Consider the following 57,671-nt stretch of genomic DNA (forward strand, 5'->3'; position numbering starts at 1 on the left):
CGACCCGGACCGCCGCCCCGGCATCCACGTCGGCGACTGACGGGCGGGGGCGCGTACGGGCCCGGAGCGCAGGGACGCGCAGGCAACGAGGGAGGAGCGGGGCGTGCCGGTGGTCGCGAGGGCGGGTTCGGGCGTGACCGGCCTGGGAGTCGACGTCACCAGGGTGGGCGGCCGCCGGCGGGTGACGCGGCCGTGGCCCGCCGCGTTGCGCCCGTACCTGCACAGCTACGCGGGCTACTGGGAGGCGACCGCGTCCCCCTACCGGGTGAGGCTGGTGCCCACGGGCCGGGCGGTCGTGGTGATCAGCCTGGCCGAGCCGTTCACCCGCATCCGGCGGCTGGGGGAGACGGGCCCGCCCGGCCCGGTGACCGGCTCGCTCGTCGCGGGGCTGGAGGACGGGCCCCGCGTGTGCGACCACCCCGGCGGCCAGGAGGCGATCCGGCTGGAACTGACCCCACTGGGCGCCTTCCGGCTGTTCGCCGTGCCGATGGGCGAGCTGACCAACCGGGTGGTCGAACTGTCCGACGTCCTCGGCCCCGGGGCCGCCCTCCTGGTGGAGCGCCTGGCGGCCACCCGGGACTGGGGAGCCCGCTTCGACCTGCTGGACGCCGCACTGACGGCCCGGCTCGACGGCGGGCCGCGCCCCGCGCCCGAGGTCGCTCACGCCTGGCGCATGCTGACCCGCGCCGGCGGGGCGCTCCCCGTCGGCCGGATCGCGGCCGAAGTGGGCTGGAGCCAGGGCCACCTGGTGCGCCGGTTCACCGAACAGGTCGGCCTGACGCCCAAGGCCTCCGCCCGGGTGCTGCGCTTCCACCGGGCCGTGGGGCTGCTCACCCGCGACGGCCTCACCCCCACCGAGGTGAGCGCCGCCTGCGGCTTCTACGACCAGGCCCACCTCAACCGCGAGTTCCGCGCGCTGGCCGGGACCACCCCCGGCCGGATGGCGGCGGCCCGGGTCGCGGAGGGCGCGCTGGCGCTGTGAGGGGCGAGGTCAAATTCGTCCAAGCCAGGCCGCCGGTGCGCCGCTAGTGTCCCCGTTCGGAGTCGATCAGGCACCGGACCGAGGGGCCGGTGGACCTGACGGAGAGGGGAGAACCCGATGGAAGACCTGCTGCGCATCCTCGTGTCCGGAGCGCTCACCGGAGCCTTGATCGGTGTGGTGGGTGCGCTCGGTCGGCGCAGCCGCAGGCGCCGCGGGGGCCGGGACACGAACGGGAGCTGACCTCCGGCTTTACGCGCCCGGGGCGCGGCCCGTACGGGGGGCGGGCCGCGCTCGCCATGCGACATGTCCGGTTCTCGCATAGTTTGTCAGGCGTTGGACCCACCCACACGTCAAGGAGTTCGCATGGCCGACAAGGGCAAGATGGACCAGGCCAAGGGCAAGGCCAAGGAAGCCGCCGGGAAGATCACCGGCAACGAGCGGATGCAGGGCGAAGGCAAGACGGACCAAGCCAAGGGGAAGGCGAAGGAGGCCATGTCCAAGACGGAGGAACAGGCCCGCGGCGCCGCCGACAGCATCCGGGGCAAGAAGCACTAGCGCCCGACCCGCGCCCGACCCGGCCGGACCCGCCCCAGCACGCGGGGCCGGGCCCGGCCGGTCCGCGTAGGGGGCGCGACCACGGGGTGTCCCGGCGCGCCCACCTGCGGTGACGGCGTAGCGCAGGGCGGATCGCCGTCACGGGGTTAGGCTCGGATCATGCCGCGGAAGGGGATGGTGCGCATGTGCCGCTGGCTCGCCTACTCGGGTTCGCCCATGCTGCTCGATGCCGTGCTCTACCGTCCGGAGCACTCCCTGATCAACCAGAGCCTCTACGCCCGCATGGGCGCCGAGGCGACCAACGGGGACGGCTTCGGCATCGGCTGGTACAGCGCGGACCGCGCCGGGAACGGCACACCGGCCATCTTCCGGGACGTCGCGCCGGCCTGGAACAACCGCAACCTGCGAGAGCTCGCCGCCCACGTCCGCTCGCCCCTGTTCTTCGCCCACGTACGGGCCTCCACGGGTTCGGCCGTCCAGCAGACCAACTGCCACCCGTTCCGGCACGGCCGGTGGCTGTGGATGCACAACGGGGCCATCGCGGACTTCCAGCGGCTCCAGCGGGACCTCTGCATGGCGGTCGACCCGGCGCTCTTCCCGTTCATCGAGGGATCCACCGACTCCGAGGTGATGTTCTACCTGGCGGTCACCTACGGCCTCGACCAGGACGTCCCGGGCGCGGTGGCCAGGATGGCCGGGCTCGTGGAACGGCTCGGCAAGGAACACGGCGTGCCCGAACCGCTCCAGATGACGGTGGCGGTCAGCGACGGCGAGCGGGTCTGGGCCTTCCGGTACTCCAGCCAGGGCGCGTCCCGGACGCTCTTCTACAGCAGCCGCGCCGATACCGTCCGCCACCTCCACCCGGAGATCGACTACCTCCGCGAGATCTCCGACGAGACGCGCATCGTGGTCTCCGAGCCGCTGGGGGACCTGCACGGGGTGTGGAACGAGCTCCCCGAGGCCAGCTACGTGGTGGTCCCCTCCGGCCCGGAGACGGACTACCTGCCCTTCGTCCCCGAACTCCCCTGACCGGGGGCCAGGGCTTACCCCGAGTGCGGGAGGGTAGGCGCCCGCCACGGGGGTCGGTTCCAGCAGCGGGAGGTCCGATGACCCGTCGAGTGCACGAGGTGATGACCCGGAATCCGGTGACCGTGGACCGGCTGACCTCACTGGCGGAGGCCGCGCGGGTGATGCGTGACGCCGCCATCGGGGACGTCCTGGTCGTCGACGGGGGCCGGCTCCGCGGAATCGTCACCGACCGTGACATCGTCGTCCGGGCGCTGGCGGAGGAACGGGACCCCGCCGATACGACGGTCGGCGCGATCTGCAGTACCGAGCCGGTCACCATCGGGCCCGACGAACACGTCGACCGGGCCGTCGACGTCATGCGGCGGCACGCCCTGCGGCGGCTTCCGGTGGTGGACGGGGACGGCGGTCTCGTCGGCATCGTCACCCTGGGCGACCTCGAAGTGGAACGCGATCCGGGTTCGCCCCTCTCGTTCATCGCCGCGGCGGAACCCGAGGCCTGACCTGGCCCCGCCGCGCCGTCACCGGAGCGCCGCGGCCCGCTCCAGCGCGGGGTAGTCGTTGTAGCCCTCCGCCCCGTGTACGTACATCAGGAACTCGGGACGGAGTTCGTTGAGCGGGGCGCCCGTGCGCAGGCGCTCCGCGAAATCGGGGTTGGCGATGAAGCCCCGTCCCAGTGAGACCAGGTCCGCGCCCTCGGCGAGCAGGCGTTCGGCCCGCCGCAGGCCTCCGTCGGCGGCGACCTCCTCGCGCGCGAGCACGGGGTTGGCGATCAGCGTGCCCGCCCAGGCCCTGCGGATCTCCGGGAAGAGCGGTCCGTCCGGGTCGGCGTGGACCTGGTGCACGTAGACGGGGTCGATGTCCGCCAGGGCCTTCAGCAGAGCCGGGTAGATCTCGTGGGTGTCGCCCTCCACCACACCGTTGACGTCGGCTGCGGGCGAGATGCGGACGCCGACCCGTTCGCGGCCGACGGCTTCCGCGACGGCCCGCACCACCTCGACGGTGAACCGGGTCCGCCCCTCCACGGAGCCGCCCCACCCGTCGGTGCGGAGGTTGGTGTTCTGCGAGAGGAACTGGTGGAGCAGGTGGCCGTTGGCGGAGTGCACCTCCACCCCGGCGAAGCCTGCCGCGACGGCGTTGCGGGCTGCCGTCGCGAAGTCCGCGATCGTGGCCCTGATGTCCCGCTCCGTCATCGCGCGGGGCACGACGGCGTCCTGGAAACCGCTCGGGGTGTGCAGGGGCTCCGGGAGCGGCACCGCGGACGGGGCGAGCGGTACGTGCCCGCTGGTGTCGGGGTGGCCGATCCGGCCGGCGTGCTGGAGCTGGAGGAACATGCGCCCGCCGGCCGCGTGCACGGCGCCGGTGACCCGCCGCCAGCCGGCGACCTGCGCCGGGGTGTGGATCCCGGGGATGTGCGGGTAGCTCTGGCCGACCGCGTTCGGCGTCGTGCCCTCGGCGATGATCAGGCCGGCCGAGGCGCGCTGCGCGTAGTGGGTGACCATGAGGTCGCCCGGGACCCCGTCGGCCCCGGCGCGGTTGCGGGTGAGCGGCGCCATCACGAGGCGGCTGGGGAGCTCCAGGCCGCCGAGCCGGGCGGGGGCGAAGAGCGGGGATGCGGTGGGGGTCTGCTGCGTCAGGTTCATGCCGGCACCGTAGGACCTCACATCAATGTCAGGTTCAAGGCCGGGGGCGGGGTGGCGGGCCGTCGCCCACGGGGCCGGGTGGAGCAGGCCCGGCTGCGTTCCGGCGTCCGGACTGGTCGCATCGAGGCATGAAGGATCCTTTCGGCTGTGACGACCCCTCCCTCCTGGCACCGGGCGGTGCCGGGGACGACCGCGCGGCGGCCCGCCGCACGGTCGCCGCCCACGCCACCGACCCCGCCGAACTCCTCCTGCTGCTGGACATGCTCGGCCTGCACCCCGACGACGACCCACCCGGCCCCGCCCGATGACCGGGCGTCCTCAGGCCCTTCCGACGAGCCGGCGCACGTTCTCGATGTCGCCGCAGCCGGAGGCCAGCTGCCTCTCGCGCTCGCGCAGGAACGCAGCACCCAGTTCGGCCCGGCGCCCGTCGGGCACGTTCTCCCTGGCGCCGTTGAGGATCGTCCGCTCCTCCTCGTCCAGGTGGTGCGAGACCGCCTTGACCAGGTCCTCCAGCCGCGCGTCCCAGGCGTCGGACCCGACGTCGTCCACCTCCAGCAGCGCGAGCAGGGCCTCGTTGCCTTCGGCGTGCTCCTCCTCGCCGTGCTCCACCTCCTCGTCGTCGACGTTCTCGAAGCGCTTGAGCGCCCCGTAGACCTCGGCCTCCTCGGCCTCGCCATGGGCGATGAGCAGGGCCGAGAACCGCTCCAGCGCGCCCGCGCGGTCGGCCTCGACGCTGCGCATGCGGCGGAACAGGTCCTCCATGGTGCGGTGGTCCTTCAGGATCACCGCGACGACGTCCTGGTCCGTTTCTCCGGCCGCCATACTGCTCGCCTCCTCGATCGGGGATTGCCTCACCAGACGCGTGCTCGCTGACCGGCGATCGAAACCCCCGCGCCGGCGGTGCGCCCGGGCGGGTGTCCGGCGGTGCGGAATTCCGGTGTATTCTTGTCATGTTCCTGCGGCCGAGGTACTCGGTCGTGAGACCGGCGTTGGTGGTCCAAGGAAAGACACCCCACTTCCCGTGGGGGAATGCAGGTGCAAGGCCTGCCCAGCGCTCGACCGAAAGGCCCCGGCCTCCTCATGGAGACCGGGGCCTTTCGCTGTGGCACGATCGACCGTCATCGGTGTCCGTGGGAGGGGTTCGGCGTGGACGAGCAGGCGACCGTACGGATCGAGCGCGACGGGCCGGTGTTCACGGTGGTCCTCGCCAGGCCCGAGGTGCGCAATGCCGTCGACGGCCCGACCGCGGCCCGACTGGCCGATGCCTTCCGTGAGTTCGAGGCCGACGAGGACGCGGCCGTCGCCGTGTTGTGGGGCGAGGGCGGGACGTTCTGCGCGGGCGCCGATCTCAAGGCCGTCGGCACCGCGCGCGGCAACCGGGTCCTCCCGGAGGGCGACGGCCCGATGGGCCCCACGCGGATGCGGCTCGGCAAACCGGTCATCGCGGCCGTCGCGGGCCACGCGGTCGCCGGCGGCCTGGAGCTGGCCCTCTGGTGCGACCTGCGGGTCGTGGAGGAGGACGCGGTCTTCGGGGTGTTCTGCCGGCGCTGGGGCGTACCGCTCGTCGACGGCGGCACGGTGCGGCTGCCGAGGCTCATCGGGGAGAGCCGGGCCATGGACCTCATCCTCACCGGCCGGCCCGTCGGCGCCGCCGAGGCCCTCGGAATGGGGCTGGCCAACCGGATCGTCCCGCCGGGCCGTTCCCGCCCGGAGGCGCAGGCACTGGCCCGCCGGATCGCCGGCTTCCCCCAGCTGTGCCTGCGCCACGACCGCCTCTCGGTCCTCGGCCAGCACGGTCTGAGCGAGCCGGACGCGCTCGCCGCCGAATACAGGCACGGGATCGTGCCGCTCGGAGCCGGGGAGACGCAGTCCGGCGCCGACCGGTTCGCCGCCGGCGCGGGGCGGCACGGCTCCTTCGAGGACTGAACCGCGTCACTCCTTCTCCGCCCGCTCCGACGTGGCGGCCACTCTGCGGCACCACCGGATCACGAGCAGCAGCAGGCCGACCAGGGTGATCACCCAGAGGCCGGAGAAGGCCCAGATCTGCGCCGGGGAGGAGGTGACCACGGCGCGCACGAAGAACACCGCGCAGACGAGGCCGAACACCGCGGTGCACGCGCCGAGCCAATGTCGCCGGGGCCAGTCCCCGGCCGAGGACCAGGGCCGCAGCCCGCGGTGCAGCGTGCGCAACCGGCGGTCCAGGACCTGTTCGGTACGCAGCTCCTGCTCGATCCCGTTGAGGATCTCCAGCTCCCGCCGGGAGAGCTCAGGGCCGTCCATGGCAACACCCCCGTCCTCCAGAGGTGTGCCCATTGTCCCTCGCCGGGCGCTTCCGCGCGCCCCCGGCCGCGGCGCGCATCATGGCACGCCCCGGAGCGGAACCGGAGGGGGAGCGGCCGGTACCAGCCATGTCCACGGATCCGCGGGTGATCCCCGGCGACGGTGCGGGACCCTGGGCGGAGGCGCCCCCGAGGAGGCCCTGACCGCCACCCCGGGGGCTGTGGGTTGGCTGTGAAGCGACGCCGGTGATGGACATCGGTGCGGCAGCTGTGCCGACAAGTTCTATATTCGTACGAACCATCCATGCGCGGCCCGGCTGCGGTGATCAGGGGGGATACGACAGCGATGGCCGAGACCGACCTCGTTCCGCAGACCGGTGCGGAGCCGCGCAGTGCCCGCAAGGAGCGCAAGGAACGGCGGAAGGCGCAGAACCGCAAGCGCCTGGGGATCGGAGCCGCCGTGGTCGCCCTCGGCGGCGGCGCCGCGTACGCCTTCACCGTGGGCGGCTCGGCGGGCTCCGCGGGTCACGACGCGAGCTTCGCGGCCCCCGCCTCCTCGAACGGGGCGAAGAAGCCGGAAGAGCCGTGGGACGGCAAGGTCAAGGTGCTGGGCGACGGCTCCACCTCCAACACCGGACCGCAGCCGGGCCAGCTCAAGCCCGAGAAGCTGAAGCCGGGCGAGAAGCCGCCGCAGTTCGTGGTGTTCTCCTGGGACGGGGCGCTGGAGGGCGACGACCACCTCTTCTCGCACTTCCGCCAGGTGGCCAAGGACAGCAAGGCCCACATGACCTTCTTCCTCACCGGCATCTACCTGCTGCCCGACGGCAAGAAGATGCTCTACCGGCCGCCGCAGCACGCTCAGGGCGCCTCCGCGATCTCGTACCCGACCGTCCCGCACGTGAAGACCACGCTGGAGCAGCTGCGCGGCGCCTGGGCCGACGGCGACGAGATCGGCTCGCACTTCAACGGGCACTTCTGCGGTCCCAAGGGCGGCGGGGACTGGAGCGTCGACGAGTGGAAGAGCGAGATCGACCAGCAGTACTCCTTCATGAAGAACTGGAAGACCAACACCGGGTTCACCAAGGAGGCGCCCCTGCCCTTCGACCCGGACCGGGAGATGGTCGGCGGCCGTGCCCCCTGCCTGGAGGGCCAGAAGAACCTCCTGACCGCGGTCAAGCCGTACGGCTGGCGCTACGACGCGAGCTCGTCCGGGGACTTCCAGATGTGGCCGTCCAAGCAGCAGGACATATGGAACTTTCCGCTCCAGCTCGTCCCGCTGCAGGGCAAGGAGTCGCAGGTCCTCTCCATGGACTTCAACTTCCTCTACAACCAGTCCGGCGACAGCACCCAGGGCGACCCGACGAAGTTCGCGTCCTGGCAGGCGCAGACCCGGATGTCGTACCTCAACGGCTTCAACCGGGTCTACAACGGCAGCCGGGCCCCCATGTTCATCGGCAACCACTTCGAGGACTGGAACGGCGGCATCTACATGAAGGCCGTCGAGGACGTCATGAGGGACGTCTGCCCGCGCCAGGAGGTCCGCTGCGTGTCGTTCCGGGAACTGGCGGACTGGCTCGACGTCCAGGACCCGAAGGTCCTGGCCCAACTGCGGATGCTCGACCCGGCGCAGGCGCCGGACTGGAAGAAGCTGATCAAGTAGCGGGGCGGGGCGCGGGGCGGGCGGTGCGCGGGGGCGCCGCCCGCCCCGGCTACTTCACGGCCTTGACGTAGTCGGCCCACAGCCGCACCGCGCGGTCGCTGCCGGGGGTGCCGGGCGCGTCGCCGCCCAGCCCGGTCAGCGGAAGCGGAATCAGGTCGGTCAGCGCCATCCGGTAGACCACCACGGCCGTGGACTCCTGCTCGGTGCTGGCCACGAACCAGCCCGCCGTGTTGGCGGCCGTCGTGCCCGTCTTGCCCGCCGCGCCGGGGCGGGCCTTGCCGGCCGCCTTCGCCGATCCCTCCGTGACGGCGTCCCGCAGGGCCTCCGTCACCGCGCGGGCCGTCTTGGCGGACACCGCCCGGACCGGCTTCGGGGCGTCGAGCGGCACCGCGGCGCCGTTGCGGGTCACCGAGCGGACCGAGTAGGGGTCGGTGTGCATGCCGTCGGCGGCGAAGGTCTCATAGGCGCCGGCCATGCGGATCGCGCTGGGCGTCGAGTTCTCCCCGAGCGCGAACGTGGGGATCCGCGGGCCCAGGCTCGATGCGAGCAGCCCCGAACGCTCGGCGAACGCCTCCACCCGGTCGAGGCCGACGTCGAGGCCGAGCTGCAGCATGGGGGTGTTGACCGAGTTCGCGACGGCCTGGCGCAGGGTCACCTGGCCCCAGTTGCGCCCCCCGTCGTTGCGCCCCTTGACCACCTTGCCGCTGCGGTCCCAGTAGGGGCCCTCGGGCGTCTGCACGGTGACCTGGTCGTTGCCGTCGTACAGGGCGGTGGGGGACAGGGGCGTACGGGCCTTGCCGCGGGTGCGCAGCACCCCCTCGTCGAGCCCGGCGGCGTACACGAGGGGGGTGAAGGCCGAGCCGGCCGGGATCGTCGTCGCGTTCGACTCGTTGAAGCCCTGCTTGAGGTAGTCCGGGCCGCCGTACACGGCGAGCAGGCGCCCGTCGGGGGCGACGCTCGCCGCGCCGATCTTCGCGTGCTTGTCGGTGTCGGGACGCTTCTCCGCGTCGAAGCCCTTCTGGGCGTTCTGCACGGCGGCGGTCAGCGCCGTCATCCGGGACTGGTCGAAGGTGGTGTAGACCTGGTAGCCGCCGAGGTCGAAGTCGGAGTCCTTGATGTGCCCGGACCTGACCGCGTACTGCTTGGCCAGCTCCACCAGGTAGCCGGTCTGCGCGCCGGGGGTGCCGGAGAGGGAGGTGCCCGAGGGCTCGGGGAAGGTCTTGTACGTGGCGCGCTCGGCGGCCGATATCTGCCCGGTCTCGACCATCCGGTCCAGGATCCAGCTCCACCGCTCGACGGCCCGCTCGCGGTTCTCCTTGCCGAGGGCCGGGTCGAACAGGCCGGCGCCCTTGAGGAGCGAGGCGAGGAAGGCGCCTTCGCTGGCGTTGAGCTGCGAGACGTCCTTGCCGTAGTAGGCCTGGGAGGCGCGCTGGATGCCGTAGGTGCCGCGGCCGAACCAGCTCGTGTTGAGGTAGTCCTGGAGGATCTGCTTCTTGGGCTTCTGGTTGTCCAGCTTCACCGCGAGCAGGAGCTCGGTGAACTTCCGCGAGAGGGTGCGCTCCTGGCTCAGGTAGGCGTTCTTCACGTACTGCTGGGTGATGGTCGACCCGCCCTGGGTCTCACCGCCGGTCACGGCGGCGCGTACGGCGCGCAGGACGCCGGAAGGGGAGACTCCGGGGTCGGAGTAGAAGCTGGCGTTCTCGGCCGCGAGGACGGCCCCCTGGACCTTCGGGGGCACCTTGTCGAGCGGCATCTCCTGTCGGCTGACCCAGCCCGTCCTGGCCATCGTGGAGCCGTCGGCCCAGTAGTAGATGTTGTCCTGCTGCTTGGCGAAGGAGTTGAGGTCGTCGGGTATGTCCGTCGTCGCGTACGCGATCGCGACGAAGCCGACCATGCCTGTGAAGGCGTAGAGGCACGCGCCCAGCCACTGGCGCCACGAGGGCGCCCAGCGCCGCCAGCCGGTGCGGCCGGGCCTCGGGTAGGCGGGGCGCAGCCGTCGCAGCCAAGGGCGTGCCGCGGCGACGGCCTTGGCGGCGGCGGTGGTGGCGGCCTCGACGAGGGCCGGGGGGAGGGTGATGCGGCGGCCGGCCGCCGCGCGGGGCTTGCGACGGGAACCGGAACTTCCGCGACGGCCCGAGGGGGCTCCACCGCCGTTGTCCGGAACCACCCTTCTGTCCCGCGATCGCCCTCTTCCAGCCCTTTCCTGCCTGCCCACTGCGCATGCCCTTTCTGCTGCTCTTGCCCCACACCCTAGAGGCAGTTGCTGTGGGGTCGCCCAGCGACCGAACGTGTCCGTTTCCTTACGCGCGAGTAGGGAAACCCGCCGCCGGTTCGATCGCACAAGCGGAACGGAGCGAAGGGGTCGTGAAGTTGTGCGAAGATTCCGTGCCTCGGTCCGAGTGGACCGTGTGACAAGGGGAAAATAGTGATACCAAAGAGGTTCAGGCTCGCCGCCGGTGCGGCCCTGACCGTGGGCGTGGTGACCGCAGGTCTGCTCGCATCCTCTGCGAGTGCGGAATCCGGCCCCAAAGCAGCCGACCGGAAGACGGTCGACACCTTCGGGCGCATGGCGAACGACGTTCTGTCCCAGCGCTCCGAAGCCCTGGTCGAGGACCAGGGCGGGCACCGCAATTCGGGCCGTAACGCCACGAAGAGCCGCATGTCGGCCCAGTTGGCGAAGGACGAGGACTCGGCTCTCTCGTCCCTGAAGTCCCGCAGGACCCGGCTGGCGGACCTCGGCGAGGCCTACACCAAGGCCGACACCAAGGTGACCGTCGACAAGGCCACGGTCACCGGCGGGAAGGCGACCGTCGAGGTCACCGAGCAGACCGTGCTCACGTACAAGAAGCTGCGCGGGGACGAGCCGGCCACGACCGACTTCCGGACCCGGTACGAGCTCAAGCTCACCAGCAAGAAGGGCGGTGCCTGGGAGCTGAACTCGATCAAGTCCCAGGAGAACGGCCCGGTCGCGGTGAACGAGCCCGTGGCGGCCAAGGCGAACGTGGTCAAGGACGACGGCAACCAGTACCCGGACGGCACGCCCGCGTCCACCAAGTACCCGGCGCCGGCGAAGCCCAAGGCGAAGACCGGCGGTGCCTACGACTACGCCGCCATGGCGAAGTACGCCGAGAAGTACTGGAGCAACTACAACCCGGCGTACCGGAAGTTCTCCGGCGCCGGCGGTGACTGCACCAACTTCATCAGCCAGGCGCTGAAGGCGGGTGGCTGGAAGGCCGTTCCCGGCTCCACCTCGGATTACCGCAACTGGTGGTACGACGGCGCCAAGCAGTCCGACTCCTGGGTCGGCGCGAACGAGTGGGCCTGGTTCACGCTGTCCAACCAGCGTGCGGCCAACCTCGCCAACGTCTACCAGACGGACGTCGGCGACATCGTGCAGGTGGACTTCAACAAGGACGGGTCCAAGGACCACTCCATGATGGTGACGTACCGCAGCAGTGCGGGCATGCCCTACGTCACGTACCACTCCACGAACACCTACCGGAAGTCGCTCGCGAGCCTCATCGCGTCCTACCCGGACGCCGTGTACTACGCGTACCGCACCTGACCGGTGCCCCTCGGCCCCTCCCGCCGCGGAACCCCCGCGGCGGGAGGGGCCGGTTCACGGCGTCCGCAGTTCCCGCCCGAGCCGCCGCGAGGCCTCGGCGGACGAGATCACGACCCGGCTCTCCGGCTCCCGCGCCGCATCGAACGGGAACAGCCGCGAGGGCACGAAGAGCTGGACGCCCACCCCCGTGCGTCGGTGGTCAGTCGGCCAGGATCCGGTCGCGGTGGGCGGTCCATTCCAGGGAGTGCCGGATGCCCTCGGCCAGGGAGTACGCCGGTTCCCAGTCGAGCAGCTCCCGTGCGCGGGAGCTGCGGGTGTAGGCGCCGGCGACATCGCCCGGACGGCGGTCGGCGCGTACCACGCGCAGGGGCGTGCCGACGCAGGAGGCGAAGGCCTCCAGCAGCTCGTCGACCGTGGTGCCCGTGCCGGTGCCGAGGTTGATCGCGGTGCTGCGCTGTCCGTCGCCGAGCACCGTGTCGAACGCGCGGAGCGCGGCGAGGTGGGCGGTCGCCAGGTCCCACACGTGGACGTAGTCGCGGATGCCGGAACCGTCGCGCGTCGGGTAGTCGGTGCCGGTGACCCGGAAGGGGACCCCCTCCTCCAGGGCCTCGATCATCTTGCCGAGCGCGTGTGAGGGCCGGCGCAGCTGCAGGCCCGTACGCATCTTGGGGTCCGCGCCGACCGGGTTGAAGTACCGCAGGGACAGGACGCGGATGTCCCGGGTGGCGGCGATGTCCGCGAACATCGTCTCGCAGATCGCCTTGGTGCGGGCGTCCGGGCTCTGCGGGTCGATCCCCGAGTCCTCGTCGACGGAGAAGTCGGCGCCGGGCTCGTAGATCGAGGCGGAGGAACTGAAGACGAGCCGGCCGCAGCCGTTGCGCAGCAGGTGCGAGACGAAGGCCAGGCTCTTCGCGACGTTCGCCTCGTAGTAGCCCACGGGGTCGGCCACCGACTCGGGGACCACGATCAGCGCGGCGCAGTGGACGACCGCCCCGATCTCCGGATGCTCGGCGAAAATCCTGTCGACCAGGGCGCCGTCCGCGATGTCCCCCTCGAAGAACACCCGCCCCTCGGTGAATTCCCGACGGCCGGTGACGAGACTGTCCAGAATGACCGGGGTGATTCCCGAATCGATGCAGGCGGACGCGATCGTGCTGCCGATGAATCCGGCACCACCCGAAACGAGAACCTTCACACCAGTCCCTTCCTGAAAAGCCGGCCCGGACGCGACAGGCCGCCGATTCCCTTTCCCTCTGTCCCGAATTGCCTTACGAGTGAGGGGGGTTCACGATACCGCACCAGGGGAAGCGCTCATCTTCCGTCCGGATTCCGGCCAGAAAGGCGGCGTGCCGGAAGGGGCAGCACGGTCGCGCCGGGCCGGTTTACCGGTCCCCCTCCAGGGTGTTTCCGTGATGCGCGGCCATTTTTATCCCCGCCTAATATCCGCAGATTCCCGGACCGGACGGCGCCGGTGTACCCGAGGTCCTTGGCCATCCGGGCCAGCAGGCGGCTGATGTCCGCGCGGTGGGCCCGAACGGCCCGGTCGCCGGCGGGCGCGGGGCCCCCGGTCCGGCCGGACTCCGACAGGACGTCCAGCGCCCGCGCGAGGTCCAGCCCGAGGCGCTCCGCCGTCGCGAAGGCCTCGCCCAGGGCGACCAGGACGGAACCGGCGAGCAGGTCGTCGACCTGCCTGAACCGTCCGCCGGAGCCGGTCGGGCCCAGCCGGAAGACCTGTTCGGTGAACCCGGCGAGCAGCGGTCGCGCGGCTTCGACGGCGGCCGCCGAGCCGCCGGCGAACACGATCGGGGTGCCGTCCGCGGCCCGAGGGGTGCTCGCGGTCACCGGGGCGTCGACCGGAGCCAGCGCGCGTTCACGGCAGGCTCCCGCCCAGTCGGCCGTCCACCCGTCCGAGAGCGGAGAGCACTCGACGGCCGGGATCCCGGGCCGGGTGCCGGCCAGGGCGCCGTCCGCGGCGAGCCACACCGAGCGGCTCGCCGCGTCACCGTTCACCACGGCCAGCACCGCGCGGGCACCCTCCGCGGCCTCGCGGGGGGTCGCGCAGAGCGTGGTGCCCGGCTCGGGCGGCCCTTCGGGCCGGCCGGGCGCCGCGTGGTGGAGCCGTACGAGGAACCCCGAACGGCGGATGCGCGGGAGCATCAGGGAGAGCATCGGGCCGGCCCCCAGAACGGCGACGGTGTCCCCCGGGACGAGGGGGGACGGCGGGACGGCGGCTGTGTCGTGCTCCAACGGGCTTCCTCTTCGCTCGTGTTCGTCTCCGCGGCCCGCGGGCCCCCGGGCGCATCCGGGTCCGGGCCGGTGGCATGACCGGCGCACCGCGCCGGCCACCCGCTAGATGTAGCCCTCGCGCAGCGCGTAGGCCACCGCGTGGGCGCGGTTGCGCAGTTGGAACCGGGTGGTCACGGTGTGCAGGATGTTCTTGACCGTCCGCTCCGAGTACGCGAGCTCGACCGCTATCTCCGCGGTGTCCATGCCGTCGGCCACCAGCCGCAGGACGTCGACCTCGCGCGGCACCATCCCCAGGGCCACGGACGCGGAGCCCTGCCCGCCGGCCTTGCCCTCCTGGAGCCGACCCATGTGGCCGATCAGCTGGGCCAGCAGGTCGGGCGGCAGCTCGCAGCCGCCCTTTTCGGCCGCGAGGACGGCCTGGCGCAGCCGCGCCCCCGTGGCCTCGCGGCGCCACAGGATCGTGGTCACCCCGCACGCGACGACGTCCAGCAGTTCGGCCTCCCGGATCCGGTCCAGGACCAGCACCACCCCGACCTTCTCGGCCCGCACCAGCCGCGACAGCCGCGACAGGACCGTCTCGTCGAAGGCGTCGGCGATCAGCAGGGCGACGTCGGCCCCGTCCTGCCGCGGGTCGTCCACGAGCGTGATCTCCGGGTACTGGCGCAGGTGGCTCATCGCTCCGGCCCGGGTGATCGGGTCCGGGGCGTGAATGGCGACCGCCACCCGGCGGGAGGTACGGACGTCGTCGACTAACTGCAGCACGGTGAAGAACTCCTTTTTCCACGACGGGCTCCCACCCTTTCCCATCGAGAGGGGCGCGGCCATCGTGGTCGACCACGAGATCGGGACCACGAGGAAGGCCGTGCGCGGGGCCGTGCGCAGGGCGCGCGGGAGTCCGCGGGAGTCGTAGCGGGGCCGTGGGGGACGCTCCACGCGCGCACCGGACGGCCGTGCCGCTCCGGCAGGGGTCACCACCGCACGGGAACGCGCGGATCGCAGGCTACCCGCGAGCCGTGCCGCCGCGCCCCGGCGGCGAGGGCAGAGCCGGCGCCCTTCCGGGCAACGAAAGGGCGGGGCCGCTTCCCTCCGGTCTGCCCTTCCCGTGCTGCCCGCCGCGCCCGCCCGCTCCTATGCTCGTGGGTGTCGTGGGTTTCCCCCTGAGCACCACGACGCCGGTCCGGCCGGTCCGGCGTCAGCCGGTCCGGCCGGTCCAGTCGGTCTCCCCGAGGGCGACGGCCAGGTCCCCGCGGCGGATGCCGAGCTTGCGGTAGCAGTGCGTCAGATGGGTCTCCACCGTCCGCACGGCCAGGTGCAGCAACTCGGCGATCTCGACGTTGCTGTGGCCGGCCGCGGCCAGTTGCGCGATGCGGCGCTCGCTGGAGGTGAGCGCCGTGGTCCCGGTGTGCCGGGCCCGCCGGGGCCGGGCCCCGCAGTCGCGCAGGGCCGCCCGCGCGACCAGCTGCATCCGTACCGCTCCGGTCCGTTCGGCCCGCTCGACGGCCTCGCGGAACACCGCGCGGGCCCGCCGGCTCTGGCCCGCCTCGTGCAGGGAGCGCCCGAGCGAGAGCAGGGCGGGCAGCAGCTCGGGCAGCGGCTCCGCCCCGCCGCGCAGCAACTCCGCGGCCTCCTCGACCAGTTCCAGACCGTGCCGGCCGCCGAGCGCCACGCCCAGGGCGCGCAGCGCCCGGCCCACCGTACGGGGCGTCCCCCACACGCGGGCCAGCCGCAGCTCCTCCCGGGCCAGCGCGGCGGCCCGCTCCGGCGACCCGAGCGCCACGTGGCAGTCGGCGGCGGCGGAGCGCCACGGGGTGACGATCGGGCTCTCCACCTCCCGGGCGGACTGGCGCCTGCCGCACTCCAGGAGGTCCGCGAGGGCGGCGCCGGGTTCGTCCGAGGCCATGTGCAGCAGACCCCGCGCGTAGAGGAACTCGTTCCACTCCCACGAGCCGTGCGCACCCCCGGCCGTGACGTCGTGGGCGAGACGGCGGGCTTCGGCGAGCCGCCCCGTCTCGGTCAGGGCGATGATCGCCTGGGCGCGCAGATGGGCGTTCTCCGTGCCGGGCGCGGCCCGGTTGCCCGGCAGGACCTCCCACAGCGCGGTGTCGGCCAGCAGCGCGGCGTACCGCCCGCGCATCACCTCCGCCTCCGCGGCGACGCTCAGCAGGCTCTGGTGACCGGGGTGCAGCAGGTTCGGCGTCCGGCAGGCGACGAGCCCCCGCGCCACCAGCCGGTCGGCCTCGGGCAGTTCGTCCGCCCACTGGGCCAGCGTGGCGGCCGACGCGTAGAGGTACGGTTCGAGCAGCGGGTCCAGCGGGGTCCGCGTCAGCGACCGGACCCGCTCCATGACCTCGGCCGCCGACAGCCGTCCGGCCGTCGCCCCGTGTTCGGTGAGCAGGGCCCTGGCGGTCGGGGCGATCCCGTCGGGGGACTGCTCCTCGATGCGGCGCAGCTCGCCCACCACCCGCAGCCAGCTGTCGCCGTCGTGGGAGGAGATCAGGGCGGTCGCGGCCTGCACCGCGTGCGCGAGGTCGGTCGAGTCGGCGAAGCCCTCCGCGAGTTCGGCCAGCACGTCCAGGGCGGTATGGACCTCGCCGCGGGCCACCAGGGCCGTCCCGAGCGCGGTGGCGGCGCGGACCCGCCCCCCGGCGGAGTGCTGCAGCCGCAGGGCCTCCGCCAGGTGGCGCACTCCGGAGGCGCGTTCGCCGCGTACCTCCAGGCAGCCCAGCCGGATCAGCGCCTCGCTGCGGCGCACGTCGGACAGCGGTTCCAGGAGCGCCCGGCGCAGGCAGGTGATCGCCTCGCCGGCCCGCCCGTCGTGGACGGCCTTCGCGGCGGCGCCGGTCAGGGCGTCGGCGGCCCAGGGCGCGCCCACGGCGGGTATCGGCAGCAGGTGACGCACCACCGCCTCCTCCGGATCGCCCCGGCGGTGCAGCAGTTCGGCGGCGCGCCGGCGCACGTCCGCGCGGCGGTGCCGGTCCCACGTGTCACGTACGGCCCCGCGGACCAGCGGGTGGGAGAAGACCGGCCGGCCGCCGTGCGGATCCTGCCGCAGCAGCCCCTGACGGGTGAGTTCGCCGGTCCAGCCGCGCACCCGGGACGGGTCGACGTCGGTCACGGCGACCAGCAGGGCCGGCGCGTCGTCCTCGTCCTGGAGTTCGGCGAGGGTCCGGACGGCGTCCGCGGTCTCGGCGCCGGCGTCGTGCAGCCAGCGGAGCAGCGCGCAGGTGAACGCGCCGGGATGCAGATCGGCGCAACTCCCGGGCAGGCGGTCCGGCAGAGGGCCCCCGGCGGACATCTCCCGCAGGTCCGTGAGGAGCGCGTGCAGCAGCATCGGATTGCCGCCGACGGCGCCGACGCATTCCTCGGTCAGGGCGTGCGGTGCGTCGTCGCCGAGGACGGAGCGCACGAGACCCCGGGCGGCCGTCGCACCGAGCGGGGCCAGCAGGCAGATCTCGTCGGCCGGAACCCGGCAGGCATCGGTGAACGAGGGCCGCGGCAGCACCAGGTCGTACTGCCACCGTTCGGTCACCGCCAGCACGACCGGCAACCGGTCCAGGCGGTGCGTCACCTGGGCGAGCCAGCGGCGCGACACCGCGTCCGCCAGGTGGACGTCGTCCACCGCGAGCAGCACCGGCCCGGACGCGGCCCGTGACCGGAGCAGGCTCCACAGCCGGGACGGCAGGTCGGCGCCGTGCAGCGATCCGCCCCAGTCGTCGGGGGCAGGCGGACGGCCGGGCGGAGCGAGGCCGTCGAACAGCTGGAGGAGCACCCCGAAGTCGACCCCCTCCTCCTGGACGGAACACCGGGCCCTGAGGACCGTCGTGCCGTGACGCTCCGTGTCCCGGGCCAGCGCCCGCAGCGCGGTGCTGCGTCCGCTGCCGCTGGCCCCCCGCAGCACCACCGTGCCCCCGGCCCCCGCCCCGGCCCGTCTCACCAGTGCCCGCGCCCTCGTCAGCGGCTCCGCACGCTCCCACGGCACGGTGGGGGAGGCGGGGGCACGGTCCTGGAGGGCGGGGCTCGGCATGGGAACTCCTGGACTGGTCGGGCACGCTGCGTGACGGCAGGGTCAATTCTGTCTGCCGCTGCAAGACGTGCGAAATCCCGGCGCCGCTCCGGACCCCCCTGTGACCTGCGTCTCATGGCCGCCCCGTCCCCGGGCGGCCGCCCGTCAGCCGGTGGCGGGCCGTTCCCGGCCGCCCATGTCGGGGCGGAAGGGCGGGTATTCGTCCGTCATCGTCGCGGCCGCGGCGCGTCGTCCGGCCAGCCGTAGCCGGTGCGCGGCCGTTCGGGCACCTCGCCCATCGCGGCCAGGTCCCGGTCGGCCGCGCGCATCAGCTGACCGGCCAGGTCGCGCATCGCCCGGCTCGCCGCCAGCTCGTCACCGATCGCGGGGATCTCCACGTCCTGCGGGTTGCAGCGGGCCTTGCCGCGGCCCGTCATGATCGTCGTCCCGTTGTCGAGCACCGCGCGCGCCGTGGTCGTGCCGCTCTCCTCGTCCAGGTAGACGCCCACCTGCCACTGTTCGGCGTGTGTCATGACGTGCCTCCTCACGCCCCGGGGCCTTTCCCCTCCAGCATCCCTCCGAGCGGGCCGGGGCGCGCGGCCCGGGCCGTCAGGCGGCGGGGAGGGGGCCGGGGCCGCCTTCCAGGGACACGTGCAGGCCGTCCGGCCGGACGTCGGCGGAGGTGGCCCGGAGCCCGAGGGGGTAGGCCCGGCCCGCGTCCGGCCCCGGTGCGAGACGGTCCAGGCCGAGCCGGCCGGCGGGGACGGAGCGGCCGAACACGGTGAGCCCGTCGACGGCGAGGGTGACCTTGCCGTCCGCGAGCGCGGGACGCAGCGTCAGTTGTCCAGCGCCGCCGGGGCCGACGGCTGCCAGTACGGTGCCGGCCGCCGGGTCGGCCGTCACCGAGGCCACGGCCACCGACGGCGCGGCGGCCCGGATCGCGCCGGCGATCGCCCCGGGGGAGACGGTCACCTCGGCCCGCGTGCCGCCGACGGTGGCCCGCCCGTCGAGGCGGACGTCGTCGAGCCGGGCCCGTACGCGGACCCCGGACAGGCGGCCCACGCGGGCGTCGTCGCTGCCGACGTCGAGGCGGGGGATGCTCCCGTGCGCCAGGTCCCACAGGGCCCAGTCGCCGCCGACGCCGACCGTGACGGCGTCACCGAGTCCCGGAGCCGCCTTCGCGACCCGGTGCCGGATCAGGGCGTCGGCCGCGGACTCGGCGGCGGCGGTGGCGGCGACGGCCACCACGGCGACGGCGCTCGTGACCGTGAGGAGCAGGTGGCGGCGCAGGGCCGCCCGGGTCCCGGTGAGGGCGGGGCGCTTCATCGTCGGTCTCCGGGAAGGGGTACGGGGGTGGGTACGGGATCGGGTTCCGGGCCGGGTTCCCGGGCGGGCGCCGGTGCGGGCCCCGTGGTGGACGCCGGGGCGGGGCCCTCCGGGTCGAGCCGGGGCAGGAGCCGGTCCAGCCGTTCGGGGAGCCACCAGTTGGCGCGGCCGAAGAGGTACATGGACGCGGGCACCAGGAGCAGGCGGACCACGGTGGCGTCGAGGACGACGCTCACGCCCAGGCCCAGGGCCAGCATCTTGACGGCGACGTTCGTGGAGAGCAGGAACGCCAGGAAGACGCTGGTCATGATCAGCGCGGCACAGGTGATGACCCGGGCCGTGGCGGCGATACCGGTGGCCACGGCCAGGTGGTTGTCCCGCCGGTCCAGCCAGACCTCGCGGATCCGGGAGAGCAGGAAGACCTCGTAGTCCATGGAGAGCCCGAAGACGATCGCGAACATCATCATCGGCACGTACGACTCCACGGGCACCGGCTCGGACACCCCGAACAGCGCCCCGCCCCAGCCCCACTGGAACACCGCGACCACCACTCCGCAGGCGGCCGCGATCGAAAACAGGTTGAGCACGGCGGCCTTGAGCGCGATCAGCGGGCTGCGGAAGACGGTGAGCAGCAGCAGGAACGCCGCCGCGACCACCACGCCGACGATCCGCGGCAGCGTCGCCGCCAGGGTGTCCGTGAAGGTCTGGGCGGCGGCTGCGGTGCCGGTGACGTAGCCGGTGGCCCCGGTCCCGGCCAGGGCGTGCGGGACGGTCTCGTCCCGCAGGGTGTGGACCAGCCGGGCGGTCGCCGGGTCCCGCGGACCGGTGGCCGGGGTCACGGTGGTCAGGAGCAGGGCCCGGTCGGCGCTGGTGACGGGAGCCGTCACGGACGCCACCCCCGGTACGGCCGTCAGCTCCCGCCGCAGCGAGGCCGCCAGGTCCTCCCGGCCGGCCGGGTCGGAGATCCGGCCGCTGTCGAGCTGGGCGACGACGGTGAGCGGGCCGTTGGCGCCGGGGCCGAACCCCTCGGTGATCAGGTCGTACGCCCTGCGGTCGGTCCTGGCGGTGGACTGCGCCCCGGCGTCCACGTGCCCCAGCCGCATGGACGCCGCCGGGAGGGCGAGGATCCCGAGCAGGAGCAGGCCTGCGGTCAGGGAGACCCAGGGGCGCCGGGCGACCCCGAGCGCCCAGCGGTGCCAGACGTCGGACGCGCCGGTGGGCTCGGCGACCGGCGTGCGCACGTGGAGCCGGTCGACGCGGCGGCCGAGCAGACCCAGCAGCGCGGGCGTCAGCGTCACCGACGCGGCGGCGGCCACGACCACGCTGAGCCCCGCGGCGATGCCGAGGGTGCCGATGAAGCCCACCCCGGACGCGCAGAGCCCGCCCAGCGCCATGGCCACCGTGGCGGCGGCGACCAGGACGGCACGGCCGCTGGTGGCGACCGTGCGCCCGACCGCCTCGTCCGGTTCCGCCCCGGCGTGCAGCAGGGCCCGGTAGCGGGTGGCGAGGAAGAGCGCGTAGTCCACGCCCACGCCCAGGCCCATCATGGCGGCCAGCGTCGGGGAGGCCCGGGCGAAGTCGAACGGCCCGGCGAGCAGGCCGAGGGCGCCGAGGGCGACGGCCAGACCCAGCACGGCCGTCAGCAGCGGCAGCCCGGCCGCGGCCACGCTGCCGAAGCCGATCAGCAGCACCAGCACCGCGACGGCCAGCCCGATGCCCTCCGATACGCGGTCGGCGGAGCCGGCCGAGGCCGGCTGTCCGAGCGGCTCCCCGTACTCGACGGTGACGCCCTCCGCGCGCAGCGGCTCCACGGCGGCGTCGACCCGGGCCAGGTAGGAGGGGTCGAAGCCCGCCGGGTTGCCGTCGAAACGGACCGTCAGCCGGGCGGTGTCGCCGCGCGGGGAGACCGCCCCGGGCGTGTTCAGCGGGTCGGCCACCGACAGGACGTCGGGCAGCCGGTCCAGGCCGGCCACGGCCGCCGCGACCGCCTCCCGGTGGGCGGCGACCGTACCGCCCGCGGTGTGGAGCACGAGGGGGGCGGCGGTGCCCCCGGCGCCGGTGGTGTGCGCCTCGATCAGGTCGGCGCCGGTCTGGGCGCCGGTGCCGGGCAGGGAGAAGCTGTCCGCGAAGGTGCCGCCCCAGGCGTGGTCGGCGGCCCCGAGGCCGGCCAGCAGCAGTACCCACAAGGTGACGATCCGCCAGGCGTGCCGGGCGCACCAGCGCCCGCTCCGGTGGAGGAGTCCCGGCCCCTCGGCCGATGCAGTGTTCATGGGCCCCACTGTGCGGAGCCTCCGTAAGGGGACCGTTGGCGCATTGTCCGGGGAACGTACGGACCCGCGCGCCCGGCGCGGGCCTCAGGCCGGGCCGGGTGTCCGCGGGAGGGCGGCCGTGAAGCAGGCGCCGCCCTCCGGACCGTGCCCCTCGACCCGCAGGGTGCCCCCGAGACGGCCGGCCAGCCGGTGGGCGAGGGCCAGCCCCAGACCGCTGCCGACCGGGCGGGTGTCCCGGTAGCGCGCGTGGAGGGCCCCGCTGTCGAAGGCGACGCGCACGTCGTCCTCGGTCAGGCCGGGACCCCCGTCGCGGACCTGCACCTCGGCCCCGCCGTCCGGGGCCGCCCGGACGGCGAGGACCACGGGCGCGCCCCCGGGGGTGACCCGCAGGGCGTTCTGCACCAGCCCGTCGACCAGCTGCCGGACCCGGAAGGCGTCCGTCTCGACGACGACGGGCGCCCGCGGCCGCTCCACCCGCAGCTCGACCCCGGCGCGCGCGCCGGGCCCGGCCCAGAAGGCGGCGGCCTCGGCGACGACCGCGCCCAGGTCGGCCGGGGCCACGTCCAGGCGGAACCCGTCCGCCTCCAGCCGGGCCAGGTCCAGCAGGTCCGCCAGGAACCGGTCCAGCCGGCGCGTCTCGTCGGCCAGGACACCCCCGACCTCGGGCAGCCGCTCCGCCTCGATCAGGCCGTCGGCGAGCGCCTCGGCGTACCCCTGGAGCGCGGTCAGCGGGGTCCGCAGGTCGTGGGAGACGGACAGCAGGAACTCCCGCTGCCGGTTCTCGCTGCGCGCCAGCGCCGCGTCCAGGACGTTGAGGGCGCGCCCGATCTCCTGCGTCTCCCGCGGTCCGCCGACGGGGGCCGGGACGCCCCGCTCACCGTCGGCGAGCCGGTGCGCGACCCGCGCGGCCTTCACGAGCGGACGGGCGATGCGGCGCGCCATGAGCGCCCCGGCCAGCGCCGCGCCGAGCATCCCGACGACGAGCGGCACGACGACGCTGCGCCGGATCTCGTTCGTGTTCCGCGTGACGACCGCGTACGGCTCGGTGAGGACGACCGCGCCGCCGCCCACGCCCGGCCGCCCCACCAGCAGTACTTCCTGCCCGCCCTGGACGGCCGTGGTGGAGACCGGTTCGCCGGCGAGCAGGGCCGCCTTCACGGCCAGGCCGACGGCCGGGGTGGCGCCACCGCCGGCCTTCCCGTCGGCGGAGATCACCGCGAGCTCCACCCCGTTCGGTCCGCCCAGCGCCTGGGCGCCGTTGAACAGGGTTTCGGACAGGACGGGCAGCCGGCTCAGCACCGTGGCCTGCCGCGCCAGCTGGTCGCGTTCGCGCCGCTCGGCGGCGTGCGCGGCGCTCTGCCAGGCGACCAGCCCCGTCAGCGCCACCGCGAGCGCCGCCACCGCGGTGGTCAGCACCACGATGCTGCGGGCCAGCGAGCCGCGCCGGGGACGGAGCCGGTTCACGTACGGGGAGCCGTCGCGCTGTAGCCGACGCCGCGGACCGTGCGGATCGGGCTCGCGTCCCCCAGCTTGGCGCGCAGCTGCGACACGAACACGTCGACCATCCGGGTGTCGCGGTAGCCGGGGTACCCCCACACCCGGGCCAGCAGCTGCTCCCGGGTGAACACCTGCCCCATGTGCCGGACCAGGTGCGCCAGCAGGTTGAACTCGGTGGTGGTCAGCTCGACGGGATCGCCGTCGCGGCGGACCGTACGGCTGACCGGATCCAGGCTGAGCCGTCCCACGGTCTCGGCCGGCCGCTCCGGCGGCCCGGCCGCCCTGCGCAGGACCGTCTTGACCCGGGCGACCAGCTCACGCGGCGAGAAGGGCTTCGTCAGGTAGTCGTCGGCGCCCAGTTCGAGGCCGAGGATCCGGTCGGCCTCCTCGCCGCGCGCGGTGACCAGCAGCACCGGCGTCCAGTCGCCCGCGTCCCGCAGGGCCTTGCAGAAGGCGATGCCGTCCAGCCCCGGCAGGCCGATGTCCAGCACGATCGCCACCGGGTGCATCCGCCGCGCGGCGGCGAGCCCGGCGCTCCCGTCGGCCTCGACGTGCACGCCGAAGCCCTCCCGTGCCAGGTAGAGCCGCTGCACGTCGGCGATGTGGCGCTCGTCCTCGACGACCAGCACCAGGCCCTTGGACTCCGTCAAGACTTCCCCTCACGCGCGGTGGATCCCGCCGATGCTAACCGCGGCGCCCCGTCCGCCCGGCGGGCGCGCCGCCGCCCGTACGTTCCCCGAACATTGCGGCGGCCCGCGGAGGAACCGGCGGGCGGGGTCCGGTCAGGAACCGGGCGGGGCCCAGATCCGCCGGTACGCCTCGCGGTAGCCGGAGGGGTCCCAGGACGTGGCGCCGCGGCTGTTGGCGGAGGTGGCGACGTGGACGGGGGCGACGTACCCGCTGGCGGGCCGGCCGGCGAAGGCGCGGTTGAACTCGTCGACGATCTGCCAGCCCTGCTGGGACAACGGCTCGGGGACGGTGGCCGCCTGGTACTGCCCGCTGCCGATCCGCTGGAACGCGGAGGGGTCGCCGTCGCCCGCGCCGATGTTGAACGGGGGCCCGGAGCCCGGTGCGCCGGCCGCGCGCAGGGCCGGGGCGGCGTCCGCGAAGTAGAGGTCGTTGATGGCGACGGAGTCCGTCCACCGGTCCCCGAAGCGGGCCAGGAGGGAGGAGATCTCCTGGGGGGTGCGGCTGCCCGCGTCGGGGATGGGGATGTTCTCGTACGCCAGGAGCCGCACCCCGGGACAGCCGGCGAGCTCCTTCTTGATCAGCGCGGACTTGTTCCGGGCGAAGGGGATCGAGTCGTCGGTGAAGACGACGACTCCGGCGTCGCCGTGTGAGCGGGCGATGATCCAGTCGGCGCTGATCCGGGCCACGTCCTCCACCTTGGTGGTGACGTTGGTGAAGAGGCCGGCGCTCTCGTCGGGGCCGGGGGAGCCCACCGCGTGCCAGCCGACGAGGGGAATGTGCGCGGCCCGCGCCTGTGCCACCTGCTGGGAGGTCAGTTCCGGGTCGAAGCCGCCGATGACGATGCCCGAGGGCTTGAGGGTGACGGCCTGGCTGAGGGCCGCCTGGATGCCCGCGGGAGTGCCTCCGCCGTCGATCACCCGGACCTGCCAGCCGATGGCGTCGGCGGCCTCCTGCACGCCCTTCGCGACGCCCGCGACCCCGGGGTTGGTCATGGTCTGGGCGACGTAGACGAGGTTCTTGCCGGGTACCGCCGCGGGCCCGGTGGTGGGGCCGGTCCAGGTCGCGTCGGTGCTCTCGGCCCGCCGGACGGCGGCCGCGGCCTTCGCGAGGGCGGCGGGGCAGCCCGCGGAGGAGGGCCCCGGGGAGGACGGCCCGCCGCCCGGCGGAGGGCCGCCGCCGCAGCCGGCGAGGAGGGTGACGGCCGCGCCCAGCAGGGCCGAGGCGGTGAGGGTGGCCTGATGGTTGCGGTGCACGGTGCTCCTGACGCGGGTGCGCTACGGGTGACGGGGCGCGCCGGCTCCGGTCCGCAGCCGGCGGCGCGCGGAGTAGCCGGCCAGGCCGACGGCGATGAGCAGGGTGGCGCCGTTGAACAGCGGAGTGGCCCAGAACTGCGCGCCGAGCTGGCCGATGCCGGCCAGGCCGATGGCGAGGACGGCGACGGCGACCACGGTCCCGAGGGCGTTGGCGCGGCCGGGTTTGATCGTGGTGGAACCGAGCAGGGCGCCGACGAAGGCGGGCAGCAGGTAGTCCAGTCCGACGCTCGGGTTGCCGGTCTGCTGCTGCGCGGCGAGCAGCACTCCGGCGAGGCCGAAGAGCAGGCCCGATCCGGCGAAGGCGTAGACGGAGTAGCGGTGGGTGGGGATGCCGATGATGCCGGCGGCGCGCGGGTTGGAGCCGATGACGTACAGGTAGCGGCCCAGCGGCAGCCGTTCCAGCACCAGCCAGAGGGTGCCCGCGACGGCCAGGACGTAGTAGGCGGGCAGCGGCAGGCCGAGGAAGCGGGAGTCGTAGAGCCCGGTGAAGGCGGCGGGCAGGCCCTGCGGGCCGGGGACGATCCGGGCACCGTCGGTCACCCAGCCGGTGACGGCGTACATCATGCTGCCGGTGCCGAGCGTGGCGATGAAGGAGTCGATCCGCCCGAATTCGACGATGACCCCGTTGAGGGCGCCGACCGCCGCGGCCCCGGCCACCACCACGAGGCAGGCGAGCGGCCAGGGCCAGCCGTCGCTCACGATCAGGTCCAGCACCATGACGTGCGCCAGGCCGAGGCCGTAGCCGATCGACAGGTCGAACTTCCCGGCGGCGACGGGGACGGTCGCGCCGAGCGCGAGGACGGCGGGGACCGACTGGTTGGACAGGATCGAGGAGACGGTGTCCCGGGTGGGGAAGGTGGCGGGCAGGGCGAGGGAGAAGACCAGGAACAGCAGGGCGGCGAGGGCCGGGAGGCCGTACGCCCCCACGTGGTGCCCGCGCAGGCGGTCGAGGAGGGGCCGGGAGGAGGGGGAGGAGGTCACCGGGCCGTCCCGGGGCCGGTGACGGGCGGCATGGCCGAGGCGGTCCGGGTGAGTCCGTCGACCGTGAGGTCCGGGCCGGTCAGCTCGGCGCCCACGGTCCCGCGGACGAACACCAGAGCGCGGTGGCACACGCCCGCGACCTCCTCGAAATCGGTGGAGACGAGCAGGACCGCGAGACCGCAGGCCAGCGCGTCGTCGAGCAGCCGGTGGACCGTGGCCTTGGCTCCGACGTCCACGCTGGCGGTGGGCTCTTCGAGGACGAGCAGCCGCAGCCTCCCCCGGAGCCACCGGCCGACCATGACCTTCTGCTGGTTCCCGCCCGACAGGGTGGCGATGGGCACCTCGCTGTCCCGGGGGTGCACCGAGAACCGCTCGATCAGGGCGGCGGCCTCGGCGCGCTCGCGGCGGGGGCTCATCCAGTGCCACGCCGGGACCCCGGCGGACCGGGGGTTGGCCAGGAAGTTCTCCCGCACCGTCAGCGCGGCGGCGCAGCCCTCCCCCTGACGGTCGCCCGGGACGAGGGCGACCCCGCGGGCGAGGGCGGCGCGGACCGTGCCCGGACGGTACGGGCGGCCGTCGAGCAGGATCCGTCCGCCGAGCAGCGGCCGGGCGCCGACGAGGGCCCGGCCCAGGTCGGTGTGGCCGGCGCCGGTCAGGCCCACCATGCCGAGGACCTCGCCGGCCCGCAGGTCCAGGCTGACCTCCCGCGCGGCCGTCGTCGTCACACGGTCCAGGCGCAGCAGGGGCGGGCCCGCCGCCGGGGTGCTGACGGGCCGGTGGCCGGTCTCCTCGCGGCCGACGATGGCGCGCACCAGCCGGGCGGGGCTGTGGCCGGCGAGCGGGCCCCGGTCGACGAGGCGGCCGTCGCGCAGCACCGCGAAGGTGTCGGCGACCCGGTACACCTCGTCCAGCCGGTGGCTGACGTAGAGGATGCCGTGCCCCCGGTCGCGCAGGGAGTGCAGGACGTCGAAGAGGCGCGCGCAGTCCGCCGCGGGGAGGGTGGCGGTCGGCTCGTCGAGGACGATCAGTTCCGCGCGGGTGGCCAGGGCGCGGGCGATGGCGACGAGCGAGCGTTCGGCGGGGGCGAGGGCGCGGACCGGGGTGTCGGCGTCGAGGTGGCCGGCGACCAGCCGCAGGGCCCGTGCGCAGCCCTCCCTGGTCCGCCGCCAGGAGATGAGTCCGCCGCGGCGCGGGTAGCCGGTGCCCAGGGCGATGTTCTCGGCGACGGTCATCCATTCGACGAGGCCGAGGTCCTGGTGGATGAAGGACATGCTCCGGGTCGCGGCGTGGGAGCCGAGCGGATGCCCCGCCACCGTCACCTCGCCCTCGTCCGCGCGGTGGACCCCCGCGAGCACCTTGATGAGGGTGGACTTGCCGGCGCCGTTGGGGCCGAGCAGGGCGAGCACGCTGCCCCGGTGGACGTCGAGGTCGACGGAGTCGAGCGCGCGGGTGCCGCCGAACCGCTTGCCGAGTCCGCGGATGCGGACCAGGGGCGGGGGCGCTCCGCCCGTCGGTGTGCCGGGAGCGTCATGCACGGACTTCTCCGGGGGTCGTCCTCCGAGGTGTTCCCGACTGCACGGGGATTCTATGCCGATGTGCACCGGTATCCACGGTATTTGCCCCGGCTGGGTACCGGAATCCGGCGGCGCCGTTCACGCGGCGTCCAGGGCGCACTCGGCCCAGATCACCTTCCCGCCGGTGGTGTAGCGGGTCCCCCAGGCCTGCGCGAGCTGGGCGACGAGGAACAGGCCGCGGCCGCCCTCGTCGGTGGAGGCCGCGTGACGCATGCGGGGGGCGGAGTTGCTCGCGTCGTGCACCTCGCAGATCAGGGTCCGGTCGAGGATCAGGCGGACCCGGATGGGGGCGCTCCCGTAGCGGACGGCGTTCGTGACCAGCTCGCTGAGCAGCAGTTCCGTGGCGAAGGAGGACTCCTCCAGCCCCCACCGGTCCAGCTGCTCCATCGCGGCGGCGCGGACCCGGCCCACGAGGGCCGGATCGGCGTCCAGGTCCCAGGCGGCGATCCGGTCGGCGGGCAGGGCGTTGGTGCGGGCGACCAGCAGCGCGATGTCGTCACCGGGGTGTTCGGGGGCCACGGCGTCCAGGACCGCCCGGCAGGTGTCCTCCGGGGCGCGGTCCGGGTGGGACAGCGCGCGGTGCAGCTGCTCCAGGGCCGTGTCGATGTCGCGGTGGCGGTCCTCGATGAGCCCGTCGGTGTACAGGACCAGCTGGCTGTGGACGGGGAGGGTGATCTCCGCCGATTCGAAGGGCAGGCCGCCGAGGCCCAGCGGGGGACCGGCGGGCAGGTCCAGGAGCGAGACGCTGCCGTCGGGGAGGACGAGGGCGGGCGGAGGGTGGCCGGCGCGTGCCAGGGTGCACTGCCGCGAGGTGGGGTCGTAGATCGCGTACAGGCAGGTGGCGCCGACGATGCCGGTGCTCGCGGCCCCGGGCAGGTCCCCGCCCTCCTCCCGGTCGAGGCGCACCATGAGGTTGTCCAGGTGCGTGAGGAGTTCGTCGGGGGCGAGTTCCAGTTCGGCGAAGTTGCGGGCGGCGGTGCGCAGCCGGCCCATGGTGGCGGCGGCGTGCAGTCCGTGGCCGACGACGTCGCCGACGAGCAGGGCGACGCGGGTACCGGACAGGGGGATCACGTCGAACCAGTCGCCGCCCACCCCGGTCTCGGCGGGCAGGTAGCGGTGGGCGACCTCGACGGCGCCCTGTTCGGGCAGGCCCCGGGGGAGCAGGCTGTGCTGCAGGGACAGGGCCAGGGTGTGCTCGCGCGTGTAGCGCCGGGCGTTGTCGATGCACAGGGCGGCGCGGGCGGCGAGTTCCCTGGCCAGCGCCCGGTCGTCGTCGCCGTAGGGGGCGGGGTCCTGCGAGCGGTAGAAGCAGGCGATGCCCAGCAGGACGCCCCGGGAGAGGAGGGGCACGGTGATGAGGGAATGGACGTTGTGGGCGAGCAGCAGCTCGGCGTGCGCCGGATCCTGGGCGATCCAGCCGAGGGCGGCCTTCAGGTCGGGTTCCAGCACCGGCTGCCCGGTGGTCATGCAGCGCATGTGGGGCGTGGTGGGGTGCAGGGTCACCTGCGAGCCGACCGGGTAGAACGGGCAGTCCTCGCGGATGCCGTGGACGACGGTGCGCCGCATCTCGGCGGTCGGGTTGTGGGACTCCTCCCCGCGCAGCACGGCCTCGGGCATGTCGATGGTGACGAAGTCGGCCAGGCGCGGGACCGCCGTCTCGGCCAGTTCCCAGGCGGTGCGGTCCACGTCCAGGGTGGTGCCGATGCGGTTGCCGGCCTCGGCCAGCAGTTCCAGCCGGCGCCGCGCCGCGACGGCGTACCGGCCCACCTCGGGCTCGCCCACCAGGACCAGGCCCCGGACCATGCCGGGGGCGGGCGCGGGCGAGCGGGGGGCGGCGTCCGCGTGGGCGTGGGCCGGGGCGGGGGCGTGGCGTTCCGTGTCCTCGGGGATCAGCGCCTCGATGACGATCCCCTCCACCCCGGAGGAGCTCGTGACGGGACGGCTCACGAGGGTCACCGACCGGCCCCGGGACAGCGGCACCTCGGTGGCGGCCCGCCGGGCCGAGGACATCAGCTCCGTGGCCCGCTCCTTCAGGAGCGAGCGGTCGGACTGGTCCAGCTCGCTCTGGAGCAGCTCGGCCATGGCGAGCGGGGAGCCGTCCCGGGGTTCCGTGCCGTTTCCGGCGGCGCGGAAGCCCGCCTCCAGGTAGGCCTGGAGCAGTCCGCGCTCGCGCGCCGAACTCTGTTCCATCAGGCGCCGTTCGACGGCTTCGGCGGCCCTGCGCACCAGCGGGACCAGGGCCGGGTCCGCGTCCGTGTAGGGGTAGCCGAGGCACAGCACGCCCTCGATGTGCCCGCTGAGCTGGTCGCGTACGGGGATGGCGGTACAGGCGCTCGACTGGGAGCGCTCGGCGAAGTGCTCGGCGCCGTAGACCTGGACCAGGCCCCGCTCGGCGAGGGTGAGGCCGATGCCGTTGGTCCCCGCGACCTGTTCGGCGAAGACGAAACCGGGGACGGTCTGGATCGGGGCGAGGTGCCGGGGCAGGGCCTTGTCCCCGAAGCGGCGTTCCAGTACGACGCCGTGTCCGTCGGCGAGGCAGATGTTCATCCGGCTCCCCGCGAAGATCGACTGGAGCCGGTCGAGTACGGGAGCGGCGGCCCTGACCAGGGGGCCGTCGGCGTCGAAGTCCTGGGTGAACGGGAGGTCCGACCGGTCCGGGGACAGGCCCAGCAGCCGGCAGCGCTCCCACGAGCTCAGGATCGGGCTCCGCACGTCCCCCTCGGTCGAATCGAACGTCTCGCCGTGGAGAAAACGGTCACGGGAACGCACGGGGCCGATGCGGTCTCCCACCACCCCCATCTGCACCACATCCCCTCGCCGGAACGCTCTCGATCGCCCGATTTGAGTATATTCCTCACATTTTAGGGCTGGCGTGAGTGCGCAGCGATCGGCGGGCGCCGGGGCCCCCGGCCTCACATGACCGCGACCGGGTTGACGGGCGAGCCCGTGCCGCCGGGTACGTTCAGCGGGGTCGCGACCAGCAGGAACGCGTACCGGCCCGCCCCGGCGCACGCGGCGGAGAGAGCTTCGAGGTCGAGGTTGTCCAGCAGGGGCACTCCCATGGCGGTGATCGCCAGCGTGTGCACGGGCGAGTGCACGCCCTCGACCGGCGACGGCCGTACGTCGCTGTCCCCGTCGGCGCCGAGCAGGCAGACGCCCCGCTCGCCCAGCAGAGGTACGGCGTCCACGTGCCAGCCCGCGCTCGCCGCGCCGCAGTCCCAGGGGCCGAGCTCCCGGCGCCGCCGGAAGCGGCCCGAGCGCAGCAGCACCGCGTCCCCGTCACCGAGCGTCACCCCCAGGGCCCGCTCGGCGGCGGTCACGTCCGCCGCGTGCACCGCCCGCCCGGGCTCCAGCCAGTCGACCCCGAGGACGGCGGGCAGGTCGAGCAGCACCCCGCGGGTCACGAGCGGGCCGAGCTCCTGCACCGAGCCGAAGCGGGCGCCCCCGGCGCCGACGGACCCCCGCGCGTCGCGGCCGTCGTACAGCAGGCCCCGGTAGGCGAGGTGGGACAGCGCGTCCAGGTGGGTCACGCTCTTGCCGTGGTAGTCCGCGCCGAGGAAGTCCTTGTACGCGGACGGCTCCGGGGGCTCCACGTCGCCGAGGTCGGACATGTGGTGCAGGGCGGGCCTGGTGTTGTCCGGCCCGGGGCGGGTGTCCCAGGGGCGTCCTATCGGGACGACCGTGCCGGTCCGGACCAGGGAGGCGGCCGCGCGCACGTGGTCCGCGGTCACCCGGTTCCAGGCGCCGCGACCGGGTGCGGGCCAGCGGCCCCACGTACGGACCGCCTCGAAGAGCTCGTCGAACTCCCGCCGCGAGACGGCGGGCCCGTTGTCGGGGTTGCTGCTCATGGGGTGCTCGGCCCTCCGGGGGTTCGGACGGGGAGTACGGGTGTACGGGCGTACGGGGCGGCTCGCGGGCGGACGCGCGGGCGCGGCCCACGGCCCGGTGCCTCCCCGTCCAGGATCCCCGCCCGGCCCCGGACGTGCCGGACGGGCGGGAGGCGCGCTCGCCTTCCCGCCCGTCCGGTGGGGTTCTGCGGGTGCGTCCGGTCAGAGGCCGGCGCGTCCGCTCGCCAGGGGCCACTCGCGGTTGAGGGTGCCGAGCGGGATGCGGCGGTCCATGACCGGCGTGCCGAACAGGGACAGCCCGACGTGGAGCTGGCCGCTCAGGTCGAATCCGCCGTGCAGCGCCCAGGAGCCCGTCGCCGAGGTCTTGCCGTCGGTGGACGCGCTCGCCTTGGCATCGGCCTCGCCGCGGAGGTAGGGGGCGAAGTCGGCGCCGACGCCCACGGCCCCGTACAGGCCGACCGAGGCCTCCGCACCGAGCGCGGCCTTGACCTTTCCGGCGGCGCTGACCTCGGCCTTCACCGGGGAGCTCTGTACGGCCGACGTGCTGACCGGCGTCCAGCCCTTGCCGGAGGCGTAGCTCCCGCCGACGCGGAAGTCGCCCTTGACGTCCTGCCGGACGTCGAGGGTGACCCGGCCGTCCGCCTCCACCTGGACGTAGCAGGTGAGGTCGAGGTTGACGACGACGGGCACCGGGCCCACCTGGATGACGGGGGAGCTGTGCAGCTTGGCGAACGGGATGCGCTTGGGCGCTCCCGTGCTCGCCGCGGCGCGGCCCTTGAGCTCCCACTGTGAGGACCAGTCGCCGCTCATGCCGAGGAAGGCCGCGTGCGGGAGGGCGCCGGCACCGGGGGCGCCGTCGTAGGAGAACTCCACCTGGGGGGCCAGCTGGACGAAGCCGGAGACCGAGGCTCCGGCCGAGACGGGTGCGCCTTCGGCGGTGCCGACGGCGGCGTCGACGTCGAGGCGGAGGTTGCCGAGGGGCAGCTTCGTGCTGTTGGGCCCGGAGCGCAGGCCGCCGCCCTTGGCCCAGGAGACGGTGACGCCCTTCATCAGGGGCTCGACCGCGACGGTGGCGGGGTCGACCGGGACCTTGCCGTCGGCCTTGTCGTCCTTCAGGACGGAGGCCAGGGTGGTGGAGGCGGTCTTCACCTCGGTGCCGCGGTCGGTCTTCTTGACGACCTCGGTGACCTTCGCGAGCAGGCCGTCCGGGGCGCCGGGCGCCGGGGCGCTGGCGATGACGTCGCCGACGGCGACGGGCTGGTCGGGTGTGGGGGAGTGGGTCGGGGAACCACCGGTCCCCTGCGGGGCCTTGGATATGACGGCCCGTCCGCTGGCCTTGTCGTAGGAGGCGACCTTCAGCGAGGACTTCTCGGGCTGCGTCTGGCCGGTCCGGGTGCGGGCGATGGCGGAGGGGGCGGCCGAGCCCTGCGGGGCGGCGTCCACGGTCAGCTGCTGGGTGCCGTCGCCCTGTGACGCGGTGGTGGGGGAGCCTCCTGCCTCGGCGACCGCACCGGTGTGCGGTGTCGAGGAGCAGCCGGTGGCGGCGAGCGCCAGGGTGGTCAGGCCGGGGAGCAGGAGGCGTCGGGTGAGCATGCGCACGTAGGTGTGACCTTCGGATCGGGGTAGCAGGTGTTACTCGTAAGTAATCTGAAGGTTGATCATGCCATGCGGGCGTCCCGCCGGTCATCTCGGGATCAGGCCAACTCGGCTTCCCGGCAAGACAATTGAAGGTTCATCTACTGCGGGACGTCGTGGTGCGGCAGACCGGCGGCCGGCGGGTGGCGGACGAACGCCGGTCCACCGCAACCCGTTTGAGCGGGAATCCGGTTGGCCGCGAGGAAACCGTGACGCCTGCCTTAGCCGCGTCCAGGACAGTTCTCCAGGAAAGCTGTGCGGCGCGTCGACGCCACATGCACCGAGGGAACGGAAGGAAAGCCGATGACCGTTGCCGCCCCGGCCGGAACGGTGGAGTGGGTGCGCCACGTCCTCGCCACCCACTGGGGCGACGCGTGGGGCGCCGCCGGACTGAGCCCGCTCACCGTCGGGGGCGCTGCCCCGCTCACCCACACCGCGGGGCTGTGGCGGGTCGCCGGGCCCGGCGGTGACCACGTGCTCAAGGTGCAGCTGAACACCGAGGCCGCCCGGCCCGGGAACTTCCCCGCCCTCAAGGCCCGGATCCTCGCCCACTGCTCCCGGCGGGGCGTGCCCGTCCTGCCCGTCGTCCCGGCCGCCGACGGCAGGCCCGCCGTCCGCCACGACGGGATCCTAGTCGAGGTGTCGCCCCACTGCCCCGGGGCGCGGGCGAGCGGGGGCCGCGAGCAGGCCGACGCCATCGTCTCCGCCGGGCTGGCCCTGAGGGCGGCGCTGGACACCCTCCCCGCGGAGGTGACCGGCAAGCTGGCCACCGTACACCTGCCCCTCATGGTGGAGGAGGAGCGCTGGCCGGCCGCCCTCCAGGACGCGGAGCGGCGCCTGCTGCCCCGGGCCGAGCGCGGAGCGGACCGCTGGCACCGTGCCGCCGCCCGGGTCCTGCGCGAACTCGCCGCCTCCGCCCCGCTGCTGAGGTCCCTGTCCCGGCCGCCGTCGGCCGCCGCCGGACGTCCCTCCGTCGTCCACGGGGACCTGCACGTCCACCACTTCCTGCTCTCCGGCCGCGGCGCGGCCCGTGTGCTGGCCGTCCTCGACTTCGACAACCTCCACGTCGCCGACCGGCTCCTCGACCTCGCCTGGACCGCCGACACGGCCGTCCTCGCCTGCGGCGCCGACACCGCCGCCGCCCGGGACGTCCTCGCCCGCTTCCTGCGCACCGGGCGCAGCCGCGGGCTGCTCAAGCCCGGGGACGAGGTGCTCCTCATGCCCCTCCTGATGGCGCACTCGCTGCCGGTCATCGTGGACATCGCCAAGGACATCCTGGACCGGGGCGTCCTGGCCCCCCAGTGGCTCGCCTACTTCGAGCTGCTGTCCCCGGCGCGAAGACTCTGCGTCCACCGGCTGCTCAGTGCCGCCGCGGCCGGCTGACCGCTCCGCCGCCGCCCCCCGTACCCACCGCCCCCCGCCGGGCCGCTCCGGCGTGCCCGCGCACGTCCGTCTCCTCACCCCCTCACCCGAAGGAGCCGTCCATGACGACGACCACCACCACACCAGCGGACCCCGCCTCCTCCTGGCCCGACGACCTGTCGGCCTTCTGCTTCGAGGTGCCGCACTCGGCGGAATCCCTGCTCTTCGAGTCCGCCAAGGGCATCCGCCTCTCCGACGCGGCCGGCCGCAGCTACCTCGACGCGCTCTCCGGAGTCTTCGTGACCTGCTTCGGCTACGACTGCGAGCCCATCGTCGGCGCCGTGACCCGGCAGTTGCGCACCCTGCCCTTCAACCCGCCCCTGCACGGCACCAACCGCGCCGCCCTGGAACTGGCGCGGGCCCTCGTCGACCTGGCGCCCCCCGGCATCACGGCCGCCAAGCTCGTCAACGGCGGCTCGGAGGCCGTGGAGGCCGCGATGCGCCTGGCCAGGCTCCACCACCGCGCCCGCGGCAACCCCGGCAAGGTGAAGATCCTCAGCTACTACCACGGCTACCACGGGGCCACCTTCGGCTCCCTGTCCCTCACCGGGCGCCCCGACGTCACCCGGTTCGGCCCCGGGCTCCCGGGCGTCGTGCACGTGTGGCCGCCGGACTGCCTGGAGTCCTTCTGGGACGTCCCGCCGGAGAAGTCGGGCGCCCTCGCCGCGTCCATGATCGAGCGGACCATCGAGGCCGAGGGACCCGACTCGGTGGCGGCGATCGTCATGGAGCCCGTCATCCACCTGCGCGGCATGGCCATCGCGCCGGCCGACTACCTCGCCCGGGTCCGCGAGGTCTGCGACCGCCACGGCGTCCTGCTCGTCTTCGACGAGATCGTCACCGGCTTCGGCCGCACCGGAGCGCCCTTCGCCGCCCAGACCTTCGGGGTGACCCCCGACATCCTCTGCGTGGGCAAGGGCATCTCCGGCGGGTACGCGCCCCTGGCCGCCGTCCTGATGGCCGGTCACATCGCCGATGCGCTCGGCGAGAGCGGCGGTCCGGTGTCCTTCGCCCCCTCCCACACCTACGCCGCCAATCCGCTGGCCGCCGCCGCCGGACTCGCCGCCGTCACCCTGTTCCGCGAGGGCGGCTACCAGGAGCGGATCACCGAGCTGGCCGCGTACACCGAGCCCCGGCTCCGCGCCCTCGCCGAGAGCCACGGCGCCACCCTGCGCGCCGTCGGGCTCCTGTACGGCGTCAAGCTCACCGGCGCCGCCGCCGAGGGCGCCGAACGCCTCGGCGAGCGGGTGGCCTCGGCCTGCCTGCGCCGCGGCCTGATCATCCGGGGCCAGGACGACTGGGTGGTCCTCGCCCCCGCCTTCGTCACCACCACGGCGGAGATCGACGAGATCCTGGGGATCCTCGGCGAGGCACTCGAAGAGGTCCGCGGAGCCGGCCGGTGAACGACCTCCACGCGGCGTTCGCCGCCCCCGCACGCGAAGCACTGCCCCGCCTCACGCCCGCCGAACGACGGCTCGTGGAGGCCGAGTTACTGGAGATGGCGAGCCGGGGCCCCGGCACCGGCCGGATCCTGGACGGCCTGCGCGAGGTCGCCGCACGGGTCCCCGAACGCCTCTACGCGGACAGCGCCGAAGTCCTGCTGCGGATGCACGAGATCGCGGGCTCCGGCAACCTCCAGAGCAACCTGTCCTCACTGGCCCTGGTCCGCGCCTGCTTCGCCCACGGCCTCGTCGACGACGGTGGCGCCGGCGCGGACCGCGCCGGCGAGGGCCCCGCCGAACTCGTCGTCGGCCGCGGGCACATCGCCCCCGCCTTCTACGCCGAACACTACGTACGCGGAACCCTGCCCTTCGCGCCCCTGGCCACCCTCCACCAGGGCGGCCTCACCGGCGTCGTCCACCGCGACCTCGGCTTCCGCACCACCATGCGCTACAGCCTCGGCGTCGGTGTGGCCCAAGCCGTCAGCCTCGCCTGGGAACTGGCGCGCGGCGGCTCCGACCGCAAGGTCGTCTGCCTCGCCGGGGACGGCGAACTCCACGAGGGCGCGGCCTTCGAGGCACTGCGCTTCGCCCACGACGCGGGACTGACGAACCTGCTCCTCGTCGTCGACGCCAACGGCAAGGGCATCGAACCCCTGGCCAAACCGCTCAACACCGGCTACCTGGCCGCCTACCTGGGGACGCTCGCCGAGGTGGACGGCTGCGACGACGGGGCCGTCGAAACGGCCCTCGGCGAGCTCCTCGCCCGCCCCGGACCGGCCGCACTCGTCTGCCGCACCCGCAAGGGGGACCACAGCTTCAAACCGGCGGGCGCTGCGCCCCCGGCCCCCGGACGGCCCGTGTCCTTCGCGTCGACCGCCGGGCGGATGCTCGGCGCCCACCGCGAGCGCACCGGGCGCGAACTGGCCGTGTTCACACCCGACATGGCCGCCCGCTTCGGACTCGGCGGACACGTGCCGTACACCAACACCGGTCTCGCCGAGACCCTGACCGTCGGGATGACCCTCTCCCTGCCCGACCACGTCACCAAGGTCGTCGCCACCGACGCCATGTACTACATGGACTCGCTGAGCATGCTCACCGAGGCCACCACCAGCGTCCGCAACCTCCTCGTCCTGGCCGGACGCAGCTGGGGCGCGTGGGGCGGCGCCCACAACGCGACCAACCTGCTCGGACTGCTGCTGCACACCCGCGTCTACGAGCCCGTCACCGCCGCCGAGTTCCAGGCCTGCCTGGACCGCCTCGCCCGGGACCCGGCCACCGCCCACGTCGTCAGCATGATCGACGCGGCGTTCGAGCCGCCGGCCCGGGACTGCTCGGCCGACATCGACGGCGGCGTCTGGCTCACCCCGCCCGGCGACGGACCCGACGCCGCCGACGCCACCGTCGTCACCTTCGGCTACGCGGGCGTCCTGGTGGAGGCCGCCAACCGGGACGTGGGCCTGCCCCACCTGCACTGCGCCGCGCTCACCCCCCGGCTCGACCCCGCCGCCCTCGACGTCCTCACCCGTTCGCGCCGCATCCTGAGCGTCGAGTACAACGGGGCGGGCAGCGGCTTCGGGGAGCGCCTGCGCGCCCGGCACCTGCTGCCCGTCGAAGTGCACGCCGTCCGCCGGGACATCGCCACCCGCGTGCACCGGAACCAGCTGCCGCTGCACGGCATGAGCCCCGGACCGCTGCGCGAACGGCTCGCCCGGCTGCTGGAGAACCGGGAGGGGTCCGGCCATGCGCCTGCATACGCATGACTACCGCGCGCCGAGCACCGACGGCATCGCCGACGGCGCGATCCTCATGCACCGGGAGATGTCCCGGCTCCTCGCCCGGCGCGGCTCCGTCACCCTGCACGATCTGACCGCGGGCCCCGACTGCGTCGCCGGCCTGGGCGAGGACGACGTGGTGTACGCCGGCTCGGGCCCGTACGCCTTCCTCTACCACCACTGGCGCGCACTGCGCGGCGGCCGCTTCCGGATCGTCCGCGAGGCCCACACCGCCCTCTGGTCGGGCTACTGGGCCCAGGAGGAGCTGTGCGCCCCGCTGGTGCGACCCGGTGACCTGGCCCTCTTCCCGACCGAGTACACACGGCGGCTGTTCCGCGGGAACTTCCCGTCCGTGACCGCCGCCGGCTCCGCCGTGGCCTACCCCATGCTGGACCGGCTGCCCCGGCGGGCGCCCCGGCCCCTCCCGCCCGCCGGAGCGCCCCTGCGCATCGGCTATCTGGGAGCGCTCTCGCTCGCCAAGAACTTCGACCAGGTCGTGTCGGTGTTCGCCCGGTGCCACCGCGCGTCGGACGGCGCCGTCACCCTGGTCTGCGCGGGCAAGCCCAACGACCCCCGCTGGGAGACCGCCGCCGTGCACGCCGCACTGGGCCGGGCCGGGGTCCCCCCGGAGGCGGTGCGCATGGAGGGCGTCCGCCCCCAGGAGGAGCTCCCCGCCTTCTTCGACGGGATCGACGTCCTGCTCTTCCCCAGCACCGCCTCGCGGGAGACCCTCGGCAGGGTGGTCCTGGAGGCCCTGGCCCACGGGGTCCCGGTGCTGGCCGCGGACGTCGGCCCCGCCGTCGAACTGCTCCCCGCCCGCAACCTGGTCCCCACCGCCCTCGACGTCGACGGCACCTTCGACATGGGCCGGGTGGGACCGCTCGGCCGGGTCGACGAGGACGTCCTGACCCGGAAACTGCTCACCCGCGACATCGCACCGGCGTCCCTGCGCCACGAGACCCCGTACACCGACGGGGCCTTCCTGCGGGCCCTCGCCGGAGAACCGGTGCCGGCGCCGGACGGCCACGACCGGATCCTGCCCGGGGCCGTGCGCGTCGCACCCCGTACGGGCGCCGTCCCGGACGCGGCGGCGGCGACCGCCCTCTTCCGGGACTTCTTCGAACGCCGCGACGACGCCGTCGGCGCCGCCCTCGACGCGCTCGCCGCGCGCACCGGCCACGACGACCCGGCCCTGCGCCGCATCGTCGCCGCGCCCGAGCGCAACCTCGCCGACTACCGGGCCTTCCCGCGCCTGCTGGACGCGCTGGTCCTGCCCCCGCTGACCTACACCCTCGCGCCCGCCCCGGCGGGCGCCGTCCCGACAGGAGTCACCCCATGACAACGGACCGCACACCGGGCCCCGCCGGACAGGTGGTGCTCGTCATCGGCGGCGGCCGCGGCATCGGCGCCGCGGTGGCCGAGGCCTTCGCCCGCCAGGGCGCCCGGGTGGTCGCCGCCGACACCGACCGGCTGCCGTCCTCGTTCAACCACTACCGCTCGACCGCCGTCACCGGGTACACCGAGGCCCGCGCGCTGGCCGACCGGCTCGCCGCCGCGGGCCTGGCCGTGACCGCCGCCGAGGTCGACGCGACCGACGAGGAGGCAGTGGACCGGCTCTACGCGGGGATCGCCGACGGGGAGGGCCGACTCGACACGGTCGTCAACGCCTTCGGCGTCACCCACGTCAGCCCGGTCGAGACCATGGAACTCGCCGAGTTCCGGCACGTGGTGTCCGGCAACCTCGACGGGGTCTTCCTCTCCTCCCGGGCCGCCCTCCCCCTGCTGCGCTCCTCCGGCGGCGGCTCGATCATCAACTTCTCCTCCGTCTCGGGACGTTCGGGCTTCTCCAAGGTGGCGCACTACTGCGCGGCCAAGTTCGGGGTGATCGGCTTCACCGCCGCCCTCGCCCAGGAGGTCGCCAAGGAGAACATCCGCGTCAACGCCGTCTGCCCGGGCATCGTCCGCTCCAACATGTGGCGCTACCTCCTCTCGGAGTTCGTCCGCCCCGGCGAGAGCGAGGACGAGTGCTGGGAGCGCATGCGGTCGATGGTCCCGCAGCGGGAGTTCCAGACGCCCGAGGACATCGCCGGCCTGGTCCTGTACCTGGCGTCGGCGCCCCGCGTGACCGGCCAGGCCATCAGCGTCGACGGCGGGATGGCGGCCCCGTGAGGGCCCCCGCCGCCGCGGTGACCGGCCCCGCCGCCTCCCCGGCCGCCGCCCCCGCCCCCGCCTCCGACGGCGTCACCGCGGCCCTGACCGCCGCGGTGACCGCCCCCACCAGGACACCGCCCCGGGGGCACGCCCTCGCCCTCGACGACACCGGCTGGACGTTCTCGGGCCCCGGCGCGGTGCCGGTCCGAAACGCGGCCACCCTGGAGATCCGCGCCGACCGGGGCGCCGACCTCTTCGCGATGCCGGGCTTCCACGAGGCCTCCGGCGTGCCCCTGCTGGGCCGGACCATGACCGGCGACCACACCGTCCGCACCCGGGTCGCCGTCCGGGGCGGGGCCTTCGGCGACGCGGGGGGCATCCTCGTCCACGGCGCCGACGGCTGGTTCAAGGTCTGCGTGGAGCGGACCAGGGCGGGCTCCTGGGCCGTGGTGACCGTCGTCTCCCGCCCGCTGTCCGACGAGGCAGTGGGACCGGCCCTGGCCGGTCCGGACGCCGAGCTGCTGGTGACCCGAGAGGGCGGGCGCCACGCGGTGTTCTGCCGCGAGGACCCGGACGGGCCCTGGCTCTTCGTCCGTACCTTCCTCGGCCCCGCGGACGCGGAGGTACGGCTCGCCCTGTTCGCGCAGGCGCCCTTCTCCGACGCCTGCACGGCGGTCTTCACCGCAGTCCGGTGGAGCCCCCGCGCACTGGCGGACCGGCGGTGAGCGCCGCCGCCGTCGACCGGGCCGCCGACAGCGACCTGTTCATGTTCTGGAACCTCTACGAGGCCGGCATCGAGCGGCTGGCAGGCCGTCACGAACGCTGGCTGGCCCAGTGCGAGCTGGTCGCCGCGCTGCGCCCGCGCGTCCTGCTCACCACGGAGGGCTGGGGCTGGCACCGGGACGACCGGGCGCTCTTCGAGGACGCCAAGTCCGCCTTCGGCATGGACGGCGAGCTGTTCCTCGCGAAGACCGGCTGCCACCAGGCCGTGTTCTGGCAGCGGGACATCGAGCCGCTGGGCACGGAACGGCCCGCGCCCGAACTGACCCACTGGCACGGCCACGGCCTGGCCACCCTGGGCCTGCCGGGCTGGACGACACCCCTGAGGTTCCTGGTGGCGCACCTCGACCCGTTCAGCCCGACCGGGCGGCGGATCGAGTCGGACCACCTGCGCCGCCACGCCGACCCCGCCCTGCCGCCGCTGGTGGTGGGCATGGACGCCAACAGCCTGCCGCCCGGCGACCCCGAACCGGACTGGAGCCGGGTACCCCGCCACCGCAGGGCCGACCACCTCCTCGACGGGACCGCCCGGGCCGACCGCGCGCCCGTGACCCGGCTGCTGGGGGACCCGTCCGACCCCCTCCTCGTGGACGCGGGCGCCCACCTGGGCCTGCGGTCACCCACCTTCGGCACGACGGGACCAGGGGAGGAGGCGCAGCGCCGCATCGACCTGCTCCTGCTGTCCCCCGGCCTCGTCCCCGGCCTGCTCGCCTACGGCACGCCCGACCCGTGGCCCGACCGGCGCGCCGGCCGCCCGGCCGCCTCCGACCACCGGCCCGTCACGATCCGGCTGCGCCGCCGGTGACCCCGCCCTCCCCGAAAGGCAGTGGACTGCCCGTGCGACCCACCGGACCGGCCGGCGACGGCCCCGAACCCACCGCGAGACGCCCCGGCGGCGGCCCGGCCCCCGGCCGTCCCGCCGCCCCCGGCCCCGCCCCGGGCCGGAGCCCCCACGAGGCCGTGATCTTCGACCTCGACGGCACCCTGGTGGACTCCGTCCGCCCCGACTTCCTCGCCTGCGGCGCGCTGTTCGCCGAGTACGGGCAGCGGCTGCCCCGGGAGTTCTGGGCCCGTGAGGTCTGCGGCCGCCCCGAGGGCTATCCGGCGCTGTTCGCCCTGCTCCGCGGACGGTGCGGGGCGGCGGCGCCGGACGACACCGCGCTGCGCCGGCGGCTCGGGCGGCTGTGGGAGCTCCACATGACGCCCGACCGGGTCCGCCTGCTCCCCGGCGCAACCGGGGCGCTGGAACGGGCCCGGGCCGCCGGGCTGCGCCTGGCCGTCGCCTCCTCCTCCGACGGCGACTGGGTGCGCCGGTGGCTGCGCCACTACCGCCTCGGCCGCCACTTCGACGCCGTCGTCACCGGCGACGACGTCACCCGGCGCAAACCGGATCCCGAGGCCTACCTGAGGGCCGCCGCGGCCCTGGGGGCCGCACCGGGCCGCTGCCTGGCCGTGGAGGACTCCCTCACCGGCGTCGCGGCCGCACGGGCCGCGGGCATGACGGTCGTGGCGGTGCCCACCGCCCTGACCCGCGGCCTGGACCACGGGGCGGCCGACCGGACCCTGTCCGACCTGTCGGCCCTGGAGTTCACCGGGCCGGCCACCTTTCCGCGCGACAACACGTTCTGAGGTGCCGTGATGATCGAGAACATTCAGGAAACCGTTTCCCTCCTGTCCCGGCGCGAGCGCGAGGTCCTCGTGCACCTGGCCGAAGGGGACACCTATTGCAAAATAGCCCGGCGCATGGGCCTCAGCGTCCATACCGTGGACACCTACCTGCGCCGCATCCGGGGAAAGACGGGCGCCACCACACGCGTTCAGATGGCTTTCCTCGCGATGTGCGCGGCGCAGGTGAACACACAGCCGGCCGTAACGGTCCCGGAATCCCGTGACTTGGCCGCGTGAAGCGGCACGGGCAAAGTAATACCTGTCAGCGGCGAACGGAAAAGAAAAACACCGGGAACCGCGGGACAAGCGCAAGAAATCCATCCCACCGGAAAAAGGAGCACACCATGAAGAAGATCGAGCTCGCCGCGAAGCCCGTCCAGACCCGCACCATCAAGATCCACCGTCAGGGCTGATCCACCCCACGAAGACACCGATCGGGGGCCGGCGGCACACGTCCGGCCCCCGACGGTCCGTACCGAGTCACGAGCGAGGGAGGTGCCGTTCATGACGTCCGCACAACCGGTGGTCGACCTCATGTGGGCCCACTGGAAGACGAAGACCCTGCTGAGCGCCCTCGAAACGGGAGTGTTCGGCGAACTCGCCGCCGGCCCCCTCGAAACCGGTGACCTGGCGGCGCGCACCGGCGTCCACGCCCGCGTCGCCCCCGACTTCTTCGACGCGCTGGTGGCCCTCGGACTCCTGGAACGCCACGGCGCACACTACGCCAACTCCCCGGCGGCCGCCGCCTACCTGGACCCCGCCCGGAGCGAGGCCTACCTCGGCGGCGGCTTCCTCGACCGGAGCACCGGCCTGGCCGACGACCTCACCCGGGTCCTGCGCTCGGGCGAGGCGCTGAACGGCGCCCACACCGGCCGGGACTACTACGAGTCGGTCTACCGGACCGCAGGCTCCGTCCGCTCCTTCCAGCGCGACATGACGGCACTGAGCATCGACTCGGCGCGGGCGATCGCCGAGGAGTTCCCCTGGCAGGACCACCGCTCGCTCGCCGACATCGGCTGCGCCGAAGGGGCACTGTCCACCCAGGTCCTGCTGCGCCACCCCCACCTCACCGCCACCGGCTTCGACCTGCCGCCCACCCGCGAGGGCTTCCTCGCCTACACCGCGGCGCACGGCCTGACGGAACGCCAGGTCTTCGCGGAGGGGGACTTCTTCAAGGACGACCTGCCCCGCGCCGACGTGATCGTCTTCGGGCACGTCCTGCACAACTGGGACCTGGAGACCAAGAAACTACTGCTGCGCAAGGCGTACGAGGCCCTGCCCCCCGGCGGCGCCGTCCTCGTCTACGAGACCCTGATCGACGACGAGCGGCGCGACAACGCCATCGGCCTGATCCTCAGCCTCATCATGCACATGGAAGTACCGGAGGGGTTCGACTACACCGGCGCCGACTGCACCGCCTGGATGCGCGCATGCGGATTCCGCGACACCCGGGTCCGCCACCTCGCGGGCCCCGAGTCGATGGTGGTCGCCGTCAAGCCCGCAGCGGGCGAGTGAGGGAGCGCACCGCCGGATCCGAGGGGGATTCCGTGGAACTGGACGAGATCAAGAGCCGCCTGGCGGGGGGAGAGCCCTACCTGGCCAACGACCCCGCCCTGCGCCCCTACCGCAAACGCTGCGAGGAGCTCCTGGACCGGTTCAACGCCACCGCCCTCGCGGACCAGGGCGAACGTGACCGGATCCTGCGGGAGCTGGTCGGAGCCGCGGCACCCGGGGTGCGTGTGGTGCCCCGGTTCCTGTGCGAATTCGGGTTCTTCATCGAGATCGGCGAACGCTCCCGGATCAACTTCGACGCGGTCCTCCTCGACTGCGCGCCGATCACCATCGGCGCCGACGTCCGCATGGGACCGCGCTGCCAGCTCTACACCGCCAACCATCCGCACTCCGCCGAGCTGCGCCACGGCATGTGGGAATCCGCGAAACCGATCGTCGTCGGCGACGGCGCCTGGCTCGGCGGGGGCGTCATCGTGCTGCCCGGCGTCACCATCGGCGCCAACACGGTCGTGGGCGCCGGCAGCGTCGTCACCAAGGACCTGCCGGCCGGCGTCGTCGCCGTGGGGAACCCCGCGCGCGTCGTCCGGGAGGCGCTCTGAGGCACCGGGCGGGCCGCCCGCCGGGCGGCCGCCCCGGTGCGGGAAGGAGGTGGGCCGTGCCCACCCGAGGACGCACGCCGCGGCCGCCGCGGGACTGGTGGTGCGACGCGGTCGTCTACCAGGTCTACCCGCGCAGCTTCGCCGACGGGAACGCCGACGGGACCGGAGACCTCGCGGGGCTGCGCGCCCGTCTGCCCCATCTGGCGGGGCTGGGCGTCGACGCCCTGTGGATCACCCCCTGGTACCGCTCGCCCCTCGCCGACGGCGGCTACGACGTCGCCGACCACCGCGACATCGACCCCGCGTTCGGGACCCTGGCGGAGGCGGAGCTGCTCATCGCCGAGGCCCGCGCCCTGGGTGTCCGCATCATCGTCGACCTCGTCCCCAACCACGTCTCCGGCGAGCACCCGTGGTTCCGGGCCGCGCTCGCCGCCCCCGCGGGCGCTCCCGAGCGCGAACGGTTCCACTTCCGGCCCGGACGCGGGGAGCACGGCGAACTGCCGCCCAACAACTGGCTCTCCGAGTTCGGGGGACCGGCCTGGACCCGGACCACGGACGCGGCGGGGCGGCCGGGGGAGTGGTACCTCCACCTGTTCACCCCCCAGCAGCCGGACCTCGACTGGAACCATCCCGCCGTCCGCGCCGAGTTCGAATCGGTCCTGCGGTTCTGGTTCGACCGCGGGGTGGCCGGTATCCGGGTGGACTCCGCGAACCTGCTGGCCAAGGACCCGGAACTGCCCGACCTGGTCCGCCCCCCGGGGGAGCGGCCGCACCCGTACGTCGACCGGGAGGAGCTGCACGAGGTCTACCGGTCCTGGCGCCGCATCGCCCGGTCCTATCCGGACGAGCGCGTCCTCATCGGCGAGATCTGGAGCGGGAAGGGCGAACGCCTGGCCCGCTACCTGCGTGGCGACGAACTCCACTCGGCCTTCAACTTCGCCTTCCTCACGTGCCCCTGGGAAGCCGCCGCGCTGCGGGAGACCATCGACTCCTCGCTGGCCACCGGCGCCCGGGCCGGGGCCGGGGCGAACTGGGTGCTCTGCAACCACGACGTCACCCGTACGGTCACCCGCTACGGCCGGTCCGACACCTCCTTCGACTTCGGCAAGGTCACCGCCGGCGTCCCCACGGACCTCGCCCTCGGCACCCGGCGGGCCCGCGCCGCGGCGCTCCTCACCCTCGCCCTGCCCGGCTCCGTCTACCTCTACCAGGGGGAGGAACTCGGCCTGCCGGAGGTGGAGGACCTGCCCCCGGCGGCCCGCCGCGACCCGGTCCACCTCCGCTCCGGCGGAGCCAATCCGGGCCGGGACGGCTGCCGTGTACCCCTGCCGTGGTCCGGCGGGCAGCGGCCGTACGGATTCGGCGGCGGCGGCCCGGACACCTGGCTCCCCCAGCCGGACGACTGGGCCGCCCTCACCGTGGCCGCCCAGGACGCCGACCCCGCCTCCCTCCTGAGCCTGTACCGCCGGGCCCTGCGCCTGCGCCGTTCCCTGGACGCCTTCCGGGGCGGGGCGTTCGCCTGGGTGCCGGCCGGGGAGGACGTGCTGGCCTTCCGCCGGGACGACGTCCTCTGCCTCGTGAACTTCTCCGACCGCCCGGCGGCCCTGCCGCACGGGCACACCGTACTGCTGGCCAGCGATCCGGCGTCCGGGCACGAGCTCGCGCCGCACGCGGCCGTCTGGCTCGGCCGGCCCTCGGCCGGCGCACCCGCATCCTGAACGACAAACAAAGGTGGGAATCCGGTGGTAAAAGGCTACGTCGCACTCGTGGACGCGAGTCCCGCATGCCGCTCGGGCGGCCTGGTCGCCGCGTTCAAGGAATGCGGATACGAGGCCGTCCACGTGCAGAGCGTCCCGGTACGGCCGAAGTTCTACGAGTCGGTGGTGCCCACCGGCTTCGCGGCCGAGGTGGTGCACCACGGGGACCTCGACGCGACCCTCGCGGAACTCGCCCGCTACGAGCCGGTCGCGGTCGTTCCCGACAGCGAGTTCGGTGTCGCCTTCGCCGACCTGCTCAGCGAACGGCTGGGCCTGCCGACCAACGGGACGGCGGGCAGCGCCGCCCGGCGCGACAAGTACGTGATGGTCGAGAAGATCAAGGCGGCGGGGTTGCGCGGCGCCCGCCAGCTGCTGGTCACGAGCGCCGCCGAACTGGAGGAGTGGCACCGGGAACTGGGCGGCCGGATCGTGGTGAAACCGCTCAGCAGCGCGGGCAGCGACGGCATCAACTACTGCGACACCCCCGAGCAGGCGGTGCGCGCGTACGAGGGGCTCGTCGGCACGGACGACATCTTCTCGGTGCCCAACGACACGGTCGTCGCCCAGGAGTACCTCGCCGGGCCCGAGTACGCCCTCAACATGGTCAGCCGCGACGGCGAGCACCATGTCTGCGACATCTGGACATCCACGCACATCACCGCGAACGGGGTCCTCGACCTCTGCGACGGGATGGTGCTGCTGCCGTACGAGGGCGAACGGCTCGACGAGGTCGTCCACTACGCAGAACGGGTCCTGGACGCCCTGGACATCCGCCACGGACCCGCCCACGTCCAGCTCAAGCTGACACCGTCCGGCCCCTGCGTGATCGAGGTCGCGGCGCGCATGGGCGGCGGCAGCACGGCGCACTACGCCCGCATGGCGACCGGCGAGTCCCAGCTGAACTGGACGGCGGACGCCTACGTCCGCCCGGAGCGCTTCCACGAGCGCCGCCGCGAGCGGTACCGGGTGCGGCAGTTCGTCGCCGGCGCGCCCATGATCTCTCCGGTGGAGGGAACCCTGCGCGGATACACCGGCCTCGACGAGCTGAAGAAGCTGGAAAGCTTCATGGGCGTACGGGAATTCGTGCACCCCGGGGAACACCTCGCGGTGACCGTCAACGACCTCACGTACCCCCTGCTCGTCGAACTGCGCCACGAGGTACTGGAAAGCGTGCTGCGCGACCTCGCCACCGTCCGCTACCTCGACGGCCGCGATTTCTACGACGTCGAATGACGGATTCACCGGCGGACGGGCGAACCGGTCCCGGAATCACGTGACTTGGCCGCCCTCCACGAGACCGGCAGAATTAATTCCATCAAGGGCGAAGGGAAAAGGATCCCGGAGCCGGAACCGACAGAAGGAGAATCCCATGAAGAAGATCGAGCTCGCCGCCAAGACCGTCCAGGCCCGCACCATCAAGATCCACTACCAGCGCTGACCCGTAGCTGAACCCGACCGGGGGCCGGAGCGTCCGGCCCCCGCTCGGGACACCAAGGAGACCCCCATGCTGCTGCGCCGCGCGCACAACCTCGTCTGCTACTGGCGTGACGGGGCGTTCGTCATCCAGAACTACCTCGGCGGATCCGAAGTCTCGCTCGCGCCGATGGCGGCCGACCTCCTCGCCGCGTTCACCGACTGGACCACCGTCGACGAGGCCGTGACCATGTTCCCCGACCACGATCCGGACTCCTGCCGCGCGGCCCTCGCCGAACTGCACGCCTACGGCTTCCTCGTCTCCGAGGACGAGCGCGAGCGCGACGACCGGCTGGCCGAGCACTGGGAGACCTGGTCGCCCGAGGCCGGCGCCCTCCACTTCTCCAGCAAGGACGCCCCCTACACCGAATCCCCCGAGGTCAACGAGGACTTCCGGGCCGGGAAGCGCCCCGCGCTGTTCAAGAACTACCCCGCCGCGGACCGGATCCTGCTGCCCCGCGCCCCCCTCGACGTCGACGCCGGATTCGTCCGCACCCTCTACGCGCGCCGCACCCACCGGGCCTTCAGCCGGGCGGAGCTGCCGCTCCCGGTGCTGTCCGGACTCCTCGCGATGGTGTTCGGCCCCAGCGAGTTCCTCGACGGCCACGACTTCGGCGCCCTCATGAAGCGCACCAGCGCCGCCGGCGGCTCACGGCACGAACTGGAGGCGTACGTGGCCGTCTCCGCGGTCGAGGGCGTCACGCCCGGGCTCTACCACTACAACGTCCTGGAGCACTCCCTGGAGCTCCTGGACCCGGCCTTCACCCGCGAGCGGGCCACCCACCTGAGCTTCGACCAGGAGGCCGTCGCCGAAGCCCCGGTCACGGTGTTCCTGACGGCGGTCGTCGAACGCATGAGCAGCAAGTACCGGGCGCCCCGCGCCTACCGCGTGATGCTGATGAACGCGGGCCACCTCGCCCAGACCTTCGCCCTCACCGCCACCGCACTGGGCCTCGGCCCCTTCCAGACCGCGGCCTTCCGCGACAGCGAACTGGAGGACGCCCTCGGCGTGGACGGCATCGCCGAAACGGCCCTCTACGTCCTGGCCGCCGGGATCCCTGCGGCGGACGGGCGCGACGGCGAGCCCACCGCCGGTCTCGACGCCTTCCGGCGTGCGGCGCTGTACCCGGGGGACCACGCCTGACGGGTGCAGGACACGTGGTGACGCGCCCCGGTCCCCGGGAGCCTTCGAAGGCTCCCGGGGACCGGGGCGCATTGCGCTCCCGGCGCTCCCGGCGTTCCTAGCGGTTCTGGCACGCCTTCTGGAAGGCGCGGTTCGCGGCCTGGGTCCAGCTGTTCCAGTAGGTGTCGCTGTGCTGCTGGCCGCTCTTGTCCGCCACGGGCGGGGTGGAGCAGCTCTTGGCGGCGGCCGCGAGGCCCGCCTTCGCGCCGGCCGCGATGCCCGCGGCCCGGTCGCGCCGGGACCCGGGCTGGGTCGGGCTCGTGGCCTGCGGCGAGGTCGGCGCGGGGACGCGCTTGCAGTTCACGAAGACGAACGGCTGGTCCTCGTTGACGGCCAGGACCGTGTAGTCGACGTTCTTCTGGAAGCGCTTCAGGAGGAAGTGCCCGGTCGCGTCCACGTTCAGGTCTTCGGTGCTCTCGCCGTCGTTGAGCTTGCGCGGTGCCGTGAACCCCTCGCCGGAGATGGTGACGGCGGTCCCGTCCGCGTTGGGCGTGACCGTGCAGCTGGCGGTCGGCACCGCCGCGCCGGCGGCCGGCGCGAGGACGACGGCGCTGCCGCACACGAAGGAGGAGACGAGCAGGGAGGTGATCGCGGCGCGTCGGGTGCGTCGGTACATGAGGGTGCTCCCATCGGGCATCGGATCTTCGGGCCCCGGAGGACATCGCGGGAGTCGAGGGGGAGCGGGTACGGCCGCGTGCCAACGGGCAGGCGACAGCCCCGGGGACGGCGGTGCGCCCTCTCCGTGCCTCGGGCTTCCCTCCGACCGCCGCGCCCACTGCGCGGCGACCGGGCGTATCCGGTCGTGCCCGTCCCCACCATGCTGCCCCGTCCACCCCGGGGTGTCGACCGGAAGCCGCCGCGGCCTACCGTCCGGCCGCCGAGCCCGGCGGCAGCATCGCCCGGAACCGGGCCGACGGCTCCACCCCCAGCTCCGCCCGGACCAGCCGCCGGAACGCCCCGTACTGGCGGACCGCCTCCACCGCGTTGTGCTCGGCCAGGTGCACCGCCACCACCGCCCGGTGCGCGCTCTCCCGCAACGGTTCGATGCCCACGCAGGTGAGGGCCGCGTCCAGGGCGAGGGCGTGCCGGCCGCAGCGGATCAGCCGGGCGCTGAGCGCCTCCAGCGCGTGCAGCCGCAGCTGCCTGAGCCGCTCCCGTTCGAGGAACGCCCATTCCTCGTCCCAGCCCGGCAGCAGGTCCCCGGCGAACAGCAGACCCAGTCCCGGGTCGTTCCCCGGATCGCCGTCGGATCCGACGACGCGCAGCGCCGTCCGCCGGAAGGCGTGCACGTCGACGGTGACCTCCTCGCGGAGCGAGAGCATCTCGCCGCGGACGTCGACGACGTGCCGGCCGCCGCGGCGCAGCCGCCACAGCGTGGTCCGCAGACTGCCGTGGGCGTGTCCCTCGCCGGAGTCCGGCCACAGCGTCCCGGCGAGGACCCCGCGGCTGACGCTCCGGTGGAGCGCGAGGAAGGCCAACAGCCTCTGCCCCGGGGCCTCCACGGCGACCGCGCCGCCCGGGGCCTCGTAGCGGAAGGTACCCAGCAGCCGCAGTGCCGGTGCCGGGAGCGACGTGTCGTACGGCATCGATCCCCTCTCCCCCTGTGCCCCTGCTCCCTTCCCCCAGGGGGGTCCGCCGAACGCACTCGTGCGGGTGGTTTGCGCAGGTCTCAGCGCCCGCGGACCGTGTCGAGGATCCACTTCTGGATGATCGCCGTGAGTTCGGCGTCCCTGCCCTTCCAGTGCGCGATCTGGGCGGGGTCGGTGTAGTAGTTCGAGGAGTACTCCCAGGACGACCAACTGTGCGCACCTTTGGAGGAGTTCGCGGAGGCGTCCATCAGGACGAGGTTGTCCTTGCGGACCGCCAGCCGCTCGCGCTCCACGGCCTTGAGCTTGGTGAAGCCCTCCATCTGCGACATGCGGTCCAGCGAGACGACGTGGTCCACGGCCAGTTTCTCCGACGGCGACCGCAGCGTCCCGACCCGGTCGGCCGTCCCCGACGCCGCGACCTCGGCCCGTTCGGGGGAGCCGTCGAAGACCGCCCGCATGCGCTTGACCGGGCTGACCCGTGCCTTCTCGGCGACCCCCTCGGCCGCCAGCACGTCCTGCCGCGCCCGGGAGATGAGACCCGGCTTCACCCACGTCCTGCCGCTGCCGTCGGCTTCGACGACGTCGTCGAGCCCCTTGAAGCTGTCGTCCAGGGCCTTGAGCTGCTCGGTGTCGCGCGCCCCGGACGGCGCCTTGAGGACGGCCCTCCGCTCGGCCAGCAACTCCTCCCGGGTCCGGTGCCACGACCGGAGCTCTCCCCAGGCCTTGACCAGGGCCTTCTCCGCCTGCTCCTGCTCCTGCGTCGGCGGGTGCCAGGCCCGCATGTCCGCCACGATCGACTCGAACTCGCCCGTGCCGCCGACCTTCCGCGCGGCGGCCGACCGGTCGACGAACTCCAGCACGGTGGCCTCGTCCATGCGGCGTGCCCTGCCGACGGAGACGATCTGCTTCACCTCCGAGAACGCTGCCTCCAGCTCGGCCCTGGCGGCGCCGGACAGCTTCGTCACGTCACCCAGGAGGTCGAGGAGCTGCTTCTCCCCGCGGAGTTTCGTGAACGTGTTCGCGCCCAGCCGGACAAGGTGGAAGATGCCCCTCCTGAGCAGCCGGGGTTCGGGGAAGCCGAGGAAGGCCAGGGGCTTGGAATGGAGCTCTCCGACCACCTGGTCCAGGCCCCGCGCGGCGGCCGCCCGGTCCTTCAGGGCCGCCTTGACCGCCTGGTCCAGCCCCTCGGCCTCGTCGATCCTCGTGACGAGCGTCCGGTAGCGGGCCGCCGCCGACTCCGCGTCCGATGCCGCCGCCAGCTCGCGCAGCGGGCCCTCCAGCGCGGAGAGCGCCTTCGCCGACGCCTTGAAGAGCACGACGGCCGAGACCCCCAGGTCGACCGCGGCCGCCGCCACGGCCACCCCGACCCACAGCAGCGAGGGTTCGTCCTCGATGAACGACAGCCGGTAGTCCGCCGACTGGGCCCGGTACTCCTCCAGCGCCTGCCCGGCCTGGTAGGTGCTCAGGACCGAGGTGCCCAGGAGTGCGACCGCCGCCACCCAGCCGCCGACCGGGACGAGAGCCGCGAGGACGAGGGCGAGGACGCCGAGGACCACGGCCGTGAACACGTGCGACCGGCCGGCCTCCTCGACGTGGTCGTCGACGATCCACCCGTACACGGTGGCGCCGTCCGTGCCCAGCTTCTCCTTCGTCGCCCGCACCAGGTCGGGCAGGCTGTAGACGCGCTCGGGATCCCCCGTGAACTCCTGGCGGGCCCTGGCCGTGTCCGCGAGCCGGGCGTCGAGGACCCCGAGGAGGTACGCCCGCGCGCCCGCCTCGTCGAGGCCGGACAGCTTCTCCAGGTCGGTGCCCCGGCCGAGTCGCCCGGGGGCGAGCAGCGGATCACCGCCGCCCGCGGACAGCACCGCCCGCTGCGCCGAGTCCCGCAGCGAGAGGGCCTCCCGCTGGTACCCGCCGGCCTGTGCGGCGGCCCGGTTGCGTTCGAAGGAGGATTCCGGGTCCGCCCCGGCCCGGACGCTGCGCGCCGTCGACTCCGCCCGCGCGGCCCGCGCGTACAGCCCGGGGGCGCCCGACGCCGCGATGCCGGAGACGAGCGAGGCGACGTATCCGGGCCCCTGCAGCCGGCCCCGCTCCACGTACAGCAGGTGGTCGTAGTGGTCGAGGAGGTCAAGGGCGATGTCGACGGCCTCGGTGCGGAACCGCAGCCGGTAGACGGCCATCGCGTCGAGGAAGGCCTGCTCGTCCCGGAACCCGTGCCGGGCCAGGGACTCCTCGAAGAGGGCGGCGGCCTCCGTCGCCCTGCGCTCCAGACCCGGCTGGTAGGCGACGTAGGGGCCGCCCCGGACGGCATCCCGCCGCGTGGTGTTGCGCTGCCGCCACAGCCGGTAGAGGTCCTCGCAGCCGAACAGGGCGGAGGCGGCCTCCTCGGTGCGCTGCGCCTCCGCCTCGCGCAGCCGCTCCCGGTCCTCGAACCGGCCGATGCTCGCGTCGAGTTCGTCCCAGTCGCCCGTCGACCCGTTCACCCGGTCTAGATAGGCCGCGCGCTGCGCCGGGGTCAGTGCCGTCAGCCTGCGGGCGAGGCCCAGGGCCCTCTCGTAGTCCTCGGGGACCAGGGGCCGGTCGCCCGCGAAGAGGATCCGCCGGACGTCCTCGGGCAGCGCCTGGAGCTCGCGCAGCTGCGCGTGTTCCCAGGTCACGTCCGCGCGGGCGCCGAGCCACCGGGCGCGCAGCACCGCGTCCTGCGGGCCGCCGCCGAGCTTCGTTCCCTCGGGCAGGCCGCTGCGCCGCCAGAACCGGGCGTCCGCCTCCGCGTTGATCCGGTCCTGCTCCTCCTGGGGCAGCCGGTCCAGCGCCGCCCGTGTGGCATCGGTGACGGTCAGCCAGATCCGGCCGCGCCGGACGTCGTCGGCACCCGCCGCCAGCCCGCCCGGTTTCTCCCAGTGCCACCAGGGCAGCCGCCGCTCGACCTCCCGCTCGTCCGTGGTCCGGTAGTACTCGCGGACGAAATGGCGCAGCAGCTCCGCCGGGTCCATCTCCCGCGTCACGCGCAACTCGAACGGCTTCCCGCCGCCCCGGGCCCTCCTGCCCGCGGGCGCCGCGGCCGGGGGCAGGGGCTTGCGGTGGATCGTGCCCGCGCCCTCGCCGCGCGCCTGCTGGGCCACGTGGGCCAGCTCGTGGGCCAGCAGCCGCCGCCCGGCGTCCGAACCCGGCCGTGCCCCGTCCCCGAGCACGATGTGACCGCCGGCCGTGTAGGCCCGCGCGTCCAGGGCGGCGGCCGACGCCGCGGCGGCCGGACCGGTGTGCACCCGGACCCGGGACAGGTCCCAGCCCAGCCGGGGTTCCATCGCCGCCCGTGTCGCCGGGTCCAGGGGCGCCCCGGCGTCCCCCGTCGGGGAGGCCGCCGCGAGCGGGCGCGGCAGCGGGCGCACGGCCCCCGGCGCGAGGGAGGCGTACCGCTCCGCGAACCGGTCGGCCTCCGCCTCCAGCCGCTCGTCCGGCTCCGGGACAGGCGGATCCGCCGCCCGCCACACCGACCGCCGTTCGGGCCGCCGCTCGGGCCGGGCGGGTACGGCGGGCACCTCGCGCGCGGCCACCGCTCACCCCGCCGGAGGGAACAGCGGGGAGAACGCGGGCACCAGGGGCACGGGGTCGCCCTCCCCGGCGGGCAGGTACGCCAGCGGGGCGTACCGGTAGACCACCCCGTGCGGCCCGACCGCCGCCGGGCCGTCCTCGGCCTGCGGCCACAGGACGTCACCGGGGATCGTGCGGGCCGGAACCAGCCAGTGGTCGCCCCGCCGGAAACGACCCGCAGTCCGCTCCCCGTCCGGGCCCCGCTCCGCGTCCCGGCCCGTCCCCGTCGGCCGCCGGGGGGCCTCGAAGCGGACCTCCACGCCGTCCTCCAGGGGGATCCACGTGTCCAGGACCACGGGCAGGGCGTCCTCGCCCCGCGGCGGCCGGTGGTCCCAGCGCCGCAGGTACGGGTGCAGTTCCGGGTCCCCGCCGACCTGCAGCGGGGACTGCCCCCCGGGCGGGCCCGCGTTGGGGTCGGCGTCGAGGGTGAGGGTACGGCCGGGTACGTCGAGCGCGACGATCCGGTGGACGCGCTGCGGCGGGACGGCCGGTGCCTCGTCCGCGGCGTGCACCGCCGCGGCGTCGTCGACGAGCTCGACCAGGTCGCCGACGTCCAGCCCCAGCCGGTGGTCGCGCCCCCAGCCCTCCACCGTCACCACCGGCCCCGCCACCGAGGCCACCGGCAGGGCCACCGAGGCGTTCTCCCGCGACCAGACGAACGTGGCCACCGGCTTCGCGGCACGGCCCGCCCCCCGCCCCCGCCGGGCCCGCACCACCGGCCGCGCAGGGTCCGCGCCGGGGAGCAGGCCCGCCCCCGAGGTGTGGACCTGCACCCGGTACAGCTGGTTCTCCGGCCCCCGGAACCGGGCCCCGGGCGCGACCGCGCACGGGTCGGACGGCGCCGTCGGCTCGTACCGGGCCCGCGCCGCCAGCCGCCCCGCCGGCCGGTACAGCCCGTCCAGCCAGGACCGGAACCAGGCGGACGCCTCCGCGGCGCCCGGATCAGGCTCCTCCTCCCCGAAGCCGTGCAGCACCACCTGCCAGACGACCTTCGCCCGCGCCGCGGTGTCCGGGCCGGTGCCGCCGAGCGCGATCTCGCGGATCGCCGGGTCCTGGATCACGGTCACCTCCCGTTCCCAGGCCCGGAGGTAGGCCAGCGCCGGGCCCGCCGGGACGGGGGCCGTCTCCGGGTCGACGTGGCCGTCGGGCTGGGTCAGGTACGTGGTCGGGGCGTCGTTCTCCACGAGCAGGCCGTCCACGTACAGGCGCCCGGCGCCGAGCGCGAGGTCGCGGTCCGGGTCCTGCGGGATCCGGGCCACCGAGAACCCGGGGGCTCCCCGGGGCACGGCCGCCGGCCCGAGCACGTCGGCGACGACGGTGCGCAGGTAGTGCAGCAGCACGGCGGTCTGCTCGTTCGCGTCGGCGTCCAGGGTGACCCGGCCCTGCTGGTGGACGATCCGCGAGTAGTGCTTCGACGGGTCGAACGAGACGCGCGAGATGTCGACGGACAAGATGTGCCTCCTCGGGGACGGAACTCAGGTGACGAGCAGGACGCCGCACGACGTGCCGGCCGGCGTGTACTCCGCCAGCCGCCTGCGCAGCCCGTCCTCGCGCTGGGGCTGGAACAGGCCGTGGAACGCGCCGGGTTCGGAGCCGTCCTCGGCGCCGCGGCGGATCTCGGGCGGGCAGGCCGCGGAGAGCTGTGCGTAGCCGGGCGTCCCGTAGGCCGTGCTCGTGAACCGGGGGACGACGCGGGCCGGGTCCCCGGAGGCGGCCGGCTCGCAGTGGAAGGGCGCGGGGGTGCGCGAGCCCGGCGCCAGGTAGCTGAACCGGACGCAGCCCCGGTCGCGGACCGCGACGTGCGCCGCGCCGACGAGCAGGGAGTCCTCCACGACCCCGACCGCGTGGGTGCGCACCGTCCCGATGACGGTGGTCGCCCGCGCCGACAGTTCGGCGTACGCGCACCCGCCGTCCGCTCCGCCGAAGGCGGGCAGCGCCGTCGAGGTGGCGTCGAGGACGGAGTCGGCGAAGAAGATCCGGTTCGGCGCGGCGAACTCCCGGTCCGCCTCGACCAGGACGGTCCCCGTGATGCTGTCGCGGACCTCCACGCACGCCGGGGTGCGCACGAGCTCCAGGCTGGGCTCACCGGGGTGTTCGCAGTGGCAGCCCCGGTCGAGCGACCAGCCCGGCACGAGCGTGCAGTGGCTGATCTCCACCCGGCCCACGGGCCCCTGGACGCGGACGCCCCGGCCGGCCACCAGCAGCCCGGCCAGCCGCAGCGAGGGCAGCGGCCCCTCCCCCCGGCCCGTCCCGGTGAACCGCAGCGCGTCCGGGCGGTCGGCGTGCCAGTCCAGCAGCCGCAGGACCGGCCGGCTGCCGGGCGCCGCCCGCACGGTGAGCCGGTCGCCCCGGTCCAGCCGGACCTCGGTCCGCTGCCGGAAGGCCACCGACCCGACGAGCTCGATCACCGCCTCCCGGCGCGCCGGGTCGGCCCGCTTGTCCTCGTACCACCGGGCGACGGCCTGCGCGGGCCGCTCGAACTCCTCACCGGGCCCGACCCGGTAGCGGGCCGCCCCCGGCCCGGACGGCGCCACGGGCACCGGGTACTCCCCGCCGCCCATCGGCGCCGAGAAGGCGTGGTGGTAGCTCACCCGCAGCCCCGTCTCGGGCGCCGAGCGCGGCGCGAAGGCGATCCGCCCCAGCACCGGGTCGACGGCGACCTCCCCCCGGCGCGGCGCCCCGCCCCCGTGCGGGTGCTCCCAGTGCGACAGGTCCGCCGCGACGATTGCAGACAGCGGCACCGGCGTGCCGTCCTCGTTCCACACGCACAGGCTCTTGCCCGGCCCGTAGTAGTGGGCCGTGCGCTCCTCGAACGCCCGCCGCCGGATGAAGGCGGGGACGTTCGTCTCGTCCGCCACGTGCGTCGGCGCCGGCTCGGTCACGGGAAGCGTCACCAGCGGGGTGTCGTTGCCGAGGACGCTGAAGGTGAAGTGGCCGCGGTCGCGGTCGACGCAGTACGCCGGCGCGCGGGTCAGGGAATGGGCGCCCAGGCGCCACACGAACAGCCCGACGCCCGCGACGCCCTCGTGCCCCGGCCCGTGCGCGGAGTCGGTCCGGCGGACGTCCGCCGTGTGCGCGAGCCGGTCGAAGGGTCCGTCCACCAGGTCCAGTTCACCGCCGCACCGCAGGTCCGCCAGCCGTCCGGAGCGCAGCCGCTCCCCGATGTCCCGCCCATCGGCCGGGTACCGGCGCACGGGCTGGTCGAAGGCGAGCAGCGTACGGAACTCCACCGCCCGGGCCGGCCAGTCGGCCACGTCGCGCGCCAGGTCCTCCAGTACGGCGAGGGTGCCCTTGCGCCGCCGGTTCGCCAGGGTGCGGGCGATGTCGCGGCGCGGCGCCACCGCGGCCGCCAGCCGCCGGGCCGCCGCGTCCCCGCGGGCGAGCGCCGCTTCGTACCCCGGCAGCGCCTCGTGGCCGACCAGCGCCCCGATGTAGGGCAGCACCCAGTCCTGGCAGGTCTCCACGAACCAGTCGGCGTACTGCTGCCGCACCGACTCCCGTACGAGGACGCGCTGTTCCTCCAGCACCTCCAGCAGGGCCCGCAACGGCATCCCCTCCTCGGCGTCCCGGCGCCGGTAGAGGGCGGGCAGCAGCTCGTACAGGGTCCGTTCCGCACCGGTCGTCACGGCAGCCTC

At 74.2% G+C, this 57,671-nt stretch carries 48 protein-coding genes (2 of these 48 only partly in view); 23 read left to right on the top strand and 25 right to left on the bottom strand.

The window, feature by feature from the left end; genetic code table 11:
• From SLAV_RS34560 to SLAV_RS34580, 5 genes are all read left to right on the top strand, one after another.
• On the top strand, positions 1–40 hold the end of the coding sequence (locus SLAV_RS34560; protein WP_030229972.1) for an APC family permease. Its footprint begins 1,943 nt before the window's first position; 40 of the gene's 1,983 nt are visible here — the last part of the coding sequence; its start codon lies beyond the left edge, outside the window; it ends in the stop codon at positions 38–40.
• Positions 41–103: 63 nt separating this feature from the next.
• Entirely contained in the window at positions 104–982 is an 879-nt protein-coding gene (locus tag SLAV_RS34565) for a helix-turn-helix domain-containing protein (protein ID WP_234333598.1), read from the top strand.
• 363 nt (positions 983–1,345) lie between these two features.
• Entirely contained in the window at positions 1,346–1,537 is a 192-nt protein-coding gene (locus tag SLAV_RS34570; RefSeq protein WP_030229974.1) for a CsbD family protein, read from the top strand.
• Positions 1,538–1,720: 183 nt separating this feature from the next.
• A complete protein-coding gene (locus SLAV_RS34575; protein ID WP_030229975.1) occupies positions 1,721–2,566 on the top strand; it encodes a class II glutamine amidotransferase in 846 nt (281 codons plus the stop codon).
• A 77-nt stretch (positions 2,567–2,643) separates the two neighbouring features.
• Positions 2,644–3,066: a CBS domain-containing protein gene (locus tag SLAV_RS34580; protein ID WP_030229976.1), complete on the top strand. Its 423-nt coding sequence runs from the start codon at positions 2,644–2,646 to the stop codon at positions 3,064–3,066.
• A gap of 18 nt (positions 3,067–3,084) precedes the next feature.
• Here SLAV_RS34580 and SLAV_RS34585 read toward each other — a convergent pair whose 3' ends face one another.
• The gene (locus SLAV_RS34585; RefSeq protein WP_051840918.1) at positions 3,085–4,206 is read right to left on the bottom strand and encodes an alkene reductase; all 1,122 of its coding nucleotides are present in this window, start codon (positions 4,204–4,206) and stop codon (positions 3,085–3,087) included.
• A gap of 128 nt (positions 4,207–4,334) precedes the next feature.
• On the opposite strand from SLAV_RS34585, the gene SLAV_RS34590 reads away from it, so the two are divergent.
• Positions 4,335–4,514: a hypothetical protein gene (locus tag SLAV_RS34590; protein ID WP_030229978.1), complete on the top strand. Its 180-nt coding sequence runs from the start codon at positions 4,335–4,337 to the stop codon at positions 4,512–4,514.
• A 10-nt stretch (positions 4,515–4,524) separates the two neighbouring features.
• Here the strand turns inward: SLAV_RS34590 and SLAV_RS34595 are convergent, their stop codons facing one another.
• Positions 4,525–5,028, bottom strand: a complete 504-nt coding sequence (locus tag SLAV_RS34595; protein WP_030229979.1) for a hemerythrin domain-containing protein — start codon at positions 5,026–5,028, stop codon at positions 4,525–4,527.
• 324 nt (positions 5,029–5,352) lie between these two features.
• On the opposite strand from SLAV_RS34595, the gene SLAV_RS34600 reads away from it, so the two are divergent.
• The gene (locus SLAV_RS34600) at positions 5,353–6,132 is read left to right on the top strand and encodes a crotonase/enoyl-CoA hydratase family protein (RefSeq protein ID WP_244225258.1); all 780 of its coding nucleotides are present in this window, start codon (positions 5,353–5,355) and stop codon (positions 6,130–6,132) included.
• Positions 6,133–6,138: 6 nt separating this feature from the next.
• On the opposite strand, the gene SLAV_RS34605 is transcribed toward SLAV_RS34600, so the two are convergent.
• Positions 6,139–6,486: a hypothetical protein gene (locus tag SLAV_RS34605; RefSeq protein WP_051840923.1), complete on the bottom strand. Its 348-nt coding sequence runs from the start codon at positions 6,484–6,486 to the stop codon at positions 6,139–6,141.
• Between the two features lie 345 nt (positions 6,487–6,831).
• Between SLAV_RS34605 and SLAV_RS34610 the strand changes: the two genes are divergently transcribed.
• Positions 6,832–8,145, top strand: coding sequence for a polysaccharide deacetylase family protein (locus tag SLAV_RS34610; RefSeq protein ID WP_234333600.1), 1,314 nt, complete (start codon positions 6,832–6,834; stop codon positions 8,143–8,145).
• A 49-nt stretch (positions 8,146–8,194) separates the two neighbouring features.
• Here the strand turns inward: SLAV_RS34610 and SLAV_RS34615 are convergent, their stop codons facing one another.
• Positions 8,195–10,039, bottom strand: a complete 1,845-nt coding sequence (locus SLAV_RS34615) for a transglycosylase domain-containing protein (RefSeq protein WP_391386224.1) — start codon at positions 10,037–10,039, stop codon at positions 8,195–8,197.
• Between the two features lie 531 nt (positions 10,040–10,570).
• Here SLAV_RS34615 and SLAV_RS34620 point away from each other — a divergent pair.
• Positions 10,571–11,710, top strand: a complete 1,140-nt coding sequence (locus tag SLAV_RS34620; protein WP_030229984.1) for an amidase domain-containing protein — start codon at positions 10,571–10,573, stop codon at positions 11,708–11,710.
• Between the two features lie 199 nt (positions 11,711–11,909).
• On the opposite strand, the gene galE is transcribed toward SLAV_RS34620, so the two are convergent.
• From galE to SLAV_RS34695, 15 genes are all read right to left on the bottom strand, one after another.
• A complete protein-coding gene (gene galE, locus SLAV_RS34625) occupies positions 11,910–12,905 on the bottom strand; it encodes a UDP-glucose 4-epimerase GalE (RefSeq protein ID WP_030229985.1) in 996 nt (331 codons plus the stop codon).
• 116 nt (positions 12,906–13,021) lie between these two features.
• Positions 13,022–13,957 (bottom strand): NAD(P)-dependent oxidoreductase, encoded by a 936-nt coding sequence (locus SLAV_RS34630; RefSeq protein WP_051840925.1) that lies wholly within the window; start codon positions 13,955–13,957, stop codon positions 13,022–13,024.
• A 102-nt stretch (positions 13,958–14,059) separates the two neighbouring features.
• Positions 14,060–14,890 (bottom strand): helix-turn-helix transcriptional regulator, encoded by an 831-nt coding sequence (locus SLAV_RS34635; protein ID WP_335341800.1) that lies wholly within the window; start codon positions 14,888–14,890, stop codon positions 14,060–14,062.
• Between the two features lie 259 nt (positions 14,891–15,149).
• The gene (locus tag SLAV_RS34640) at positions 15,150–17,981 is read right to left on the bottom strand and encodes an AAA family ATPase (RefSeq protein WP_051840929.1); all 2,832 of its coding nucleotides are present in this window, start codon (positions 17,979–17,981) and stop codon (positions 15,150–15,152) included.
• 206 nt (positions 17,982–18,187) lie between these two features.
• Entirely contained in the window at positions 18,188–18,493 is a 306-nt protein-coding gene (locus tag SLAV_RS34645) for a DUF1876 domain-containing protein (RefSeq protein ID WP_030229989.1), read from the bottom strand.
• 76 nt (positions 18,494–18,569) lie between these two features.
• Positions 18,570–19,286 carry an LmeA family phospholipid-binding protein gene (locus SLAV_RS34650; protein WP_030229990.1) on the bottom strand — a complete coding sequence of 239 codons (717 nt, stop codon included), beginning with the start codon at positions 19,284–19,286 and terminating at the stop codon, positions 18,570–18,572.
• On the bottom strand, positions 19,283–21,556 hold the full coding sequence (locus SLAV_RS34655; RefSeq protein ID WP_030229991.1) for an MMPL family transporter: 2,274 nt from the start codon (positions 21,554–21,556) through the stop codon (positions 19,283–19,285). The genes SLAV_RS34650 and SLAV_RS34655 overlap by 4 nt, the downstream gene beginning before the upstream one ends.
• An 84-nt stretch (positions 21,557–21,640) precedes the next feature.
• On the bottom strand, positions 21,641–23,020 hold the full coding sequence (locus SLAV_RS34660) for a HAMP domain-containing sensor histidine kinase (protein ID WP_030229992.1): 1,380 nt from the start codon (positions 23,018–23,020) through the stop codon (positions 21,641–21,643).
• Positions 23,017–23,703, bottom strand: coding sequence for a response regulator transcription factor (locus SLAV_RS34665; protein ID WP_030229993.1), 687 nt, complete (start codon positions 23,701–23,703; stop codon positions 23,017–23,019). The genes SLAV_RS34660 and SLAV_RS34665 overlap by 4 nt, the downstream gene beginning before the upstream one ends.
• A 132-nt stretch (positions 23,704–23,835) precedes the next feature.
• The gene (locus tag SLAV_RS34670) at positions 23,836–24,996 is read right to left on the bottom strand and encodes a substrate-binding domain-containing protein (protein ID WP_030229994.1); all 1,161 of its coding nucleotides are present in this window, start codon (positions 24,994–24,996) and stop codon (positions 23,836–23,838) included.
• Positions 24,997–25,017: 21 nt separating this feature from the next.
• Positions 25,018–26,037 carry an ABC transporter permease gene (locus tag SLAV_RS34675; protein WP_037687331.1) on the bottom strand — a complete coding sequence of 340 codons (1,020 nt, stop codon included), beginning with the start codon at positions 26,035–26,037 and terminating at the stop codon, positions 25,018–25,020.
• Complete coding sequence (locus SLAV_RS34680; protein WP_030229996.1) at positions 26,034–27,572, bottom strand: sugar ABC transporter ATP-binding protein; 1,539 nt, start codon at positions 27,570–27,572, stop codon at positions 26,034–26,036. The genes SLAV_RS34675 and SLAV_RS34680 overlap by 4 nt, the downstream gene beginning before the upstream one ends.
• 117 nt (positions 27,573–27,689) lie before the next feature.
• The gene (locus SLAV_RS34685) at positions 27,690–30,410 is read right to left on the bottom strand and encodes a SpoIIE family protein phosphatase (RefSeq protein WP_030229997.1); all 2,721 of its coding nucleotides are present in this window, start codon (positions 30,408–30,410) and stop codon (positions 27,690–27,692) included.
• A 113-nt stretch (positions 30,411–30,523) separates the two neighbouring features.
• Positions 30,524–31,459: a cyclase family protein gene (locus SLAV_RS34690; RefSeq protein ID WP_030229998.1), complete on the bottom strand. Its 936-nt coding sequence runs from the start codon at positions 31,457–31,459 to the stop codon at positions 30,524–30,526.
• Positions 31,460–31,660: 201 nt separating this feature from the next.
• Entirely contained in the window at positions 31,661–33,058 is a 1,398-nt protein-coding gene (locus SLAV_RS34695; RefSeq protein WP_030229999.1) for a hypothetical protein, read from the bottom strand.
• A 339-nt stretch (positions 33,059–33,397) separates the two neighbouring features.
• Between SLAV_RS34695 and SLAV_RS34700 the strand changes: the two genes are divergently transcribed.
• From SLAV_RS34700 to SLAV_RS34765, 14 genes are all read left to right on the top strand, one after another.
• Positions 33,398–34,477 (top strand): phosphotransferase, encoded by a 1,080-nt coding sequence (locus SLAV_RS34700; protein ID WP_078950331.1) that lies wholly within the window; start codon positions 33,398–33,400, stop codon positions 34,475–34,477.
• A 101-nt stretch (positions 34,478–34,578) separates the two neighbouring features.
• Positions 34,579–35,919, top strand: coding sequence for an aminotransferase family protein (locus tag SLAV_RS34705; protein WP_030230001.1), 1,341 nt, complete (start codon positions 34,579–34,581; stop codon positions 35,917–35,919).
• The gene (locus SLAV_RS34710; protein ID WP_051840931.1) at positions 35,916–37,721 is read left to right on the top strand and encodes a 1-deoxy-D-xylulose-5-phosphate synthase N-terminal domain-containing protein; all 1,806 of its coding nucleotides are present in this window, start codon (positions 35,916–35,918) and stop codon (positions 37,719–37,721) included. Before SLAV_RS34705 ends, SLAV_RS34710 begins: the two co-directional genes overlap by 4 nt.
• Positions 37,702–39,072, top strand: coding sequence for a glycosyltransferase (locus SLAV_RS34715; protein ID WP_030230003.1), 1,371 nt, complete (start codon positions 37,702–37,704; stop codon positions 39,070–39,072). Before SLAV_RS34710 ends, SLAV_RS34715 begins: the two co-directional genes overlap by 20 nt.
• Complete coding sequence (locus SLAV_RS34720) at positions 39,069–39,902, top strand: SDR family NAD(P)-dependent oxidoreductase (RefSeq protein ID WP_030230004.1); 834 nt, start codon at positions 39,069–39,071, stop codon at positions 39,900–39,902. Before SLAV_RS34715 ends, SLAV_RS34720 begins: the two co-directional genes overlap by 4 nt.
• A complete protein-coding gene (locus tag SLAV_RS34725) occupies positions 39,899–40,609 on the top strand; it encodes a DUF1349 domain-containing protein (protein WP_051840933.1) in 711 nt (236 codons plus the stop codon). The genes SLAV_RS34720 and SLAV_RS34725 overlap by 4 nt, the downstream gene beginning before the upstream one ends.
• Positions 40,606–41,469, top strand: a complete 864-nt coding sequence (locus SLAV_RS34730; protein ID WP_234333603.1) for an endonuclease/exonuclease/phosphatase family protein — start codon at positions 40,606–40,608, stop codon at positions 41,467–41,469. Before SLAV_RS34725 ends, SLAV_RS34730 begins: the two co-directional genes overlap by 4 nt.
• Before the next feature lie 32 nt (positions 41,470–41,501).
• A complete protein-coding gene (locus tag SLAV_RS34735; RefSeq protein WP_078950332.1) occupies positions 41,502–42,293 on the top strand; it encodes an HAD family hydrolase in 792 nt (263 codons plus the stop codon).
• Between the two features lie 9 nt (positions 42,294–42,302).
• Complete coding sequence (locus SLAV_RS34740) at positions 42,303–42,569, top strand: response regulator transcription factor (protein WP_063760299.1); 267 nt, start codon at positions 42,303–42,305, stop codon at positions 42,567–42,569.
• A 267-nt stretch (positions 42,570–42,836) separates the two neighbouring features.
• The gene (locus tag SLAV_RS34745; RefSeq protein ID WP_037687337.1) at positions 42,837–43,847 is read left to right on the top strand and encodes a methyltransferase; all 1,011 of its coding nucleotides are present in this window, start codon (positions 42,837–42,839) and stop codon (positions 43,845–43,847) included.
• A gap of 38 nt (positions 43,848–43,885) precedes the next feature.
• Complete coding sequence (locus SLAV_RS34750) at positions 43,886–44,443, top strand: sugar O-acetyltransferase (protein ID WP_030230010.1); 558 nt, start codon at positions 43,886–43,888, stop codon at positions 44,441–44,443.
• A 56-nt stretch (positions 44,444–44,499) separates the two neighbouring features.
• Positions 44,500–46,161, top strand: coding sequence for a glycoside hydrolase family 13 protein (locus SLAV_RS34755; protein WP_037687340.1), 1,662 nt, complete (start codon positions 44,500–44,502; stop codon positions 46,159–46,161).
• A gap of 48 nt (positions 46,162–46,209) precedes the next feature.
• The gene (locus SLAV_RS34760; RefSeq protein WP_100661127.1) at positions 46,210–47,433 is read left to right on the top strand and encodes an ATP-grasp domain-containing protein; all 1,224 of its coding nucleotides are present in this window, start codon (positions 46,210–46,212) and stop codon (positions 47,431–47,433) included.
• Between the two features lie 271 nt (positions 47,434–47,704).
• Positions 47,705–48,817, top strand: a complete 1,113-nt coding sequence (locus tag SLAV_RS34765) for a SagB family peptide dehydrogenase (RefSeq protein ID WP_030230013.1) — start codon at positions 47,705–47,707, stop codon at positions 48,815–48,817.
• A gap of 97 nt (positions 48,818–48,914) precedes the next feature.
• Here the strand turns inward: SLAV_RS34765 and SLAV_RS34770 are convergent, their stop codons facing one another.
• The 6 genes from SLAV_RS34770 to SLAV_RS34795 form a co-directional block, all read right to left on the bottom strand.
• The gene (locus SLAV_RS34770; protein WP_030230014.1) at positions 48,915–49,472 is read right to left on the bottom strand and encodes a hypothetical protein; all 558 of its coding nucleotides are present in this window, start codon (positions 49,470–49,472) and stop codon (positions 48,915–48,917) included.
• Positions 49,473–49,719: 247 nt separating this feature from the next.
• Positions 49,720–50,442, bottom strand: coding sequence for an AfsR/SARP family transcriptional regulator (locus tag SLAV_RS34775; protein ID WP_037687343.1), 723 nt, complete (start codon positions 50,440–50,442; stop codon positions 49,720–49,722).
• A gap of 83 nt (positions 50,443–50,525) precedes the next feature.
• On the bottom strand, positions 50,526–53,999 hold the full coding sequence (locus SLAV_RS42735; protein WP_051840935.1) for an eCIS core domain-containing protein: 3,474 nt from the start codon (positions 53,997–53,999) through the stop codon (positions 50,526–50,528).
• 3 nt (positions 54,000–54,002) lie between these two features.
• Positions 54,003–55,487: a DUF6519 domain-containing protein gene (locus SLAV_RS34785; RefSeq protein ID WP_030230017.1), complete on the bottom strand. Its 1,485-nt coding sequence runs from the start codon at positions 55,485–55,487 to the stop codon at positions 54,003–54,005.
• Positions 55,488–55,511: 24 nt separating this feature from the next.
• Positions 55,512–57,662: a hypothetical protein gene (locus SLAV_RS34790; RefSeq protein ID WP_030230018.1), complete on the bottom strand. Its 2,151-nt coding sequence runs from the start codon at positions 57,660–57,662 to the stop codon at positions 55,512–55,514.
• Positions 57,659–57,671, bottom strand: partial view of a putative baseplate assembly protein gene (locus SLAV_RS34795; protein ID WP_051840937.1) — the end only. 3,161 nt of this gene lie beyond the right edge of the window; the window shows 13 of its 3,174 coding nt (coding positions 3,162–3,174); its start codon lies off the right edge, out of view; its stop codon occupies positions 57,659–57,661. Before SLAV_RS34795 ends, SLAV_RS34790 begins: the two co-directional genes overlap by 4 nt.

This window comes from Streptomyces lavendulae subsp. lavendulae, assembly GCF_002803845.1.
GTDB classification, from domain to species: Bacteria; Actinomycetota; Actinomycetes; order Streptomycetales; family Streptomycetaceae; genus Streptomyces; species Streptomyces lavendulae.

What these genes read in the sequence shown, in the direction of transcription:
- SLAV_RS34640 (WP_051840929.1), bottom strand. Translation starts at nt 17,981, where the DNA reads ATGCCGAGCCCCGCCCTCCAGGACCGTGCCCCCGCCTCCCCCACCGTG.
- SLAV_RS34645 (WP_030229989.1), bottom strand. Translation starts at nt 18,493, where the DNA reads ATGACACACGCCGAACAGTGGCAGGTGGGCGTCTACCTGGACGAGGAG.
- SLAV_RS34605 (WP_051840923.1), bottom strand. Translation starts at nt 6,486, where the DNA reads ATGGACGGCCCTGAGCTCTCCCGGCGGGAGCTGGAGATCCTCAACGGG.
- SLAV_RS34700 (WP_078950331.1), top strand. Translation starts at nt 33,398, where the DNA reads ATGACCGTTGCCGCCCCGGCCGGAACGGTGGAGTGGGTGCGCCACGTC.
- SLAV_RS34775 (WP_037687343.1), bottom strand. Translation starts at nt 50,442, where the DNA reads ATGCCGTACGACACGTCGCTCCCGGCACCGGCACTGCGGCTGCTGGGT.
- SLAV_RS34590 (WP_030229978.1), top strand. Translation starts at nt 4,335, where the DNA reads ATGAAGGATCCTTTCGGCTGTGACGACCCCTCCCTCCTGGCACCGGGC.
- SLAV_RS34685 (WP_030229997.1), bottom strand. Translation starts at nt 30,410, where the DNA reads ATGGGGGTGGTGGGAGACCGCATCGGCCCCGTGCGTTCCCGTGACCGT.
- SLAV_RS34615 (WP_391386224.1), bottom strand. Translation starts at nt 10,039, where the DNA reads ATGGTCGGCTTCGTCGCGATCGCGTACGCGACGACGGACATACCCGAC.
- SLAV_RS34690 (WP_030229998.1), bottom strand. Translation starts at nt 31,459, where the DNA reads ATGAGCAGCAACCCCGACAACGGGCCCGCCGTCTCGCGGCGGGAGTTC.
- SLAV_RS34770 (WP_030230014.1), bottom strand. Translation starts at nt 49,472, where the DNA reads ATGTACCGACGCACCCGACGCGCCGCGATCACCTCCCTGCTCGTCTCC.
- SLAV_RS34720 (WP_030230004.1), top strand. Translation starts at nt 39,069, where the DNA reads ATGACAACGGACCGCACACCGGGCCCCGCCGGACAGGTGGTGCTCGTC.
- SLAV_RS34655 (WP_030229991.1), bottom strand. Translation starts at nt 21,556, where the DNA reads ATGAACACTGCATCGGCCGAGGGGCCGGGACTCCTCCACCGGAGCGGG.
- SLAV_RS34610 (WP_234333600.1), top strand. Translation starts at nt 6,832, where the DNA reads ATGGCCGAGACCGACCTCGTTCCGCAGACCGGTGCGGAGCCGCGCAGT.
- SLAV_RS34580 (WP_030229976.1), top strand. Translation starts at nt 2,644, where the DNA reads ATGACCCGTCGAGTGCACGAGGTGATGACCCGGAATCCGGTGACCGTG.
- SLAV_RS34765 (WP_030230013.1), top strand. Translation starts at nt 47,705, where the DNA reads ATGCTGCTGCGCCGCGCGCACAACCTCGTCTGCTACTGGCGTGACGGG.
- SLAV_RS34585 (WP_051840918.1), bottom strand. Translation starts at nt 4,206, where the DNA reads ATGAACCTGACGCAGCAGACCCCCACCGCATCCCCGCTCTTCGCCCCC.
- SLAV_RS34570 (WP_030229974.1), top strand. Translation starts at nt 1,346, where the DNA reads ATGGCCGACAAGGGCAAGATGGACCAGGCCAAGGGCAAGGCCAAGGAA.
- SLAV_RS34705 (WP_030230001.1), top strand. Translation starts at nt 34,579, where the DNA reads ATGACGACGACCACCACCACACCAGCGGACCCCGCCTCCTCCTGGCCC.
- SLAV_RS34745 (WP_037687337.1), top strand. Translation starts at nt 42,837, where the DNA reads ATGACGTCCGCACAACCGGTGGTCGACCTCATGTGGGCCCACTGGAAG.
- SLAV_RS34575 (WP_030229975.1), top strand. Translation starts at nt 1,721, where the DNA reads ATGTGCCGCTGGCTCGCCTACTCGGGTTCGCCCATGCTGCTCGATGCC.
- SLAV_RS34715 (WP_030230003.1), top strand. Translation starts at nt 37,702, where the DNA reads ATGCGCCTGCATACGCATGACTACCGCGCGCCGAGCACCGACGGCATC.
- SLAV_RS34650 (WP_030229990.1), bottom strand. Translation starts at nt 19,286, where the DNA reads ATGAAGCGCCCCGCCCTCACCGGGACCCGGGCGGCCCTGCGCCGCCAC.
- SLAV_RS34740 (WP_063760299.1), top strand. Translation starts at nt 42,303, where the DNA reads ATGATCGAGAACATTCAGGAAACCGTTTCCCTCCTGTCCCGGCGCGAG.
- SLAV_RS34595 (WP_030229979.1), bottom strand. Translation starts at nt 5,028, where the DNA reads ATGGCGGCCGGAGAAACGGACCAGGACGTCGTCGCGGTGATCCTGAAG.